At 71.5% G+C, this 55,942-nt stretch carries 56 protein-coding genes and 3 pseudogenes (2 of these 59 running past the window's edge); 29 read left to right on the forward strand and 30 right to left on the reverse strand.

What is annotated here, in order from left to right:
* A protein-coding gene (locus BU197_RS18785) for an SHOCT domain-containing protein (protein ID WP_188269422.1) crosses the window boundary here: on the forward strand, nt 1–185 show its 3' portion. It extends 103 nt beyond the left edge of the window; the window shows 185 of its 288 coding nt (coding positions 104–288); its start codon lies off the left edge, out of view; its stop codon occupies nt 183–185.
* Nucleotides 186–340: 155 nt separating this feature from the next.
* Here BU197_RS18785 and BU197_RS18790 read toward each other — a convergent pair whose 3' ends face one another.
* Nucleotides 341–904: an ATP-binding protein gene (locus tag BU197_RS18790; RefSeq protein ID WP_188269423.1), complete on the reverse strand. Its 564-nt coding sequence runs from the start codon at nt 902–904 to the stop codon at nt 341–343.
* Nucleotides 905–1,235: 331 nt separating this feature from the next.
* On the reverse strand, nt 1,236–1,604 hold the full coding sequence (locus tag BU197_RS18795; protein WP_188269424.1) for a hypothetical protein: 369 nt from the start codon (nt 1,602–1,604) through the stop codon (nt 1,236–1,238).
* Between the two features lie 186 nt (nt 1,605–1,790).
* Between BU197_RS18795 and BU197_RS18800 the strand changes: the two genes are divergently transcribed.
* On the forward strand, nt 1,791–2,930 hold the full coding sequence (locus BU197_RS18800) for a PLP-dependent cysteine synthase family protein (RefSeq protein WP_188269425.1): 1,140 nt from the start codon (nt 1,791–1,793) through the stop codon (nt 2,928–2,930).
* On the opposite strand, the gene BU197_RS18805 is transcribed toward BU197_RS18800, so the two are convergent.
* The 3 genes from BU197_RS18805 to BU197_RS18815 form a co-directional block, all read right to left on the reverse strand.
* The gene (locus BU197_RS18805) at nt 2,890–3,390 is read right to left on the reverse strand and encodes an SRPBCC family protein (RefSeq protein WP_188269426.1); all 501 of its coding nucleotides are present in this window, start codon (nt 3,388–3,390) and stop codon (nt 2,890–2,892) included. The genes BU197_RS18800 and BU197_RS18805 overlap by 41 nt on opposite strands.
* Nucleotides 3,391–3,539: 149 nt before the next feature.
* Nucleotides 3,540–3,980 carry an SRPBCC family protein gene (locus BU197_RS18810; protein ID WP_188269427.1) on the reverse strand — a complete coding sequence of 147 codons (441 nt, stop codon included), beginning with the start codon at nt 3,978–3,980 and terminating at the stop codon, nt 3,540–3,542.
* A complete protein-coding gene (locus BU197_RS18815; protein ID WP_188269428.1) occupies nt 3,977–4,801 on the reverse strand; it encodes a DeoR/GlpR family DNA-binding transcription regulator in 825 nt (274 codons plus the stop codon). Before BU197_RS18815 ends, BU197_RS18810 begins: the two co-directional genes overlap by 4 nt.
* 133 nt (nt 4,802–4,934) lie before the next feature.
* Here BU197_RS18815 and BU197_RS18820 point away from each other — a divergent pair, with 133 nt between their 5' ends.
* Nucleotides 4,935–7,331: a hypothetical protein gene (locus BU197_RS18820; protein WP_188269429.1), complete on the forward strand. Its 2,397-nt coding sequence runs from the start codon at nt 4,935–4,937 to the stop codon at nt 7,329–7,331.
* On the opposite strand, the gene BU197_RS18825 is transcribed toward BU197_RS18820, so the two are convergent.
* The 7 genes from BU197_RS18825 to BU197_RS18855 all read right to left on the reverse strand — a co-directional run bounded on the left by BU197_RS18825 (nt 7,301) and on the right by BU197_RS18855 (nt 15,297).
* Nucleotides 7,301–9,736: a right-handed parallel beta-helix repeat-containing protein gene (locus tag BU197_RS18825; RefSeq protein WP_188269430.1), complete on the reverse strand. Its 2,436-nt coding sequence runs from the start codon at nt 9,734–9,736 to the stop codon at nt 7,301–7,303. The genes BU197_RS18820 and BU197_RS18825 overlap by 31 nt on opposite strands.
* A gap of 269 nt (nt 9,737–10,005) precedes the next feature.
* Nucleotides 10,006–10,617, reverse strand: coding sequence for a hypothetical protein (locus BU197_RS18830; RefSeq protein WP_188269431.1), 612 nt, complete (start codon nt 10,615–10,617; stop codon nt 10,006–10,008).
* 151 nt (nt 10,618–10,768) lie between these two features.
* Nucleotides 10,769–11,593 carry an MOSC domain-containing protein gene (locus BU197_RS18835; RefSeq protein ID WP_188269432.1) on the reverse strand — a complete coding sequence of 275 codons (825 nt, stop codon included), beginning with the start codon at nt 11,591–11,593 and terminating at the stop codon, nt 10,769–10,771.
* A gap of 55 nt (nt 11,594–11,648) precedes the next feature.
* Entirely contained in the window at nt 11,649–12,131 is a 483-nt protein-coding gene (locus tag BU197_RS18840) for a DUF6643 family protein (RefSeq protein WP_188269433.1), read from the reverse strand.
* A 393-nt stretch (nt 12,132–12,524) separates the two neighbouring features.
* Complete coding sequence (locus BU197_RS18845; RefSeq protein ID WP_188269434.1) at nt 12,525–13,355, reverse strand: glycoside hydrolase domain-containing protein; 831 nt, start codon at nt 13,353–13,355, stop codon at nt 12,525–12,527.
* A 250-nt stretch (nt 13,356–13,605) separates the two neighbouring features.
* Complete coding sequence (locus BU197_RS18850) at nt 13,606–14,004, reverse strand: hypothetical protein (protein WP_223182503.1); 399 nt, start codon at nt 14,002–14,004, stop codon at nt 13,606–13,608.
* Nucleotides 14,005–14,052: 48 nt separating this feature from the next.
* A complete protein-coding gene (locus BU197_RS18855) occupies nt 14,053–15,297 on the reverse strand; it encodes a glycosyltransferase (RefSeq protein ID WP_188269435.1) in 1,245 nt (414 codons plus the stop codon).
* Between the two features lie 58 nt (nt 15,298–15,355).
* Here BU197_RS18855 and BU197_RS18860 point away from each other — a divergent pair, with 58 nt between their 5' ends.
* The 6 genes from BU197_RS18860 to BU197_RS18885 all read left to right on the forward strand — a co-directional run bounded on the left by BU197_RS18860 (nt 15,356) and on the right by BU197_RS18885 (nt 22,198).
* On the forward strand, nt 15,356–16,150 hold the full coding sequence (locus tag BU197_RS18860) for a glutamate racemase (protein WP_188269436.1): 795 nt from the start codon (nt 15,356–15,358) through the stop codon (nt 16,148–16,150).
* Nucleotides 16,151–16,235: 85 nt separating this feature from the next.
* Complete coding sequence (locus tag BU197_RS18865; RefSeq protein WP_188269437.1) at nt 16,236–16,793, forward strand: hypothetical protein; 558 nt, start codon at nt 16,236–16,238, stop codon at nt 16,791–16,793.
* A 181-nt stretch (nt 16,794–16,974) separates the two neighbouring features.
* Nucleotides 16,975–18,630: an apolipoprotein N-acyltransferase gene (gene lnt / locus BU197_RS18870; RefSeq protein ID WP_188269438.1), complete on the forward strand. Its 1,656-nt coding sequence runs from the start codon at nt 16,975–16,977 to the stop codon at nt 18,628–18,630.
* A 61-nt stretch (nt 18,631–18,691) separates the two neighbouring features.
* Nucleotides 18,692–19,174 (forward strand): NUDIX hydrolase, encoded by a 483-nt coding sequence (locus BU197_RS18875; protein WP_188269439.1) that lies wholly within the window; start codon nt 18,692–18,694, stop codon nt 19,172–19,174.
* Nucleotides 19,175–19,229: 55 nt separating this feature from the next.
* Nucleotides 19,230–20,156 (forward strand): 3-hydroxybutyrate dehydrogenase, encoded by a 927-nt coding sequence (locus tag BU197_RS18880; protein WP_223182504.1) that lies wholly within the window; start codon nt 19,230–19,232, stop codon nt 20,154–20,156.
* A gap of 89 nt (nt 20,157–20,245) precedes the next feature.
* The gene (locus tag BU197_RS18885) at nt 20,246–22,198 is read left to right on the forward strand and encodes a helix-turn-helix domain-containing protein (protein WP_188269440.1); all 1,953 of its coding nucleotides are present in this window, start codon (nt 20,246–20,248) and stop codon (nt 22,196–22,198) included.
* A 64-nt stretch (nt 22,199–22,262) separates the two neighbouring features.
* Here BU197_RS18885 and BU197_RS18890 read toward each other — a convergent pair whose 3' ends face one another.
* From BU197_RS18890 to BU197_RS18900, 3 genes are all read right to left on the reverse strand, one after another.
* A complete protein-coding gene (locus tag BU197_RS18890; RefSeq protein WP_188269441.1) occupies nt 22,263–23,630 on the reverse strand; it encodes an MFS transporter in 1,368 nt (455 codons plus the stop codon).
* Between the two features lie 485 nt (nt 23,631–24,115).
* The gene (locus BU197_RS18895; protein WP_188269442.1) at nt 24,116–24,466 is read right to left on the reverse strand and encodes a hypothetical protein; all 351 of its coding nucleotides are present in this window, start codon (nt 24,464–24,466) and stop codon (nt 24,116–24,118) included.
* Nucleotides 24,467–24,628: 162 nt separating this feature from the next.
* Nucleotides 24,629–25,615, reverse strand: a complete 987-nt coding sequence (locus tag BU197_RS18900; protein WP_188269443.1) for an alpha/beta fold hydrolase — start codon at nt 25,613–25,615, stop codon at nt 24,629–24,631.
* A 141-nt stretch (nt 25,616–25,756) separates the two neighbouring features.
* Here BU197_RS18900 and BU197_RS18905 point away from each other — a divergent pair, with 141 nt between their 5' ends.
* Nucleotides 25,757–26,425: a helix-turn-helix domain-containing protein gene (locus tag BU197_RS18905; protein ID WP_188269444.1), complete on the forward strand. Its 669-nt coding sequence runs from the start codon at nt 25,757–25,759 to the stop codon at nt 26,423–26,425.
* Between the two features lie 185 nt (nt 26,426–26,610).
* Here the strand turns inward: BU197_RS18905 and BU197_RS18910 are convergent, their stop codons facing one another.
* The 3 genes and pseudogenes from BU197_RS18910 to BU197_RS18915 all read right to left on the reverse strand — a co-directional run bounded on the left by BU197_RS18910 (nt 26,611) and on the right by BU197_RS18915 (nt 27,311).
* Complete coding sequence (locus BU197_RS18910) at nt 26,611–26,751, reverse strand: hypothetical protein (RefSeq protein WP_188269445.1); 141 nt, start codon at nt 26,749–26,751, stop codon at nt 26,611–26,613.
* Nucleotides 26,714–26,857: pseudogene (locus BU197_RS30575) on the reverse strand (IS5/IS1182 family transposase); the annotation flags it as partial. The pseudogene BU197_RS30575 and the gene BU197_RS18910, both read right to left, overlap by 38 nt.
* Nucleotides 26,858–26,906: 49 nt before the next feature.
* Nucleotides 26,907–27,311 carry a hypothetical protein gene (locus BU197_RS18915; RefSeq protein WP_188269446.1) on the reverse strand — a complete coding sequence of 135 codons (405 nt, stop codon included), beginning with the start codon at nt 27,309–27,311 and terminating at the stop codon, nt 26,907–26,909.
* Nucleotides 27,312–27,433: 122 nt separating this feature from the next.
* On the opposite strand from BU197_RS18915, the gene BU197_RS18920 reads away from it, so the two are divergent.
* The 4 genes and pseudogenes from BU197_RS18920 to BU197_RS30580 all read left to right on the forward strand — a co-directional run.
* Entirely contained in the window at nt 27,434–28,495 is a 1,062-nt protein-coding gene (locus BU197_RS18920) for a winged helix-turn-helix domain-containing protein (protein WP_317452028.1), read from the forward strand.
* 544 nt (nt 28,496–29,039) lie between these two features.
* On the forward strand, nt 29,040–29,372 hold the full coding sequence (locus BU197_RS18925) for an ArsR/SmtB family transcription factor (protein ID WP_223182505.1): 333 nt from the start codon (nt 29,040–29,042) through the stop codon (nt 29,370–29,372).
* 817 nt (nt 29,373–30,189) lie between these two features.
* On the forward strand, nt 30,190–31,572 hold the full coding sequence (locus BU197_RS18930; RefSeq protein WP_188269447.1) for an MFS transporter: 1,383 nt from the start codon (nt 30,190–30,192) through the stop codon (nt 31,570–31,572).
* A gap of 388 nt (nt 31,573–31,960) precedes the next feature.
* Nucleotides 31,961–32,122, forward strand: a pseudogene (locus BU197_RS30580) (MFS transporter); the annotation flags it as partial.
* A gap of 102 nt (nt 32,123–32,224) precedes the next feature.
* Here the strand turns inward: BU197_RS30580 and BU197_RS18935 are convergent.
* Entirely contained in the window at nt 32,225–33,238 is a 1,014-nt protein-coding gene (locus tag BU197_RS18935) for a helix-turn-helix domain-containing protein (protein ID WP_188269448.1), read from the reverse strand.
* A 157-nt stretch (nt 33,239–33,395) separates the two neighbouring features.
* Here BU197_RS18935 and BU197_RS18940 point away from each other — a divergent pair, with 157 nt between their 5' ends.
* From BU197_RS18940 to BU197_RS31350, 4 genes are all read left to right on the forward strand, one after another.
* The gene (locus BU197_RS18940) at nt 33,396–33,752 is read left to right on the forward strand and encodes a hypothetical protein (protein WP_188269449.1); all 357 of its coding nucleotides are present in this window, start codon (nt 33,396–33,398) and stop codon (nt 33,750–33,752) included.
* Between the two features lie 146 nt (nt 33,753–33,898).
* Nucleotides 33,899–34,036: a hypothetical protein gene (locus tag BU197_RS18945; protein WP_188269450.1), complete on the forward strand. Its 138-nt coding sequence runs from the start codon at nt 33,899–33,901 to the stop codon at nt 34,034–34,036.
* Between the two features lie 396 nt (nt 34,037–34,432).
* The gene (locus BU197_RS18950) at nt 34,433–35,887 is read left to right on the forward strand and encodes a hypothetical protein (protein WP_188269451.1); all 1,455 of its coding nucleotides are present in this window, start codon (nt 34,433–34,435) and stop codon (nt 35,885–35,887) included.
* A 260-nt stretch (nt 35,888–36,147) separates the two neighbouring features.
* The gene (locus tag BU197_RS31350) at nt 36,148–37,443 is read left to right on the forward strand and encodes a transglycosylase family protein (RefSeq protein WP_188269452.1); all 1,296 of its coding nucleotides are present in this window, start codon (nt 36,148–36,150) and stop codon (nt 37,441–37,443) included.
* Between the two features lie 195 nt (nt 37,444–37,638).
* Here BU197_RS31350 and BU197_RS18960 read toward each other — a convergent pair whose 3' ends face one another.
* Nucleotides 37,639–38,199 (reverse strand): MepB family protein, encoded by a 561-nt coding sequence (locus BU197_RS18960; RefSeq protein WP_188269453.1) that lies wholly within the window; start codon nt 38,197–38,199, stop codon nt 37,639–37,641.
* Nucleotides 38,200–38,694: 495 nt separating this feature from the next.
* Between BU197_RS18960 and BU197_RS18965 the strand changes: the two genes are divergently transcribed.
* From BU197_RS18965 to BU197_RS31355, 4 genes are all read left to right on the forward strand, one after another.
* Nucleotides 38,695–40,023: an MFS transporter gene (locus tag BU197_RS18965; protein WP_188269454.1), complete on the forward strand. Its 1,329-nt coding sequence runs from the start codon at nt 38,695–38,697 to the stop codon at nt 40,021–40,023.
* Between the two features lie 71 nt (nt 40,024–40,094).
* Nucleotides 40,095–40,286 carry a hypothetical protein gene (locus tag BU197_RS18970; RefSeq protein WP_188269455.1) on the forward strand — a complete coding sequence of 64 codons (192 nt, stop codon included), beginning with the start codon at nt 40,095–40,097 and terminating at the stop codon, nt 40,284–40,286.
* An 89-nt stretch (nt 40,287–40,375) separates the two neighbouring features.
* On the forward strand, nt 40,376–41,536 hold the full coding sequence (locus tag BU197_RS18975) for a hypothetical protein (protein ID WP_188269456.1): 1,161 nt from the start codon (nt 40,376–40,378) through the stop codon (nt 41,534–41,536).
* Nucleotides 41,533–42,525, forward strand: a complete 993-nt coding sequence (locus tag BU197_RS31355) for an aKG-HExxH-type peptide beta-hydroxylase (RefSeq protein WP_188269457.1) — start codon at nt 41,533–41,535, stop codon at nt 42,523–42,525. The genes BU197_RS18975 and BU197_RS31355 overlap by 4 nt, the downstream gene beginning before the upstream one ends.
* Nucleotides 42,526–42,542: 17 nt before the next feature.
* Here the strand turns inward: BU197_RS31355 and BU197_RS18985 are convergent, their stop codons facing one another.
* From BU197_RS18985 to BU197_RS18995, 3 genes are all read right to left on the reverse strand, one after another.
* Complete coding sequence (locus BU197_RS18985; RefSeq protein ID WP_188269458.1) at nt 42,543–42,845, reverse strand: hypothetical protein; 303 nt, start codon at nt 42,843–42,845, stop codon at nt 42,543–42,545.
* 212 nt (nt 42,846–43,057) lie between these two features.
* Nucleotides 43,058–43,558, reverse strand: coding sequence for a transposase (locus BU197_RS18990; RefSeq protein ID WP_188269459.1), 501 nt, complete (start codon nt 43,556–43,558; stop codon nt 43,058–43,060).
* Nucleotides 43,453–43,914, reverse strand: coding sequence for a hypothetical protein (locus BU197_RS18995; protein ID WP_188269530.1), 462 nt, complete (start codon nt 43,912–43,914; stop codon nt 43,453–43,455). Before BU197_RS18995 ends, BU197_RS18990 begins: the two co-directional genes overlap by 106 nt.
* A gap of 376 nt (nt 43,915–44,290) precedes the next feature.
* On the opposite strand from BU197_RS18995, the gene BU197_RS19000 reads away from it, so the two are divergent.
* The 4 genes and pseudogenes from BU197_RS19000 (at nt 44,291) to BU197_RS19010 (ending at nt 46,520) form a co-directional block, all read left to right on the forward strand.
* Nucleotides 44,291–44,902 carry an SMI1/KNR4 family protein gene (locus BU197_RS19000; RefSeq protein ID WP_188269460.1) on the forward strand — a complete coding sequence of 204 codons (612 nt, stop codon included), beginning with the start codon at nt 44,291–44,293 and terminating at the stop codon, nt 44,900–44,902.
* A 412-nt stretch (nt 44,903–45,314) separates the two neighbouring features.
* Nucleotides 45,315–45,491 (forward strand): annotated as a pseudogene (locus BU197_RS31515) (YcaO-like family protein); the annotation flags it as partial.
* Between the two features lie 20 nt (nt 45,492–45,511).
* Nucleotides 45,512–45,766 carry a hypothetical protein gene (locus tag BU197_RS31040; protein ID WP_262928256.1) on the forward strand — a complete coding sequence of 85 codons (255 nt, stop codon included), beginning with the start codon at nt 45,512–45,514 and terminating at the stop codon, nt 45,764–45,766.
* Between the two features lie 220 nt (nt 45,767–45,986).
* Nucleotides 45,987–46,520, forward strand: a complete 534-nt coding sequence (locus BU197_RS19010) for an EF-hand domain-containing protein (protein WP_188269461.1) — start codon at nt 45,987–45,989, stop codon at nt 46,518–46,520.
* 63 nt (nt 46,521–46,583) lie between these two features.
* Here the strand turns inward: BU197_RS19010 and BU197_RS19015 are convergent, their stop codons facing one another.
* Genes BU197_RS19015 through BU197_RS19030 form a run of 4 tightly spaced genes read right to left on the reverse strand, consistent with a single transcriptional unit; the run spans nt 46,584 to nt 50,819 of the window.
* Nucleotides 46,584–47,543 carry a class I SAM-dependent methyltransferase gene (locus tag BU197_RS19015; RefSeq protein ID WP_188269462.1) on the reverse strand — a complete coding sequence of 320 codons (960 nt, stop codon included), beginning with the start codon at nt 47,541–47,543 and terminating at the stop codon, nt 46,584–46,586.
* Entirely contained in the window at nt 47,540–48,652 is a 1,113-nt protein-coding gene (locus BU197_RS19020) for an NAD(P)-dependent alcohol dehydrogenase (protein WP_317452029.1), read from the reverse strand. The genes BU197_RS19015 and BU197_RS19020 overlap by 4 nt, the downstream gene beginning before the upstream one ends.
* Nucleotides 48,649–50,055, reverse strand: coding sequence for an aldehyde dehydrogenase family protein (locus BU197_RS19025; protein WP_188269463.1), 1,407 nt, complete (start codon nt 50,053–50,055; stop codon nt 48,649–48,651). The genes BU197_RS19020 and BU197_RS19025 overlap by 4 nt, the downstream gene beginning before the upstream one ends.
* Nucleotides 50,056–50,063: 8 nt before the next feature.
* Nucleotides 50,064–50,819 (reverse strand): (5-formylfuran-3-yl)methyl phosphate synthase, encoded by a 756-nt coding sequence (locus BU197_RS19030; RefSeq protein WP_188269523.1) that lies wholly within the window; start codon nt 50,817–50,819, stop codon nt 50,064–50,066.
* A gap of 765 nt (nt 50,820–51,584) precedes the next feature.
* Here BU197_RS19030 and BU197_RS19035 point away from each other — a divergent pair.
* Both BU197_RS19035 and BU197_RS31045 read left to right on the forward strand, forming a co-directional pair.
* Nucleotides 51,585–52,393 (forward strand): IS5 family transposase gene (locus tag BU197_RS19035; RefSeq protein WP_411158502.1). Its coding sequence is split into 2 segments (ribosomal slippage): nt 51,585–51,933 and nt 51,933–52,393, totalling 810 coding nucleotides; the frame shifts between segments, so codons are not numbered across the junction.
* A 104-nt stretch (nt 52,394–52,497) separates the two neighbouring features.
* Entirely contained in the window at nt 52,498–52,632 is a 135-nt protein-coding gene (locus tag BU197_RS31045; RefSeq protein WP_262928257.1) for a hypothetical protein, read from the forward strand.
* 108 nt (nt 52,633–52,740) lie between these two features.
* Here BU197_RS31045 and BU197_RS19040 read toward each other — a convergent pair whose 3' ends face one another.
* From BU197_RS19040 to BU197_RS19050, 3 genes are all read right to left on the reverse strand, one after another.
* The gene (locus BU197_RS19040; protein ID WP_188269465.1) at nt 52,741–52,965 is read right to left on the reverse strand and encodes a hypothetical protein; all 225 of its coding nucleotides are present in this window, start codon (nt 52,963–52,965) and stop codon (nt 52,741–52,743) included.
* A 377-nt stretch (nt 52,966–53,342) separates the two neighbouring features.
* Nucleotides 53,343–53,537, reverse strand: a complete 195-nt coding sequence (locus BU197_RS19045) for a hypothetical protein (RefSeq protein ID WP_188269466.1) — start codon at nt 53,535–53,537, stop codon at nt 53,343–53,345.
* A gap of 74 nt (nt 53,538–53,611) precedes the next feature.
* A complete protein-coding gene (locus tag BU197_RS19050; RefSeq protein WP_188269467.1) occupies nt 53,612–54,118 on the reverse strand; it encodes an RHS repeat-associated core domain-containing protein in 507 nt (168 codons plus the stop codon).
* Nucleotides 54,119–54,485: 367 nt separating this feature from the next.
* On the opposite strand from BU197_RS19050, the gene BU197_RS31050 reads away from it, so the two are divergent.
* Nucleotides 54,486–55,942, forward strand: the 5' portion of a protein-coding gene (locus BU197_RS31050; protein ID WP_188269468.1) for a serine protease. The gene runs 238 nt beyond the window's last position; the window shows 1,457 of its 1,695 coding nt (coding positions 1–1,457); the start codon lies at nt 54,486–54,488; the stop codon falls past the right edge of the window.

The raw sequence follows: 55,942 nt of genomic DNA on the forward strand, positions 1-55,942 counted from the left end.
GATGGCGCAGGGGACGCGACCTCCGTCACCGGGGCGGCGGATCCGACGAGCACTCGCCCATCGCCCTGCTCGGCCACCGTTTCGCCGCCGGGGAGATCGACGAGGACGAGTACTGGCGCCGCCTGACCGTCCTGGAGGAGCAGTTCGGCCGCCGTACCACCGGCCCCGAGGCACGCCGGAAGTGATCACGTCCGGCCGGACACCCGGACCGCCCGGATCACCCTGGCCCCCGGCCCCGTCAGCCCGCCCGACCCGTGAGGGCCGGGCGGTCGGGGTGGCCCGGTCGGGCCGGGCGGACACCGCCGTCCGGGCGGGCGCGGCGGCTCGTACGGGACGAGGCTCAGGCCACCGCCGGGGTCGCGAGGGGGCCCGGCGCGACCGAGGCGCCCACCGGGAGGGCGGGGAACAGCTCGTACGCCGGCACGGGACTCCCGGCCGGAGGCCCGTACACGGCCCGCCGGTGCCTCTCGACGGCGGCGTCCGGCAGCGGGGGCGCCGCGAGCGTGAACCAGACGACCTTGCCGTCGGACCCGCAGGGCCGTACGCCCCAACTCTCGCTGACCGCACCGACGATGGCGAGGCCTCGCCCGGAGGTCGCCAGCTCGTCGTAGGCGTCGAGGGGGTCCGGGCCGCCGGGCCCGGTCTCGGGAAGCCGGGGATCGTGGTCCCGGACGGAGACGGTGAGCCGGTCGAGCAGCAGCTCGATCTCGACCGTGCACCATTTGTCCCGGGCGTGCCGGTGCACATTGGTGAGGAGTTCGGTGACGCCCAGGGCGGCGGGATCGACCAGGGCGTCCAGACGCCAGTGGCGCAGATGCGCGGAGACAATCCTGCGGATCTGTCCGATCCGCGACGGCAGGGCCTGAAGCTCCACCGCGTAATACCTGCTCGGCTCGCTGATCACGGCTGCGACTCCCCGAAGTGGTCCGGAAGAAGACGAAGATACGGATCTCTCATGCGGTACAGCAGGGCGACGGGCGGGAACGTTTCGTCACCACCGGTCAACCCTCGGTGAGGTGGTTCCAGCCTGAACCACTCGTGACCCTCCCGCAACTCACGGCCACAGACGGGACCGCCGAAGGGCTGCCGAAGGGCTTCCGAAGAGCCGACGAAGAGCCCCCGGTGTCTCCGAGGGGCGGAGCGAGGGACGGAGCCCCCGCGTGCACCGACCGGCGAGCCTCCTACGGGCTCGCGGCCCTGCGGGCCGCACGGGCTCCGCCCGCCGTACGCGCCCGTCAGCGGCGTCCCGCCGCCCGCTTCAGCGCGGCCAGGAAGCGACCCGTCTCCCGGGACGCGTCACCGTCGTCGGAGCCGCCGCCGCTGTCGGCGCCGCCGTCCGAGCCCTCGGCTTCCGCGCAGTGGCCTTCCTGGTGCAGCGTCAGCCGATAGCGGGTGCCGTTCACCTTCGCGACCGCCTCGTCGGGCTTCGCGAACCACGGACGCCCCGCCCGTACCGCCCCCACGGGGGCGCTGTCGATCTCGCTGCCGTAACTCGTGAGCAGGGCGAGACGACCGTCCTCGATCCGTACCTCGCCCGCGCGCGTCAACGACCTCGGCCAGCGGACGATCCCCACACCCCTGGCGCTGAACTCCGGTTCCGACATGACGATCCGCCCCTTTCACCCAGTTGTCCTCCCAGTGTGCCGGGCGCTCGGCGCCCGCACCAGAGCCCCTTCCGCAAGTCCTGCCTATGGAGAGCCAAAGGAAACGTTTGCCCAGGTGGGACCGGTATTGTCGACAGTGTGGGGCACCCCGGGGGAAGCAGGGGAGCCGAACGAGGAGAGGCGCCGATGAGCACCACGGAGAAGAGCCTTCAGGACGGACCGGCCACCGCGCTCACCGTCGACGTCGACCGCAGCGACCCGGCGTACCGCGCCTGGCTCAAGGAGTCCGTCCGCAAGGTCCAGGCCGACGCCAACCGGTCCGCCGACACGCATCTGCTGCGGTTCCCGCTGCCGGAGAAGTGGGGGATCGACCTCTATCTCAAGGACGAGTCGACGCACCCCACCGGCAGTCTCAAGCACCGCCTGGCACGCTCGCTGTTCCTGTACGGCCTGTGCAACGGCTGGGTACGGCCGGGCAAGCCCGTGATCGAGGCCTCCAGCGGCTCGACCGCCGTCTCCGAGGCGTACTTCGCCAAGCTCGTCGGCGTCCCCTTCATCGCCGTCATGCCGCGCACCACCAGCCCCGAGAAGTGCCGGCTCATCGAGTTCCACGGCGGACGATGTCACTTCGTCGACGACTCGCGCACGATGTACGAGGAGGCCGCCGCGCTCGCCGAGCGGACCGGCGGCCACTACATGGACCAGTTCACCTACGCGGAGCGGGCCACCGACTGGCGGGGGAATAACAACATCGCCGAGTCCATGTACTCCCAGATGAAGCTGGAGCGGTACCCGGAACCCGCCTGGATCGTGGCCACCGCCGGTACCGGCGGCACCTCCGCCACCATCGCCCGCTACGTCCACTACATGCAGCACGACACCCGCGTCTGCGTCGCCGACCCGGAGAACTCCTGCTTCTTCGACGGCTGGACCCACCACGACCCGGACGCCACCTCCGAGTGCGGCTCCCGCATCGAGGGCATCGGACGGCCCCGGATGGAGCCGAGCTTCGTGCCCGGGGCCATCGACCGCATGATGAAGGTCCCCGACGCCGCGAGCGTCGCCGCCGTCCGCGCGCTGGAGACGGTCATCGGCCGCAAGGCGGGCGGCTCCACCGGCACCGGGCTGTGGAGCGCCTTCAAGCTCGTGGCCGAGATGGTCGCCGAGGAGCGGACCGGCAGCGTCGTCACCCTGATCTGCGACCCGGGCGAGCGCTACCTCGACAAGTACTACTCCGACGACTGGCTGGCCGGGCAGGGCCTCGACATCACCCCGTACACCGCCGTCATCGAGAAGTTCCTGGCGACGGGGGTATGGCCGGAGTGAGCCGCCGGTCCAGGCGCCGCGCCGCGTCCCGGAAGGACAGCGCCATGCCCGGCGCGGCGCAGCGCAGGGCCAGCCGGAACGGCGCCGGACCGTCGGCGGCCATCGTCCACCGCAGCCGGGTGCCACGGCCCTCCGGGGTCAGCGCCCACTCCTCGGCCAGGGCGGTCATGCCGGGTGCGTTGGTCGAGTCCACCCGGTACGCGTAGCGGACGTCGGGCTCGGCGGCGAGGATCGTCTCCTCGAACACGACACCGCCCCGCAGCCGCAGCGTACGCCCCGTGCCATCGGCCGTCGGCACGGCGGAGGCGACCGCGGTGAACCACGCGGGCAGGCTCCCCACCTCCACCGCGAGCGAGCGGTAGACGGCCGGGGGCGGTGCGACGAGCACCGCGCCGAAGACCAGACGGACGGGCGCGGACGCGGTGAAGTCGAGCCCCACCGGCCTCAGTCGGCGTGCCATGGAACGAACCTCCCCGGGACGGAAACGGAAGCAGAACCCTAACTGACATCCTGTCAACAGCCCAGAGCCGTGCCCCGGCCGGAGCGGGAGGCGGCCCGGACCCGACCCGGACCCCGGCGCGCAGGGCGCGACCACCCCCGCCGCCCGCGTCACCCCGACCCGAGCAGTCCGTCCACCACCCGGCCGAACAGCCACCGCCCCGCCCGCCCGAGCACCGGATCGAAGGCCCGGGGCAGCCCGCGCACGGACAGCTCCTCCGTCCACACCACCCGGCTGCCGCCGCCGGGCGCCGCCGACACCTCGATCACCGCCCAGCCCCGCACCGACCGGCCCGACTTCTCCAGACGGCACACCCCGGACCCGCCCACCGCCGGAGGCTCCCAGCGCACGACCTCCATCGGATCGTCGAAGCGCAGGCGGCCGATCCCGGTCCGGGCCGTGAACCGCGTCCCGACCCCGTTCGGCCCCGGCGTCAGCATCCGCGTCCGGGTCAGCGGCACCCGCCGGGCGTGCGCCGGCCACCGGGTGAGCCGCCGCCACGCCTCCTCCGGCGCCACCGGGACCACCCGCTCCACCCGGAAACGGCTCACATCGGTTCCTCGCCCGCCACGAGCAGCCCCGGCAACTGCTCGACGACCTCCGCCCGCACACCTCCGGGAAGCCCCCGGTCCGTCACCCAGGTGTCCACCTCCGTCAGGTCGGCGAACGAACTCAGGCCCACCTTCCCCCACTTGGTGTGATCCGCGACCACCACCACCCGGCGCGCCGACCGCATCAGACACCGGTTGGTCTCCGCCTCCGCCAGATTCGGCGTCGAGAGCCCCGCCTCCACCGAGATCCCGTGCACCCCGAGGAACAGCAGGTCGAAGTGGAGCGAACGGACCGCCCGGTCCGCCACCGGCCCCACCAGGGCGTCCGACGGCGTGCGCACCCCACCCGTCAGCACCACCGTCGCCGCCCCCCGCCGCGCCTCGCTCCCCGCATTCGGCCGCGCCTCGTGGAACACGTCCGCGACCCGCACCGAGTTCGTCACCACGGTCAGGTCCGGCACCTCCAGCAGATGCCGGGCGAGGGCGTACGTCGTCGTCCCGCCCGACAGGGCGATGGCCGTGCCCGGCGCCACCAGCGCCGCCGCCACCCGGGCGATCTCGTCCTTGGCGCTCGGCTCCAGCGCCGACTTCGCCTCGAACCCCGGCTCGTGGGTGCTGGGTTCGGCCACCGGAACGGCCCCGCCGTGCACCTTCGCCAGCATGCCCTGCCGGGCCAGCGCGTCCAGGTCACGGCGGATCGTCATGTCCGAGACGCTCAGGCGCCGGGTCAGCTCGTTGACCCGGACACCGCCGCGCCGCCGCACCTCGTCGAGGATCAGGGCGCGCCGCTGCTCCGCGAGGAGGTTCTGATTGTCAGTCACCGCCGGGGCCGGTCCTTCCGCAGGAGACAAGGGGATGGGCGTCGGATTCGGTGAGGACGGTGCGCCACCGCGCCTCCGTCCGCGATCCTGTAGCCGACGTCGCATCTTCCCACTCCGAGAGGAAGCCGCCTCAGTGTCCCCTGCCACACCCGCCCCGAAGAGCGGGGGCGCTGCGCTCGAACTCCTCGTTCACGGAGTCGGCGGAACCACCCCCCAGGACATGCTCGACGACCCCAGGACCGTACGGGTCACCGGCGACCGCACCGCCGCCGTGTACCGGCGCGCCGACGACCTCGACGCCGAGGAACACCCCGAGCGCTACGCCACCGGCCCCGTCCGCGAGGCCTACTGCTGGTCCAACCTCACCTCCGGCGACGGAGCCCGCGCCCTGTGGCTCCTCCTGCTGCCGTTCATGGTGGCCAACCTCGCCCACTGGATGCGCCCGCCCGCCCCCGACCACACCGGCCTCGTCCGGCTCTACGGAGTCCTCGTCCGGCTCGTCGCCCTCACCCTCACCGCCCTGCTCACCGCCGCCGCCTGCGAGGTCGCCCTGGACCTCACGGCCTGGCAGTGCGCCGCGAGCAGCGCCTGCACGGGCGACCACTCCTGGCTCGGCTTCCTCTCCGCGAGCCGCGACGGCTGGTGGTCCCAGCCCGGCCGCCGCCTCGCCCTCGCCGCCGCCGTGCCCGCCCTCCTCGTCGGACTGCTCTGGTACCTGTCGAACAGGACGTGGAGCGCCTACGAGGCCCAGCGGCCCCCCACCGGCTACGACGCCCCCGCCGCCCCACAGACCGACGGCGGGGGAGAGACCGGGAAGACCCCCGAGGGAGCACCCCCCGGCGCCCTGCGCGCCGCCCTCGGACGGCCCGGCTTCTGGTACGGACGCAGACTCGTCGCCCGCCTCCGGGCCGCCCACACCGCCACCGGATTCCTCACCGTCGCCGCCGCCCTCGTCACGGGCACCGCCCGGTACGACACCGCCCTCCCGGGTACCGGCGCCGTCCTCGGCGGCATCCTCCAGACCGCCGTCGCCGTCCTCGGCGGCATCGTCCTCTGGGTCGTCTGCCGCCGAGGCCGCAGCGAACGCCGCCTCGACCTGCGCCTGGAGAAGACCCTCGTCTCCTGGCTGCCCGCCGCGGCCCTCGCCCTGCTCGTGCTGACCGCCGTCTACGCCTCCTGGTCCCGCCCCGGCTGGACCTCCTCGGGAACCCTCCCCGGCAACACGGTCTTCGGCGCCCTCACCCTCGCCCAAGGCGCCCTCGTCGTCGCCCTCGGCGTCGTCGCCCTGCTCCTCCAACGGCCCCGCCGCGACCCCCGTACCGCACTGCGCGGACTCGGCGGACCCGCCGTCGCCATGCTCTCCTGCGCCCTCGCGGGCGTCATGTCCGGGGGAGTGGCCCAGCGCGTCGCCGACTGGCTCGACGGACCCGCCACCCCCGGCATGGGCGACCCGGGCGCCCGCATCGCACCCCCCGTCCTGCTCAGCTGGCAGGCGTCCGTCATCCCCGTCCTGCTCCTGCTGCTCCTCGCGCCCGCCGCCCTCCTCGGCGTACGGACCCTGCTCACCGCACGGCGGCTGCGCGCCGCCGTCGAAGCCGACTACCCCGGTGACGAACGCGACCCGGTCCGCACCGGACAGATCGCGACCGCCCGCGCACGGGCCGGACTCACCGACTCCGCCCCCGTCCTCGTCGGCGTCGTCTCCGGCGCCACCCTCCTCCTCGGCGCCTGCTCCGTCATCGGCGCCTGGGCCAGCGGCAACGTCCCCGGCCGGGCCTTCGACGGCGCAGGACCCGCCCTCGCCTCCCTCGCCTCCGCCACCCAGGCCCTCGGCTCCTGGATGATCGGCTTCGGCTTCCTGCTCTTCGTCACCTGGGGCCGCCGCGCCTACCGGGACCCCTCGGCCCGCCGCACCGTCGGCATCCTCTGGGACGTCGGCACCTTCTGGCCCCGCGCCGCCCACCCCTTCGCCCCGCCCTGCTACGCCGAACGCGCCGTGCCCGACCTCACCTGGCGGATGAGTTCCTGGACCCGCGCCACCGGCGGACGGCTCGTCATCTCCGGCCACTCCCAGGGCAGCGTCCTCGCCGCCGCCGCCGTCTGGCAGCTACGGCCCGCCACCCGCCGTCGGGTCGCGCTCCTCACCTACGGCTCCCCGCTCGAACGGCTCTACGGCCGCTGGTTCCCCGCCTACTTCGGCCCCGACGCGCTCCGCGCCCTGAACCGCACCGTCCACTGCTGGAGCAACCTCGACCGGGCCACCGACCCCATCGGAGGACCCGTCCGCGTCGCCGCCGACGACGGCAGGCCCGCCGTCGACGCCGACGTCCTCCTCGACCCCGTCGTCTACGGCCGCACCCGCGCCCACCCGCTGCCCGAACCCATCCTCGGCCACTCCGACTACCAGGCCGATCCGGCGTTCGCCCAGCGGCGCGCCGACCTCCTCGACCGGCTCCCGGCCACCCTGCCCCACCCGCGCGACGGCCGGGAACCCACCGGTCAGGAAAGCTCCGGCAGGTCCTCCGGATAAAGCAGCGTCAGGTCGTCCGTGCTCGCCTCGGCGAGCGCGGCGACCCGGCCCGCGTGCCGCTCCACCATCGACTCGAAGGTCTGCCGCGCCGTCCGCCCGTTGCCGAACGCAGGCCCCTTCGGCAGCCTCGTGAAGTACCCGAGGAGCGCCTCGTCCGTCCCCGGCGAGAGCCGGTACTCGTGCTCGTCGGCCTGCTGCCCCACGATCCGCAGCAGCTCGTCCGGCGCGTAGTCCCCGAAGGTGATGGTCCGCGAGAAACGCGAGGCCACCCCGGGATTGACCGTCAGGAACCGCTCCATCTCCGCCGTGTACCCGGCGACGATGACCACCACCGCGTCCCGGTGGTCCTCCATCAGCTTCACCAGCGTGTCGATCGCCTCACGGCCGAAATCCCGGCCCGAGTCCTCCGGCGACAGGGCGTACGCCTCGTCGACGAACAGCACCCCGCCGCGCGCCCGGTCGAAGGCCTCCTGGGTACGGATCGCCGTCGAGCCGATGTGCTCGCCGACCAGGTCCACCCGGGACACCTCCACCAGATGCCCGCGCTCCAGGACCCCGAGCGCGGCCAGGATCTCGCCGTACAGCCGGGCCACCGTCGTCTTTCCCGTGCCCGGGTTCCCCGTGAAGACCAGATGCCGCCGGACCGAGGCCGCCTTGAACCCCGCCTCCTGCCGCTTGCGGCCCACCTCGATCATGTTGATCAGCGTCCGCACCTCCAGCTTCACGCTCTCCAGACCCACCAGACCGTCCAGCTCCCCGAGGACGTCCTGCGAGGCACGGGCCTCGGGCACACGGACGGGCACGGCGGGCGCCGGGGGAGGGACGACCGGAGGGGTACGCGGCACGGGCACGGGCGCGTGCCCGAGCACCGTCCCCGGCGGAGCGCCCGGCGGCGTGACCGGCGGCAGGCTCCCGCCCTCGGGGACGGAGGAACGGACCGCGCTCTCGTCGCTGGTGCAGTCCTCCGCGCTCGCCCCCTCCTCGGGGAACTCGTAGCCACCCCGCGCGCAGCGTTCCGTACGGCACTTGCGCAAGCTCGTCCGGCAGCCGTCGGTGACATGGAAGCCGTAGCCGCCGCTGCCCGTGACCCGGCAGCCGGTGAAGGTGCCCCGGCCCTCCGCCGACACGTAGAAACCGGCCTCTGCGGGCGAGGTGACCGTGCACCGGTCGATCGTCGGGTCGGCGCCCTTGGTGACGATGACCCCGGTCTGCACGGAGTCGATCGTGCAGCCGCCCAGGGTGCCGCCGCTGCCGTGGTCCCGGAACCAGGCGCCGGTGGAGGCCTCCCGGATGCGGCAGTCGTCGAGCTGCGCCGTGGCCCCGTCGCTCACCGACACCGCCGTGTTCCTGACCTGCGACAGATCGCTGTCCACCACGTCCACCCGGGAGCCCCGGTCGAGGACGAACAGCGCGTCCGGCACGTCGTGCACCCGGCAGGAGTCCAGGACGGCCGTCGCCCCGTCGCTCACCCACACCGCCGGATAGTCGCCCGTGCTGTCGTGGATCTCGCACTGGTTGGCGTCCACCCGGGTCCCCGGGTCCCACACCGACAGACCGTTGCGGCCGAACCGGCGCACGGTCGACCGGGTCAGCGTCAGGACCGAACGGGACCGCAGGTCGACCGCGTTCTCCGGGATGTCGTGGATGTCGCAGTCCGACAGGGTCAGGGCCGCGTCCGTGTCGAGCGTGATGCCGTCCGCCGACGTGCGGTGCACCAGGGAGTCCGTGAGGTGCGCCACGGCACGGGACGCGATCCGCAGACCGGAACCCTTGATCTCGTACACCTCGCAGCCCACGCCCTCCAGAGAGCTGCCCTCGCCGGTCACGGCGATCCCGGCGCCCGAGGCGTGATGGATCCGGCAGCGTTCGAGCCGGGGGTGGGCTCCGCCGCGCACCGAGACGCCCGCCTGCCCGGCGGACACCACCTCGCACTCCTCGAACACCCCGCCCGCGCCGTCCAGTACGGCGATGCCGATCCCGGCCGGATTGTCGACCGTGCAGCGGCGGACCGTCGGCCGGGCGGTCCCCCGCACCTCTATGCCCGCGGCCGAGCGGGTCATGATCCGCAGATCGAGCAGTTCGGGAGCGCCGTCCTCGACGAGCAGCGCGGGCGCGGCCCCGTCCTGCCCCTCGATGTGCAGGTCCCGCAGGGTGACCGAGGCGCGGAGCGTCACCGGCACGCCGTCCGGCGGCGCGATCCGCACCGGGCCGACGGCGCCTTCGGGGCCGCGCAGGGTGACCGCCCGGCGCACCACCAGGTTCTCCCGGTAGGTGCCGGGAGCGACGGTGAGCACGTCCCCGTCCCCGGCGGCCTCCAGGGCTGCCGCGAGCGAAGGGTACTCACCCGTGCGGCGACGCCACCTCGACGTGCCGGTGTGCGTCACCTGGACCGTGCCCTGTGCCATGGGTGTGCCCTGCCCCCGCCTCATGCCTCGTCGCTGCTCCGATGTCCCACCGTAGCGCGCGCCGACCCGACGGACCGACGGGTCTCCGGCCCCGCACCCCTATCGGAACCGGGCTGATGACATGCCCGGTCGCGAGTGGTCGCAGGCGATCGGGGCCGGTCGCTCCCGGTCGCCCGCGCGGCTCGGCCCCGGACGTCCGAGCGCGCCCGCGCGGGGCACTCCCTGTCGTCCGGACCCGCCCGTGCGGGGCCGCTCCCTGCCTGCCCGGTTCAGCTGCCCGTGCCGGTGCGTCCCCAGTCCGGTCCCACCGCGGCCCACGCGCGGTCCAGGCGCGCGTACCGCAGCAGGACGAGTCTGCGGACGGCGAGACGGCGGACCGTCTCCACCATGAGCCCGGTGAGCAGAGCCGCCGTCAGACCGGCCATGACCGCGTGCGCTCGGGCCGCGCCCGCCTGCATCGGCGCGTGCACCGGGCGCCCGCTCCGGTCGGTCCACAGTGGGAAGGCCGATCCGGGCGCGGAGTCCTGCCGGGCCGCCGTCACCGTCCCCGTCCGGGCCGAACCGTCCGGCGCCGTCCACCGGGCGACCACCGCACGGCGCAGCCGCTCCTCGCTCCCCGTGACACCGGCCGTCCTGCCGCCGCCCGCCGACCGGTCGGCCGCCCGCAGCACCCGGGCCGTGGTGGGCAGCCGCTGTTCCTGCTGGGCGCGGACGGCACGCTGGAGCGAGGCGTTGGCCGAGGCACCGGCCGTCCATCCGGCCAGCGGCACGAGCAGACAGAGCAGCGCCGCGGCCGTGAAGGCGACCCACGCCTCCACGAGGTCCGTGGTCCGGCGCAGGGGATTGTGCCGCCAGCGCCAGAGGCCGATGGCTGCGCGCACGTCAGCACCCCCCTCGTTGTTCTCCGCTCCTCCAACGAGTGTGCCCGCGGGTTGGGTTCCCCGCCCGCCGAAGGGGTCGGGGAACCCGTCGCGGGGCGTACGCCGCGAGTCGTAGGCCCGTAGGTCGTAGGCCGTAGGGCGTCGGGAGTGCTCAGTCCAGGATCTTCACCTCGTCGCCGACCCGGATCGTGCCGGTGTGCTCGGGGACGAGGTTCTGGCCGAAGATGACCCGCCCGTTCTGCTTGCGGTGCCGGGCGAGGGTCCGCAGCGGTTCCTTGCCGCGCTCGGCGGTGGACTGGTCCGTGGTGGTGACGACGCAGCGTCCGCAGGGCCGGGCGACCCGGAAGGCGACCTCGCCGACGGCGAGGCGCGTCCAGCCGTCCTCGGCCCAGGGGGCGGTTCCCTCGATCACCAGGTTCGGCCGGAAGCGACCCATAGGCAGGGGGCCCTCGTGGGCGTGGTCGCCCTGGGCGATCAGGGAGTTGAGGGCGTCGAGCGAGGTGGCGGTGGTGACCATCAGGGGGTAGCCGTCGGCGAGGCTGACGGTCTCGCCGGGCAGTGCGTACTCCGGATCGACGGGCCTGCGGTGTTCGGGAGCGTCCAGGTGGACGAGACGGAAGTCGCCCTCCAGATAGGCCGACACCCAGGCGTCGGCGGCGCCGTCCGCGGGCACGGTCTCGACGGGCTTGTCGAAGATCTCCATCGTCAGGGTGGCCGAGGGCTCCGGCACTTCGACCGCGAGCGCCGGACGGCCGGGCGCGGAGAGGAGCACTCCGCCGCCCGGCAGCGGCTCCGCCGAGGCCAGCGCCATCCGGGGGTGGCGGCGCTGGGTGACGACCTTGTTCTCGGCGTCGACGACGGCCCAGCGGCGGTCTCCGGCCAGCCCCCAGGGCTGGACCTCGGCCTCCGAGGTCGTCAGCGCGCGCATGGCCTTCACCGGGTGGACGTGGACGGAGCGGAGCGCGGGAGTCGGCATGCCCTCATCCTGCCAGCCGCCCCGGCCCCGCCGTCGCCGGGAGCGAAAACCCGGGTCAGTAACCCCCGCCCTGGTAGGGGCGGTTGTACGGGTCCTCGTACGGAGCGGGGGCGGGAGCCGGAGCGGGCCGGGGCGCCGCCGGGCGCATCGCCTCGTATCCCGCGGGCGCCGGACGCGGCGGCTGGGTGTACGGCCCGCCCTGGTGCCCGCGCGGCTGCATCTGCTGCTGCGGGATGTACGGGGCGGGGGCGTGCTGGAGGGGCACGGGGGCCATCTGCGGCGCGGGCTGCGGATATCCGTAGCCGCCGCCGTAGGAGGGGGGCTGCGGGGAGGGCGCCGCCGGGAGGGCGGGCAGCGCCGGGGGAAGCGCCGGCAGAGAGGAACCGGCGACGGGGAAGCCGGTGTCGTAGGCGGCGGGCACTCTGATCGGGGCGATCTGAGGCGTGCCCCGCTCCGCGACCAGGGAGTCGTAGATCGGGGTGTCCGGGAAGGACGGCGCGGTGTGGTAACCGCCTCCATAGGAGCGGTGCGAGGTCATGGCCATAAGTTAAGCCCACGATGTGCTGATTGGGGAGACCCGGCCCCGGGGTTCTCCGTTTTACGCTGGTTTTGTCTGCCCCTTCCGCCGGAACACCGCTAAAGCCTATGTAAACAAAGGCTGTTTTCCCGGGGGATCGGGCACTTCGCTGACGGGAAGTGGCGGCCCGGCTACCAAGGGCGACTCGGCCTCCACGCGCCCTTCACCTGCGAGGTCGGCCGTCCGGAGGTATCGGCCGGACGGCCGGTGCGGGATCCTCGGAGGGATTTCCCGATGCGCGCGGGATTACCGGTGTGATCGCTCGGCGGGTGCTCCGACTTCCCCGGTGATTGCCGCCGGAGAATTTACGGATGATCCACTCCGGACGCTGCGGAGCCGTCCCTTCACGGATGGTCAGCCGATGAGGGCGACGGGGGCGTCCCAGGCGTTGCGGTCGACGGTGAGGGTGGCGCCGCCGCGCGTCTCCTTGCTGTTGGCCTTGTACTGGTGGGCGCGGCTGTGGCCGGTGTAGAGCTTGGGGTCCCAGGGCCAGTCCTTGGTGGTGGTCTCCTGCCCGTTCCACAGGGCGTACCAGAGGTTGCCCGGCAGGTCCGTGCGGTCCTTGGCGGTGGCCACGGCCTTGGCGCTGGAGCTGCTGAAGCCGTAGAGCCCGGCGCGGTAGGTCTTGGCGCGCAGGGTCCGGGTGAAGGACCGGACATAGGCGAGGGTGGCGTCATCGCAGGCCTTGTCGGCGGTGTCGTACGACTCCATGTTGAGGTAGATCGGGCTGCCGGGCCTCATGCCGAGCGCCGTGGCCTTGGCGATCGCGTCGTTGGCGTTGCTCGCCCCGACCGACACGGCGGTGGCGGCGGTGAACCGCTCCTTGTTGAGGCTCTTCTGACAGGGCGGCTGGGCGCCGACGTAGAGGGGGACGATCCGCCAGCCGAGCGCGTCGACCGACTTCGCCCAGCTCTTCGTGAGGTTGGGCTGGGCGCAGCCCCGGTTCCGGCCGCCGATGTAGACGGCGACACCGCCGTAGTAGGCGTCCTTCTTCCACGCCGTCATGGTGCTGAGCGAGGGGGCCGTGCAGGCGTCGAAGGCCCGGCCCGTGTACGTCTTCTGTGCGGGCCAGGCCGTGGCGGCCATCGAGGTCTGCGTCGCGAACCCGGCACCGACGACCGCGACGGCGCCTGCCGCCGCCAGAGCCGTGTAACGGCCTTTTCTGGACAGCCGATGCTTCGGCATTCTTCCCCACCCCATCCGGACACCGGGCCCCGGACCCCCGGAGCCCGGTCACCTTATCCGGCGGACGTGTCGGCGAGACGCGACGATGCCCCTGTTCCGGCGGCACGGGGCCCTCCTGAAGCCGGTGTGCGAGCGGCTCCTTCCCCGCCTCCCGACGCGACCGCGCCCACGTGTGCAGTGCGTCGGCGGCGAGGTGGAATACGGCCATCCTCGTCCGGGCCCGGCGAGAGGCCGCTCAGCGACGGGCCGCTCAGCGATCGGCCACCCAGCGCGCGTCCGGCGGCCAGGACCCCGTGCCGACGATGTGTCTCACGAGCCTGAACGCCTCGCCGACGGGGACGGTGTCCTCATCCGGGTACTCGTCGTCCTGCCCGTTCGAGAGGACGAACCCGTCGCTCGATCCCCGAGCCCCGGGGTCCACGGCATGCTCGCCGGGATCCCCCTCTTCCGCGAGCAGCATCACCATCGCGCGCCCGGTGTTCGTCACGAAGGCCAGCGACCGTCCCGACGAACTGGTCAGCCACGTCTCAAGCCGCCCGCCGTCGATCCTCGACCGCAGGGCTTCCGACACCGTCTCGGACGCCACGGGGACAGGGTCGCGGTCATTGATCACCCAGGACTCGGTCACGAGCACGACGATCTCACGCACGGACCCGAAAGACACTGCCCAGGCCTCAGGGAACCCGGGAGACGGGTCCTAGGTCTCAGGGAACCCGGGAGCGCGTCCGTCGTCATGGCCGAGGGTCCCGTCCGTCTCGCCGGACCGGGCCCTCGGCCGCGTGTACGTCCGCCCCTTCCACGCCGCCCCGACACCCCGGTAGTGCCGTACCGCCGAGTCCACCGTCATCAACAGATAGAGGAACGCCGTGAAGGGCAGCAGGGGCGCGAGCCACCACGGCTGCCGGTAGTACCGCAGCATCGGCAGATACGTCCCCGCCATCACCGCCCACGCCGCCGCCCCCGCAGCCACCGCCGTCCCGTCCCCGCCCGCGAGCCCCGCCGCCACGGCCACCGGCGGCACCAGATACACGAGCCCGAGCCCCGCCACCGTCCCCAGCAGCAGCACCGGACTGTGCCGCAGCTGCGCGTACGCGCTCCTGGCCACCATCCGCCACAGCTCCCCGAGCCCCGGATACGGGCGCACGCTGTCGACCCGGTCCGCGAGCCCCAGCCAGATCCGCCCGCCCGCGCGCCGTACCGCCCGCGCCAGCGACACATCGTCGATCACTGCCTGCCGGATCGTCTCCGGCACGCCCGCCGCCACCGCCGTCTCCGTCCGCAGCAGCACGCACCCGCCCGCTGCGGCCGTCGCCCGCGGCCGCCGCCGGTTGATCCAGCGGAACGGATAGAGCTGCGCGAAGAAGTAGACGAACGCCGGCACCACGAGCCGCTCCCACGCACTGGTCACCCGCAGCCTCGCCATCTGCGAGACCAGGTCCAGACCGTGCGCCTCCGCCGCCGACACCAGCAGCCGCAGACTGTCCGGCGCGTGCGCGATGTCCGCGTCCGTCAGCAGCAGGAACTCCGGCTCCCGCGCGCGAGCCAGGGCCATCCCGTGCCGCAGCGCCCACAGCTTCCCCGTCCAGCCGGGCTCCGGCGCACCCGGCGACACCACCGTCAGCGGCAGCCCCCCGCACCGGGCGGCCAGCTCCACCGCCAGCGCCCCCGTGCCGTCCGTACTCCCGTCGTCCACCAGGATCACCTCGGCCGCCCCCGGGTACTCCTGCGCGAGCAGCGACGGCAGGCTCACCGGCAGCACCCCGGACTCGTCCCGCGCCGGTACGACCACCACCACCCGGGGCAGGCCGCCCGGCCCCACGCGCGCGTGTGCCTCCGTCGGCGGCGGCAGCCTCTGGTCCGTACGCCAGAAGAACCCCTGACCCAGCAGCAGCCAGACCCAGACGACCAGCGAGGCGAGCGCGAACCAGGAGAGGGGGCTCATTCGCGGCAGTCTGCCCCAGAACGAGGGGGATGGAGGGCTCATCGGCTAGGGTGACCGGGTGAAGATCGCGCTCATGGACTCCGGAATCGGCCTCCTCCCGGCAGCGGCCGCGGTGCGGCGCCTCCGGCCCGACGCCGATCTCCTCCTCTCCAACGACCCCGACGGCATGCCCTGGGGACCGCGTACCCCCGAGGACCTCACGGGCCGCGCCCTCGCCGTCGCCCTCGCCGCCGCCGAGCACCACCCGAGCGCCCTGATCGTGGCCTGCAACACCGCCACCGTCCACGCCCTGCCCGCGCTGCGCGACCTCCTCGAACCGGACATCGCCGTCATCGGCACCGTGCCCGCCGTCAAGCCCGCCGCCGCCGACGGCGGCAAGATCGCCATCTGGGCCACCCCCGCCACCACCGGCAGCGCCTACCAGCGCGGGCTCATCCGCGACTTCGCTGACGGCGCCGAGGTCACCGAGGTGCCCTGCCCCGGCCTCGCCGACGCCGTCGAACACGCCGACCCCGAGGCCGTCGACCGCGCCGTCGCCGCCGCCGCGGCCCTCACCCCGCCGGACGTCCGCGCCGTCGTCCTCGGCTGCACCCACTACGAACTCGTCGAGGACCGGATCCTCGCCGCCCTCGCCGCCCGGGGCAGGACCGGACTCCCGCCGGTCGTCTTCCACGGCTCCGCCGATGCCGTCGCCGCCCAGGCGCTGCGCCGCGTCGGCATCGAGCCCACCCCCGACGCGGCCCCCACCGGCACCCTCTCCGTCCTGCTCAGCGGCCGCCCCGGCCCCCTCCCCACCGCCGCCCTCGGCTATGCCGAAGGCCGCCTCCTGGAGGCCACGGCCGCCGCCCACTGAGCGGCCACCACCCCGCTCGCCGAGTGTGATCACGTGATCACACTCCGGCAGGCCGTTCCGGACGGACCTGGGTATTCTTCCCGATATGAGGCACTCCGCCCGGGACCCGCACGCCGACGAACGGACCCCCGCCGTCTGGACCGGCCGGGCCACCAACCGTTTCCAGTGGGTCGCGGCCATCGCGGGCGCCGCCTGCGTCGCCCTGGGTGTCGTCCTCGCCGTCGTCTCCCCGTGGACCTCGGGCGTCGCCCCCCTCCTCATGGCCGTGATCGGCTGCGTCGCCGCCGGACTCCTCGTCCTCTTCGGCACGCTCGCCTTCGTCCAGGTGGCCGTACGGGTCGACGACGACATGATGGAAGTCCGCTGCGGACACATCGGCCTCCCGCGCCGCCGCATCCCCCTCTCCCATGTCATCGGCGCCGACTTCGCGCCCAGTGTCACCCCACGCCACTGGGGCGGCTGGGGCTACCGCTGGCGCCCCGAGAAGGGCACGGCCGTCGTCGTCCGCAGGGGAGAGGGCCTGGTCCTGCGCCTCGGTGACGGGCGTACGTTCACGGTGACCGTCGACGACGCCGAATCGGCGGTACGCGCCATCCGCGACCGCCTGGCCCACCCCGGCCCACCGGCACCGACGGGAGCATGACGGGCCGGGCGGTACGGGTCCCCGGGCCCGACTCCACCGCACCCTTCCTTTCCCTCACCCCCACCCGTCTCTCTCACCCCACCCCACCTCCACTCGTCTCTCACCCCACCCGTCTCCCTCACCTCACCGCACCCGCCCACCACCCTGTGGATCGACAGGTGTGCCCCGTAGACTCCGCAAGGTGAGCGCCACCATCACCCCCGTCGACGCGCCCGCCGCCGACCCCGTCCCCACGCCGGTCTCCCGGCTGCGACGGTTCGTGCGGCCCGGGGCGGCCCTGCTGTCCGGGTTCCTGCTCTACCTGAGCTTCCCGCCGCGCCCCCTGTGGTGGCTCGCGGTGCCCGCCTTCGCACTGCTCGGCTGGGCCCTGCGGGGCCGTCGGCTCCGCGCCGGATTCGGCCTCGGCTACCTCGCGGGACTCGGCTTCCTCCTTCCGCTCCTCGTCTGGACCGGAGAGGAGGTCGGCCCCGGGCCCTGGCTCGCCCTCGCCTGCGTCGAGGCGCTGTTCGTGGCCGCCGCCGGACTCGGCATCACCGCCGTCTCCCGCCTCCCCTGGTGGCCGTTCTTCGCCGCCGGGGTGTGGATCCTCTCGGAGGGGGCACGCGCGCGCGTGCCCTTCGGCGGCTTCCCCTGGGGCAAGATCGCCTTCGGGCAGGCCGACGGCTTCTTCCTGCCGCTCGCCGCCGTCGGCGGCACCCCCGTCCTCGGCTTCGCCGTCGCCCTCTGCGGCTTCGGCCTGTACGAGACCTGCCGGCAGATCCGCGCGTGGCGCGCGGCCGTCGCCCCGCCGCTTCCCGCCCCGGCGCCTTCCGCCCCGCCGCTTCCCCCGCCGTCGCGTCCCCTCCCGCGCGGCGCCCTCACCGCCGCCGCGCTCGCCGTGCTGCTGCCGGTCACCGGCGCCCTCGCCGCGCTGCCGCTCGTCGACGCCTCGGCCGAGGACGGCACCGCGACCGTCGCCGCCGTCCAGGGGAACGTGCCGCGCCTCGGCCTCGACTTCAACGCACAGCGCCGGGCCGTCCTCGACAACCACGTCGCCCGCACCCATGAACTCGCCGCCGCCGTCAGGGAGGGCCGCGAGCCGCGACCCGACTTCGTGCTGTGGCCCGAGAACTCCTCGGACATCGACCCGTACGCCAACCCCGACGCCGCCGACGTCATCAGCGGAGCCGTCCAGGACATCGGCGTCCCCACCGTGATCGGCGCCGTCGTCGTCCCCGGGACCGGCAAGCTCCGCAACACGCTCATCGCCTGGGACCCGAAGCGCGGCCCCGTCGACACCTACGACAAGCGGCACGTCCAGCCCTTCGGCGAGTACATCCCGATGCGCTCCTTCGTCCGCCTCTTCAACAGCAACGTCGACCGGGTCACCCGCGACTTCGGCAAGGGCACCAAGGTCGGCGTCTTCGACCTCGCCGGTACGAAGGTGGGCCTGGCCACCTGCTACGAGGCGGCCTTCGACTGGGCCGTCCGCGACACCGTCACCCACGGCGCCCAGCTCATCTCCGTACCCAGCAACAACGCCACCTTCGGCCGCAGCGAGATGACCTACCAGCAGCTGGCCATGTCCCGCGTCCGGGCGGTCGAGCACAGCCGCTCGGTCGTCGTCCCCGTCACCAGCGGCGTCAGCGCGATCATCCTCCCCGACGGGAAGATCGTCTCCGAGACGAAGATGTTCACCCCCGACGTCCTCGTCGAGAAGGTCCCGCTGCGCTCCTCGCAGACCCCCGCGACCCGGATGGGAACCCTGCCCGAGGCCCTCCTCGCCGCGCTGGCCGCCGCCGGAATCGGCTGGTCGGTCCTCCGTACCGTACGGAACCGCCGGAACGGGACGGTCTGACGCACCGAGAGGCCCGAAGGGTGCCGGTGGCCGGTCCGCGCGGATGATCTAGGGTCGGTCCATGGCTACCCCAGACTTCATCCGGACCCTGCGCGAGACGGTCGGCCACCAGCTCCTCTTCCTGCCGGGGGTGAGCGCCGTCGTCTTCGACGACCACGGCCGGGTACTGCTCGGCCGGCGGTCCGACAACGGACGCTGGGCGGTCGTCGGCGGCATCCTCGAACCCGGCGAGCAGCCCGCCGACGGCGTCATCCGCGAGGTGTACGAGGAGACGGCGGTACGCGTCGAGGTGGAGCGGATCATCCTCGTCGAGACCCTGCGCAAGCCCGTCGTCTACCCCAACGGCGACCAGTGCCAGTTCCTCGATGTCGCCTTCCGCTGCCGGGCGGTCGGCGGCGAGGCACGCGTCAACGACGACGAGTCGACCGAGGTCGGCTGGTTCGACGTCGACGACCTGCCGGAGATGAAGCGTTTCTCGCACCTGCGGATCGAGAAGGCGCTGGCCGACGAACCCACATGGTTCCACACCACGACAACCGGCTGAACTATGGTCACGGCACACATGGGTGGGGGAGAGGGCCGTTCATAGGGTGCGGAGCATGAGCGCCCCCATCACCGCCCCCGGCACCAGCGCCCCATCCGGCCCCGGCGCCACCCCCGTCGCCCCCGCCGGACCCGTCTCCTCCGCCGCGCCCGCTCCCTCCTCCGGACCGGCCCCGTCCGCGGCACCCGCCCCCTCCGCCGCACCCCTGCCCGGGGGCGTCGTCCTCGACCTCACCGGCCGCACCGCGCTCGTCACCGGAGCGGCCGGCGGCATCGGGCGCGCCTGCGCCCTGCGGCTCGTCGCCTGCGGAGCCAGGGTCAGCGCCGTCGACCGGGCCGCCGAGGGCCTGGAATCCCTGGCGGAGGCGGCTGCCGGGCTCCCCGGCACCCTCGAACCCCGTCTCCTCGACCTCACCGATCTGGACGCCGCCGAGACCGCCGCCGCGGGCGCCGACATCCTCGTGAACAACGCGGGACTCCAACTGGTCCGCCCCATCGAGGAGTTCCCCCCGGACGTCTTCCACACCGTCCTCACCGTGATGCTGGAAGCCCCCTTCCGCCTCATCAGGGGAGCGCTTCCGCACATGTACGGGCAGGGCTGGGGCCGGATCGTCAACCTCTCGTCCGTCCACGGACTGCGCGCCTCCGCCTTCAAATCCGCGTACGTGGCCGCCAAACACGGCCTCGAAGGCCTCTCCAAGACCGCCGCCCTGGAAGGAGCCCCGCACGGGGTCACCTCCAACTGCGTCAACCCCGGCTATGTCCGTACGCCGCTCGTGGAACGGCAGATCGCCGACCAGGCGGCCGCCCACGGCATCCCCCCGGAGCGGGTCGTCTCCGACGTCCTCCTCAAGGACTCGGCGCTCAAGCGGCTCATCGAGCCGGAGGAGGTCGCCGAGGCCGTGCTCTACCTCTGCACCCCCCAGGCTTCCTTCATCACCGGCACCTCCCTCGCCCTCGACGGCGGATGGACCGCCCACTGAGCACGCCCCGGCTCCCGGACGGACCCGCCTCCGGGAAGGTTGTCCACAGGGGTGGTGCGACCACACGTACGGCAGGTATCCCTGTGTCCATGTCCCATGAACACCTCTCCTACCTGGAACTCCTCGCCCGGGGCGCGGCCACCGAGGCCTACGACCGGCCCGTGCTGCTCGCCCGCGCGAGCGGTGCGGGGCCCGAGGCGCTGGCCGGGCTCGAAGAGGCCAAACAGCTCGCCCTGCGCGTCCGCGCCGAGCTGGAGGGCCGGCGGCGCCGCGAGGCGGAGCTGTCCGCGCTCTTCGCCACCGCCCATGACCTCGCGGGACTCCGCGACCTCGACGCGGTCCTGCGGGCCATCGTGCAGCGCGCCCGCGCCCTCCTCGGGACCGAGGTCGCCTATCTGAGCCTCAACGACCCGGCGGCGGGCGACACGTACATGCGTGTCACCGAGGGCTCGGTCTCGGCCCGGTTCCAGCAGCTCAGACTGGGCATGGGGGAGGGCCTCGGCGGGCTCGTCGCCCAGACCGCCCGCCCGTACGTCACCGACGACTACTTCGACGACGCGCGCTTCCAGCACACCCGGACCATCGACACGGCCGTACGGGACGAGGGCCTCGTCGCCATCCTCGGCGTCCCCCTCAGCCTCGGCAGCCAGGTCATCGGCGTCCTGTTCGCCGCCGACCGCAGGGCCAGGGTCTTCGAACGCGAACAGGTCGCCCTGCTCGGCTCCTTCGCCGCGCACGCCGCCGTCGCCATCGACACGGCCAACCTGCTCGCCGAGACCCGCTCGGCCCTCGCCGAACTGGAACGCGCCAACGACATCATCCGCGAGCACAGTGGGGTCATCGAGCGGGCCTCCGAGGTCCACGACCGGCTCTCCGAGCTGGTCCTGCACGGCGGCGGTGTCCAGGACGTCGCCGAAGCGGTCTCCGAAGTGCTCGGCGGCACGGTCGAGTTCACCGAGGAGGGTGCGGGCGCCGCCCGCCGTGCGGGCGGCCTCGCGGTCCGCGAGGGCGACGACTGGGTCGCGGCCGTCTCGGCGGGCGGCGAGACCCTGGGCGCCCTGGTGCTCCGGGGCAGGCCCGACCTGGACCCGGTCGACCAGCGCACCCTGGAACGGGCCGCTCTGGTCACCTCGTTGCTGCTGCTCGCCCGCCGCTCGGCGGGCGAGGCCGAACAACGGGTACGAGGGGAACTCCTCGACGACCTTCTCGACGCGCCCGCCCGCGACCGCAGTCTGCTCCGCGAGCGCGCCGCCCGCCTCCACACGGACAGCGAGGCCCCGCATGTGGTCCTGGCCGCCCGGATCGACCGAAGCACCGGGGCGCCGGGCCCCGGCACGACCGGCCCCGAGGCGGGCGGTCGGGAGGCAAGCAGTCGAGAGGCGGGCGGTCGTGAGGCGGGCGGTCGGGAGAGCGCCGACCGGCAGCGTCTGTGGTCGGCCGCCACCCACCTCGCCGCCACCCGCCGGGGACTCGCCTCGGCGCGCGACGGCGGCACGGTCCTGCTGCTGCCGCTCGGCCCCGGGGAGAGCGCCGCCGACCTCGCCCGGCAGACCGCGCGGAGCCTCGGCGGAACCTTGCGCGAACCGGTGACCGTCGGCGCGTCCGCCGCCGTACGCGCCCCCCTCGACCACCCGGACCTGGTGGGCCTCGCGTACGACGAGGCCCGCCGCTGCGTGGACGCGCTCCGGCTGCTGCACCGCTCAGGGCAGGGCGCCGCCGCAGAGGACCTCGGCTTCCTCGGCCTGCTCCTCGCCGACAGCCGGGACATCGACGGCTTCGTCGACCGGACCGTCGGCCAGGTCGTCGCGTACGACCTGCGTCGGGGCACCGACCTGGTCCGTACCCTGGGGGCCTACTTCGCCAGCGGCATGAGCCCCGCCCGTACCAAGGACGAACTCCACGTGCACGTCAACACGGTGGCCCAGCGTCTGGAGCGGGTCGGCCGGCTCCTCGGCCCCGACTGGCAGTCCCCGGCGCGCGTCCTGGAGATCCAGCTGGCGCTGCGCCTGCACGCGCTCTCCGACGCGGTCGGCGGGAGGTGAACGCCGAAGGGCCCGCGCCCGCTCCTCTGGGGGAGCGGGGCGCGGGCCCTTCGCGCGGCGCGGCTCAGACGTCGGCGCCGACCCGGGTGTCCGGGGCGGACGGCTCCGCGATCTCCCCGAGGTCGCGGTCACGGGTCTCCCGGGCACAGGCGAGGGCGATGACGGTCAACAGCGCGGCGGCGATCACGTACAGGGCGATCGGGGTCGAGCTGCCGTGGTCGGCGAGGAGCGCGGTCGCGATGAGCGGGGCGGGCGCGCCGGCGGCGACGGAGGAGAACTGCGCGCCGATGGAGGCGCCGGAGTAGCGCATCCGGGTCGCGAACATCTCGGAGAAGAAGGCGGCTTGCGGCGCGTACATCGCCCCGTGCAGGACCAGACCGACGGTCACCGCGAGCAGCAGACTGCCGAAGGTGCCCCGGTCGATGAGGGCGAAGAACGGGAACATCCAGGCGCCGACGCCGACCGCGCCGATCAGGTAGACGGGACGGCGGCCAAGGCGGTCGGAGAGCGCGCCCCAGAGCGGAATGACGGCGAAGTGCACGGCGGAGCCGATGAGGACGGCGTTCAGGGCGGTCTGCTTGGAGAGGCCGACCTGCGTGGTGGCGTACACGAGGATGAACGCGGTGATCACGTAGTACGAGATGTTCTCGGCCATCCGGGCGCCCATCGCGATCAGCACATCGCGCCAGTGGTGCTTGAGCACGGAGACGAGCGGCATCTTCTCGGCGGTGCCCCGCTCGTGCTTGCGCTCCTCGGCCGCGGCGAGCGCCGCCTTGAAGACGGGCGACTCGTCGACGGAGAGCCGGATCCAGAGGCCGACGATCACCAGCACGCCGGAGAGAAGGAAGGGCACGCGCCAGCCCCAGGAGGCGAAGGACGCATCGGAGAGCAGCGCGGTCAGCGCCGACAGCACACCGGTGGCGAGCAACTGCCCGGCGGGCGCCCCGGTCTGCGGCCAGGAGGCCCAGAACCCGCGCCGCTTGGCGTCCCCGTGCTCGGAGACCAGCAGGACGGCCCCGCCCCACTCCCCGCCGAGCGCGAACCCCTGCACGAGCCGCAGCACCGTCAGGAGCACCGGGGCGGCGGACCCCACGGTCGCGTGCGTCGGGAGCAGCCCGATCGCGAACGTGGCCCCGCCCATCATGAGCAGACTGAGCACGAGCAGCTTCTTCCGCCCGAGCCGGTCCCCGTAGTGCCCGAACACCAGGGCCCCCAGCGGCCGGGCGGCGAACCCGACCGCGTACGTCAGAAACGACAGGAGCGTGCCGACCAGCGGATCGGACTCGGGAAAGAACAGCTTGTTGAACACGAGCGCGGCGGCGGACCCGTACAGGAAGAAGTCGTACCACTCGATGGTGGTCCCGATGAGGGAGGCGGCGACGATGCGCTTGAGGGAACCGGGGGGTGTGGGGGAGGGAGTTGCGGCGGCCATGTGCACCACTTCCAGGCGGGTACGGGGACGTAGTCGGTGTCGCCACACGGTAGGAAGGGGCAGGTCAGGGGCGTATGTGGTGGGACACCATAGTTCGACGCCCTTGCATGCGCCCGGCTGCCATGACGCGGCTTCGCGGCTTCGCCGATCCCGGCGGAACGGCCGAGTGAGCGCCTGTCCGTGTTGCGCTGATCGGGGCGATATGGCGCCACCGTGCCGACTCGGTGCTGGTTTCGTGCTGACTGAAACCCCCATGTCGACAGCAGTCGTCGCGTACGACCCGACGGTCTCCGGTGAGCGCACGCTGCGCCGGACGATCACCGACGCGCAGGACGAGTACGGCATCTCGGTGCGGGCCGACCCGGTCACCTCACCAGACCAGCACCCGCGGGGGTGCCCGGTCGCAAGCGCGGACTCGGCTTCAAGGACCATGCCGCCGCGCACGGCGCAGGCCTGGGCACTCACGTCGAGATCGTCGCACTGGATCATGCGTGCGTGGCGATCACGCTCCAGCCGAAACGCGGTCCTTCCCTGCCGTCCCATCCGGCCGGTAGGCCAGGCATGAGTGGCCCCACGTTGAGAGTCTGAAGGAAGGACGTCAAGTCGGCGCCGGAAACCGTGAAGTGAAGGAAGAGGGTCCCTTCGGAACCGATCACCGATTCTTTGTCATGGAAGCGCACGTCCGTTGCCTCGTCGGGCAGGCTCACCTCGTAGTGCGCAAGCACGGTTGCCAGCGAACCGTCGCCGTACACCACGCCGTTCCGCTCTCGGAGATAGTCGTACGGGTCTGCTTCACCAGGAAGCAGTAGCCAGGCGGCGGCACCCGCCAAGATCACGCAAACGACATGTGCCTGTCCAAGCGCGCAATGATCCGGAACGCCATCTAGCCAACAAGCAGACCAAACAGACCAGCGTAGTCACCTGATACGCGCGCAGACGACAGCCCTGCCCGCCGGCCGACCTCGTCCAACCCAGGTGTCTTGCTCGGTGCGTCTGGTTCAGCCCTGGAGGGTGGTGAGCCAGTCGGTCAGCAGGCGGTTGACCTCGGCGGGGCGTTCCTGCTGGATCCAGTGGCCGCAGCCTTCCAGCAGGTGGGAGGCGGACAGGGCGGGGAGGGTGGAGGGGTAGGCGTTGATGGCGTCGGCCATCCAGGTGGTGGAGGCGTCCAGGGTCCCGCCGATGAACAGGGACGGCTGCTTGATCGGGGCTCCGCGGTAGGGGGCGAGGTCCTCCCAGTCACGGTCCATGTTGCGGTAGCGGTTGAGGGCGCCGGTCAGGCCGGTGCGCTCGAACTCCGCGGCGTAGACGTCGAGGTCGTCCTCGCTGAGCCAGGCCGGGAGCGGGCCGACGGGGAAGCGGTCGCACAGTCGGCCGCCGTGGGCGACGAAGTGCGGGTCGGGCTCGCCCTTGGCGGGCATGGTGTCGGCGGACAGCGCCGCGTAGAAGCCGGCGAGCCAGCCCCGGACGCCGGGCTCGATCTCCGCCTCGGCGCGGCCGGGCTCCTGGAAGTAGGAGATGTAGAACTCCTGCTCGGGGCCGCCGATCCGGCCGAAGACGTCGGTGGGGCGGGGACCGCCCGGCGGCGCGTAGGGGACGCTCAGCAGGCCGACGGCGCGGAAGACCTCCGGGTGGAGCAGGGCGGAGGAGGCGGCGATGCTGGACCCCCAGTCGTGGCCGACGACCACCGCGCTCTCCTCGCTGAGGGCGCGCACCGCGGCGACGTTGTCCTCCACCAGGTCGAGCATCCGGTAGGCGTCGGTCGCGGCGGGCTTGGAGGAGCGGCCGTAGCCGCGCACGTCGATCGCCACCGCCCGGTAGCCTGCGGCGGCGAGGGCCGGGAGCTGACGTCGCCAGGAGTACCAGGACTCGGGGAACCCGTGCACGAACAGGACCAGCGGGCCGGTGCCCTGCTCGACCAGGTGCAGGCGCCCGGCCGGGCTCTCGATCGTGCGGTGGCGGAGCCCGGCCGTCGGCTTGGGCTGCATGGGCTTCTCCTCGGTTCGCGGGCGGACGCGGCTACCCGTCGATCATGCGGCGCGGCAGCCTCCCGGCGCCATCGGCGTTGCCATTCTGGCAAGATCGCAGTACAGGGTGGTCGAGTGGTGCGGCAGAAAGGAGCGGGAAGGGTGGCAGGCGAGGACCTGGACGGCACGCTGGCGGCCATGGGCCCCAGGCTGCGAGCCGCGCGCGAGCAGCACGGCGCCACGCTCGCCGGTATCGGCTGTGCGACCGGCATCTCGCCGAGCACGCTGTCACGGATCGAGACCGGCCGACGCAAGCCCACCCTGGAGGTGGTGCTGCGGCTGGCGAAGGAGTACGGCGTCTCCCTGGACGAGCTGGCCGGTACCGCCCCGGTGACCGAGCCGCGCACCTCGGGGCCGCTGAGCTTCGGCGACGGCAAGGCGGTGCTGCCGCTCACCCGGTACGTTGGCGGCTTGCACGCCCACAAGCACGTGTTGTCCGCCGTCGAGGATCCGCCCGCGCGGCCCCGGCAGGTCTCCCACGAGGGCTACGAGTGGCTGTGCGTTCTGTACGGGCGACTGTGGCTCGCGCTCGGCAACGAGGACCTTGTCCTGGCCGCCGGGGACGTCGCCGAATTCGACACCCGCACCCCGCACGGGGTGGCGAACGCGGGCCCCGGCAGGCCGGTCGAGTACCTGATCTTGTTCGGGCCGCAGGGCGAACGACTGCGGCCTCGTACGTCTGACATCCCGCGGGTTGCTCTGAGCTTGCCCGAGCCCACGACCCCGCATCCGGGAGGTTCGCCCTCTCTCCGGAAGCCACGCGCAGACTGACGTAACTTCGGGATTCCTCGCTCTTGCCCGCCCGGATCGAGGAGTCACGGGCGCGGGCGGCGGTGACGCCTGCGGCCGACGATGCCTCACCGGCCTTCTGTGCCGCGTCGGCGGGCGTCCCGGTCGGCTTGGCCGCGTCGCGGGCTTCCTTGGCGGCCCGGTCGGCGGCGTCCGCCTTGCTCGCGTCACCGGCCGAGGCTGATCGCCGGGTTGCAGGCGTTGTTCGCGGCGGTCGCCGCCATCGCGGTCGCGTCCGCCGTCTGCGCGGCAGCGAACGCGGGCGCGATGGCGGCCCGCCGTCGGCAGGCACCACGGACGGCCGTCACCGGTCCCGTTCCCACCCCGTTCACGCACGACTTTCAGCAGTCGCTCGAACTGCCGCATCCGCAGACCCGTGAACGTCTCCACCCGCAACGGCTCAGCCCTCGGCACCCCGCCCGTACAGGGAAAATGCCCGAACCGAAGCCTTTCGCAACACGCTTTAGGGGACCACGAGGCTGCACTCGGCTGACGCCGGCAGGTCCGCGTACGCGTTGCCGGAGAAGTAGATCGCGCTGGCGTAGCCCCACACGGTGCCTCGCTTGACGAGGATCCACACGTTGTTGGTGATGCCCTCGGCGGTCACCGACTGGCCGCGCTTCCAGCAGCTCACCGGGTACGAGACGCCGCCGGAAAGCTGGCCGAGCACCTGGGAGGTGCTGTTCGGCAGGAGACGGTGGTTGACCGTCTTCCAGACGGTGCGGTTGCCGTAGACAGGCGGTGCGGTCGGGTCCGAAGGGGCGACCAGCGGCCCCTGGCCCTGGACGGCCGGGGTGGCCCCCGCCGTGCTTGCGGTGCCCAGGACCGCGGTGAGCGCCATCCCGCCCGCAGCGAGGGCAACTGCCATGTGAGACTTGAGGGTTCGCAAGCTTCTTCCTCTCGTTGGCACGGTTTTCCCGGCGGCTGGGATACGCCCCTTGAGCTTCCGCCGTCTGGGCAAACCATGACCCAACCCGGCAGGCCCCGGCCATGCTGTTGCGGCTCACCGCAAAAGCCGAGTTCGTCGAGGGGAACAAGATGCTCCGCATCCACTTCGAGGACGCCGACCTGGGGTCCGTCCGGGTCGCCGCCGCACCCAACCCGTTCTGGGAGATCGCCGGCAGCCTGCACCGCTTCCAGACCCGCAACGGCCGCTGGGCCTATGCGAGCTGGTTCAGGACCGTCCGGCCCCGCCTGCGGGACAATGGACTGGAGCGAGCCATCCGTACGGTTCTTCTGCCGCTCTTCCCCCGGGCCGCCTACTTCCCGGACTTTCTGACTCCCGGCCAGGGCGTCGACGGGCTCGCCGCCGGATGCGAGGCGATCCTGGCGACCTGCCCCCGGCGAGTGGCCGAGGAGGTCGAACGGCTCGACCGCACGGTGGGGGCACCGCCCTGGGCGGCTCGGCTCGGCTCACTGGAGGAGCGCAGAGAGCTTGTACGGTTACTGCGCTTGTACCACGACACCTGTATCGCCCCGTACGAGGAGACCATCCGCACCCGTTTCGACGCCGAGCGGGCCGCGCTCGGCCGTGGGTTCCTCGATGGTGGAGTCGGCGGACTCCTCGGCGGCGTAGGGCCGTCGACCCGCTGGATACCCCCGGTCCTGCACGTCGATTTCCCGCCCGCCGAACAGGAGTTGCGGTTGAACGGACGGGGACTGACGCTCCTTCCCACGTACTTCTGCTGGCGCAACCCGACCAGCCTCGCGGACCCCGCTCTCCCGCCCGTCCTGTGTTCCCCCGTGCGCGGCCACGCCGCCGCCCCGTCCACCGGCCCGCAGCCCGCCGACGAACCCCCCGTCCCCCTCGCCGTCCTTCTCGGGCGTACTCGGGCGGGGGCCCTGTGCGCGGTCGCCACCGGCGCGACGACCGGCGAGATCGCCCGCGCGGTCGGGGTCTCCGCGGCCTCCGCCAGCCGCCACGCCACCGCTCTGCGGGACGCGGGTCTCATCACCAGCAACCGCTACGCCACGATGGTCCTGCACACGCTCACCCCCGCCGGAGCCTCGGTCCTCCGCGCGGCCGTACCCGCCGGCCAGGGGTCTTCCTGACGGCCCGGGACCTGCCCGGCAGACCTTGGCGGCTACGGAGGCTGAACTCGTGGCGCCGTAGGGGCTGACGGCTCGTCGTCTGCTGCGGTGCCACTGGAGGGACGCGGTGTCGACGAGAGGGCGGGGTGTTCGCCGAACGGCATTAATTTTGCGAGGGGTTACGGCTCAAGACGGCCGCGCGGTTCGCCCGGGGCGAGGCGGGCTCGGTGATCGCCAGGGACTTGCGGGTCGGCGTCCGCTCTGTGCGGCGAAGTTGCGGATGCGGGGTGAGGAAGGTCCGCAGGCTTTGCGGTCGCGGGGGCGTGCCTCGTTGGCGTGCCTCGTTGACAGGGCGGGTGAGAAGCAGTTCGCCCAGCCGGAGCCGGAGCCGGAGCCGGAGCCGGAGCCGGAGCCGGAGCTGGAGCCGGAGCCGGAGCCGGGACAAGGGACCGGCCGTGCGCGGGTGGGAGGGACAGCGCTGGGCGCTCGCGCGGATCAAGATGGTTGCGCTTCACTTGCCCGCGTAGTCCGGTAGTTCCGGAATTTCGAACCGTATGCTGGCCGTATGGACATGCGATTGCTTCCCGAACCGGCGCCCGAGACGCTGACGCTCGCGTCGGTGCTGTACGCGTTCGGGGATCCGGTGCGCCTGAAACTGGTACGTCGGGCCGGTTCGGAGCCCGGGGGGCCCTGTGCGGTCGAGGGGCTGGACGTGCCGAAATCGACACTGACCAATCACTGGCGCATCCTGCGTGAGGCCGGGGTCGTCAGAATGGCCGTGGACGGCCGATACCGGCGGACCTGGCTGCGTACGGACGATCTGAACGACCGGTTCCCCGGCCTGCTCGACACCATCCTGAACCTGAGCGATCGCGAGCCGCCGCACCGCGCGGTGTAGCCGGCCGCCCCGCGTCACCGGTCGGCCTGGCGCGGATTCAGGAAGGGTGCACCGCTGCCGAAGAGGGCTGACTCGTCCCTGGGTGAGTTCAGTTGAGCATTCAGTGGGGTCGCGACGGCCCCTCGGTCCCTCAGCCCCTCAGTGCGAGGGCGGCGGAGGGGGCGGGGCGTTGGGCGGCGGCCGCGCCCGGCTGCCCCGAACCTATCCCATGCCGCCGCGACTCGGCGGCACAGGGCCGTGCCTGCCCCCTCGGGGCCGGACGTCGAGCTTCCGTGTCGCATCGTACGATCCGACAGTCCCGGATTCTCGAACTATGCGGTAGTGTCACGCTTGTGTGATGGTCACCCGAAGTTTTGGAACTCGCGTCATCGCTCTGTGCGTTCGGAGTTCCATGGGGGATCCCACCGGATTCCGGTGCTGTACCGACAGGGCTGGGATCACCTCCCATTCCCAGGGTGATACGGGGTGCCCCATGGATTGCGTCGAATTAATTACCACACGCCGTCGCGACCATCAGTCGGACCGGCCGCCGGAATCACTGAAGAACGACGTCCGCGCGTACGGCATGGGAGTCGATCCAGGGAGACCACCTGGAGCTTTCCGGTGACGACTTCAGTGAATGCCTGATGACGCGGGTCAACCATGCTTATCTCGCTGTGAATTGACGCGCGGCGTCTGCGCTCCCCGGCTGAGTCCGGTGCGGGTGCGCCGAAGGGCCGGTGCGGCTCGTTCGCGTGGTGCATCGAGACGGGTAAGAGCAAACAGGGGGTTCTCTGTGTCCACGGAATTTCGATCGAACCGAGCGGCAGTGCTCGTCATGGCCTGCCTGGGACAGTTCATGGTGCTGCTCGACAGCACCATCGTCGGAGCCGCACTCCCGGATATGCAGGCGCGGCTGCACACGGACATGTCCGGCCTCCAGTGGATCGTCAACGCGTACGTCCTGCTGGTCGCCATGCTGTTGCTGTCCGGCGGCGTCTTCGCCGACCGCTTCGGCCGCAAGAAGATCTTCCTGTCCGGCGCGGTCGTGTTCACCCTCGCGTCCGTGGTGTGCGGCCTGGCTCCCTCACTCGGCTGGCTGATTGCCGGGCGGGTGCTCCAGGGCATCGGGGCCGCGGCGCTGAGCCCCGGCTCGCTGGCCCTGCTGGTCGACGCCTACCCGGTGCCGCAGGAACGCGTCAAGGCGATCGGCCTGTGGGCCGGCTTCAGCGGAATCGGTCTGGCGGCCGGACCGCCGGTCGGTGGCATCCTGGTCGAGGCCCTGGACTGGCGCTCCATCTTCTTCGTCAACCTGCCCATCGGTGCGATCTTGCTGCTGACCGCCCTGCCCGTCCTGCGTGAGTCCCGCAATCCGAACGCGCCCGCCATCGACGTCCCGGGCACGATCCTGTCCATCCTGGCCGTGGGGACGCTCACCTACGGACTGATCGAGGGGGGTGTCCGGGGCTGGACCTCGCCGGTCATCCTCGGCAGCTTCGTACTGGCCGTGGTGTTCACCGCCGCGTTCATCGCGGTGGAAGCACGGTCGACGGCGCCGATGATGCCGCTGCGCCTTTTCCGCGGCTCCTTGTTCACGGTGTCCAACACCGCCATGGTCATGGTCGGCTTCTCGCTCATGGGGTCGGTCTTCTTCCTTTCGCAGTTCTTCGTCCACGTGCAGGGCGCGTCGATCCTGAATTCGGGCCTTGAGACCCTTCCCCTCTCGCTCGCCATGGCGATCGTCAGCCCCTTCGCGGGCCGACTGGCCGCGCGGTACGGCTTCCGGATCGTGGTCACCACCGGTCTGTCCGTGGCCGGGCTCGGGCTGTTGGCGTTCGGCTGCGTGCACGCGGACACCGGCTACGGGAACGTGTGGTGGCGGCTGGCGGTCACCGGCATCGGCTTCGCGCTGACCATGTCGCCGCTGACCGGCGCCGCCATCCAGTCGGTCAGCCCGCAGGAGAGCGGTCTCGCGTCGGGCATGAGCAGCGCCACCCGGCAGATCGGCGCGGTGCTCGGCGTCGCGGTGCTCGGTGCCGTCGTCACCACACGGGAATCCACTGGTGCGTCCTTCGAAGCAGGCCTCGACACGGTCTTCGTGGTCGCCGGTGCGGCCTCCCTGGTCACCGCCGCCTTCACCGGGCTGTGGCTGGTGAAGGCCAAGCCGACGGAGAGCACCGCACCGCAGACACCCCGCCGTCAGGCACAACCGGCCGACTGACCGACCGACTGACCGACTGACCGTTTGGCCGTTTGGCCGGTTGGCTGACCGACTGGCTCGGTCACCCGTCCCGCCCGCCCCGCCCGCTCCGTGGGCCGATCGCCCGTGGGTGATAGGGGCGGTGGACCTTCAGCTTCGAAGGCCGCCGTCCCCGGGTAGTGAAGAGCAGTGCCACCGCGTCCTCGATGTCGACGCCGATGGCCTGTTCGCCCCGGTCGCCGCCCTGCGACAGTGCCGTAGGCAGGGCCTGCCGGGGGGCCTCCAAGGCCGCCTCGGTCCGCTGACGGACCTTCTCGTCGTTGGTGCCGAGCGTCGACCACGAAGCACCCGCGGCCGGACGTGCCGTCGGCGGGGCAGGCGACCAGCCACGGCATCCACTCCCGAGGCGGCGCTGGGTACCTTCCTGCTGGTGACCGCCGAGCAACTGCCGATCGGTCTGCTGACCGCCGGGGGATCCGCGCTGTCGGTCTCCGAGGGGACGGCGGGACTGACGGTGACGGTGCCCGGCGTGGTCGCCGCGTTCACGGCACCGCTGGTCCCGATGCTCGTCGGCCTCATCGCGACGGCACTCCTCGCTGACCGGACCGGTGCGGCGCCCACCACAGACACATGGGCGTCGGACCGGGGCCGGACGTCGTCGGTGCGGCGGTGCTCAGCGGTTCTGGAGCTTCGCGGATCGGGAGGCGAGCCACCCCGCCTGGGCCGCTCGGACGCCCGCCTGGAAACGGCTGCGGGCATCGAGGCGTTCCATGAGGTCGGTGGCGATGCGGCGGGCGGTGCGGGGCGAGACGCCGAGGTGCTTGGCGATGGTCTCGTCGGTGTGCCCTGCGGCCAGCAGCGTCAGGGCGGTCCGCTCCTGGGCGGTGAGCCCGTGTTCGTCGGACCGGGCGGCGGCGCCGAGCGGCTCGGCATCCGCCCAGACGGTGTCGAACAGGGCGCAGAGCGCCGTCAGCATCCCCTGGCCGGTGAGCACGACGGCACCGGCGGCGGTGTCGTCGCTGTGGACCGGGATGACGGCGGTCGCCCGGTCCACCACGATCATCCGGGTGGGGAGCGCGGGCACCGTGCGGACCTGGCCGCCGTGGGAGGCCAGCCAGGTGACGTACTCCACGGTGTGCGGGCTGTTGCGGACGCTGTCCAGGTAGACGGTCCTCATCCGGATGCCGCGTCCGAGCAGATCGAGGTCCAGAGGCTTCGCGGCCTCGATGTTCTCGGGCTTCTGCCCGCCGTCGGGCGCGAAGGTCATGACCTCCTCGCCCACCTCCCGGGTCAGTACCGCGAGCCGGTCGCGGATCTGGTCGAGCCCGGTGAGCTGCTCGACGCCGGGATGGTTCCCGGCCGGCCGGTGACCGACATACTCGGAGATGAGCTGCGCCGCTGCCGCCCGGGAGGCCTCGACGCGCAGCTGCTGCGCGGCGAGTTCCGCCTGCTGGCGGGCCATCAGGAGATCCATCCCGATCTCGGGGGAGACGGCCCGCAGTTCGCCGGCGCGGTCCGCCGAGGGACGCAACAAGGCCAGTTCGCTGAGGGTGTCCAGTGCCTGTCTGATCTGCTGCTCGGGCAGCGCCAGGCGTACGCCCAGGGCGGAAACCCCGTCCTGCGGATGGGCGAGCATCGCCCGATAGACCGTCTCCGAGACCTTGTCCAGCCCCAGTACCGTGAGCATCCCGACCCCCGTGATGAACCCGTGTTCGATACGGACACGATCCTTTCACAAGCGCGGGAAGCTCTGCCACGGATCACCGTGGCCGGTTCCGGCCGGGGACTGAACCGGCCGCGACCACCCCCTTCACGCCGATCGCCCACCTCGGCACGCTCGGTGCATGTATCTCGTCCACGTGACCTTGCAGCCCGGTTCTCCCGGCCTCTTCCTGCCCCGCGACACCCGCGAGCTTCTGTGGGCCGCCGCCCACCCCGAGGACCGGATCGAGCATGTCGTCGTCCATCCGGACGCCGTCCCCGCTCCCATGCTCGGGGTCTACGTGCTCGCCGACTCACTCGCCTCGGCGGAGCGCCAGACCTTCGCGTTCTGCCGTCGCGCGCTGGAGGCCGCACCCCAGCTCGCCCTCTGGACGGCGGGAGCTGCCGCCGCGTCGTTCGTCGCGCTGTTCTACGAGCGTCTGCTGTCCGCCCCCGACGCTCCTGGCCGGAACGGTCCAGGGACGGTTTCGGCCAGCTGAGAACCCTTCCACCCGCTCTGACCAGCGGCGAAGCTAGTGGTCGTCGGCAGGGAACACCACCCTGGCGGCCACCGGACAAGGCGTCACCGCGGGACGCCGAGACCGCCGTAGCCCACCGTCTCGTCGTATCGGAAGAGGACACCGTCATGCTCCGCAACCTCGCCCTCAAGGCCGCCGCGGTCGCCGCCTTCGCCCTCGCCGTCCTGGTCCCCGCCGCCGCGGTCCAGACGGCGTCCGCCCAGCCCGCCTACACCGTCCAGGCCGACAACATGATCTGGGGCTGACCCTCGGGGCCCCACCCGGTCCGCCGCGCCGCCGACACGGCTGCTCCTGCAGGGCAGCCGCCCCCTCGTCCGGCCGCACCACGCCCGCCACCGGGGTCGTATCACGCCCCATCAGGCCCGCCAACGGTGTCCTGTCACACCGCACGGCACCGCATCGCACGACACTGCGCTGCACGACACCGCACCGCGCCGCCCCGCACCATGCCGCGCCATGCCCGCTGTGCCCGCCATGCCCGCTGTGCCGCGCCACACCGGGCACACCCGCCACACCGGGCACACCCGCAACACCCGGCGTAACCGGCACCCCCGGCGTACTCGGCGCTGCCCATCTCCCTGCTGTTCCGCGGACCCACGGCGTCCGCGACACCCTTCCGCACTCACCACCGGAGCCCACTCGTGTCTGTCAACAGGTCCAAGATCGTTCGTACCGCTGTCGCCGCCTCCCTCGCCGCGACGGCCGCCGTCTCCTCCCTCTCGCTCAGCACCACCGCACAGGCCGTCGGCACCTCCACGATCGGCGGCTACATCACCCGCGACGAGATCGTCGCCCGCGCCCAGAACTGGGTCGACCAGCGCGTCCCGTACAGCCAGACCTCCTGGCACGCCGACAGCAACGGTTCCTACCGCCAGGACTGCTCGGGCCTCGTCTCCATGGCCTGGCACCTCACGAGCAGCCGTGTGACCTCCACCCTTGACGACATATCGACCCAGCTCGGCAGTCTGGACGACCTGCGCCCCGGCGACATGATCGACAACATCACGACGCACGTCGTCCTCTTCACCGGCTGGACCGACAGCAGCCACACCACCGCCAACATCATCGAAGAGCCGAGGCCCGGCCTGACCGCGCGCCAGAACACCTACGCACGCAGCTACCTGATCAACAACGGCTTCAAGCCCTACCGTTACGACCGGACGATCGACAGCGCCCCGCTGCCGCCCAAGCCCGCGCCCGCGCCCTGGCGCGCCCAGGTCCTGGTGAACGGCGGCGGAGACATCTTCCACTCCACCCGCCTCTCGGACGGCAACTGGACGTCCTTCGGAAACGTCGAGGCGGCGGCCGGTGACATCGGCAACGTCCAGTCGATCTCCGACGCCGGTATCGACGGCAACACCCATGTGCTGGCGGTCGGCGGGGACGGCGGCCTGTACCACGCCGTCCGCGCCTCCAACGGCAGCTGGGCGCCGTTCGCGAACGTCGGTCCGGTGGCCGGGACGCTGACCGACATCTCGAAGGTCTCCACGGTCTCCATCGGCGGTGACCTGCACGTCGTGGCGGTGGCCGACGGGAAGATCTTCCACACCGCCCGGCTCGCCAACGGCTCCTGGCTGCGGTTCACCGACATCTCCACCCAGGCAGGTGCCATCGGTACGGTCACCAGCGCGTCGGCCGCGAACGTCAACGGTCAGCTCCAGGTCGTCGCGGTCTCCGGTGGCGGGGTGAGCCACACCATCCGCGCCGTGGGCGGGGCCTGGTCCCCGTGGGGCGACGTGTACGCGGCGGCGGGCAACGTCGGCAGCGCTCAGGACGTCGCGGTCACGGGCACCGGCGGCGACATGCAGATCATCGTGGTGACCGGCAGCGGCCAGCAGTACCACGCCGCCCGCTACGCCTCCGGCTCCTGGCAGCCGTTCAACGCGCTCGCCCCGGTGATCGGCTCCTTCACCGCCAACCGGGTCGGCGTGGCCACCGTGGACGGAGAACTCCAGGCCACGTTCATCACCAACGACGACCGCGTCATGCACACCATCCGCGACGGTTCCGGCAGCTGGGACCCGGCGGCCGCGATCACCCTCAACGGCGTCAGCGGAAACCACTACGCCGTCTCGATCACCGGCACCGCCGGCTGACCCGGACCGCGATCACCCGCACCGCCCGGCCGAACCCGGACCACTGTCGGGGGCACCGCCCGGCCGAACGGGACCACGATCGGAGGCACGGCGAGCACCGCCGTCACGCGGGCGCTCGTCGTGCCCCGTCGTACCCCGTCGTGCCCCACCTCGTGCCCGGCCCCGTCGTGCCACGGCCTTGTGCCCCGACCCCGGCCCCGTCGCGCCTCGCCCCCGTCGTGCCCCGCCCCCTCGCGTACGTTCCCAGAAGGAGACACCCGATGTCCCGCACCGCCCGGACTCCGCTTCTCGCCGGTCTCGCCGCCGCCTCACTCGTATCCCTCGGCCTCGTCACCGTCGCGACGGTGACCGCCGGCGCGGCCTCCGTCGCCACGTGGGACCGGGTCGCCCAGTGCGAGAGCACGGGCAACTGGAGCATCAACACCGGGAACGGCTACTACGGCGGTCTCCAGATCAGCCTCTACAACTGGCGCTACTACGGCGGCCTCAACTACGCGGCCCGCCCGGACCTGGCCACCAAGAAACAGCAGATCCTCATCGCCGAGAAGATCCTCGCCGACCAGGGGGCCCGTGCCTGGTCGTGCTCGCCGGGCACCGGACTCGCCACCGACCACGCCAACCCGTATCCCGACCCGACTCCGACGCCCGCTCCGGCACCGAGCTGGAAGACGCAGATACTGGTCAACGGCGGCGGCGCGATCTTCCACGCCACCCGCGGGGCGTCCGGCACCTGGTCGGGCTTCGCCGACATCGGTGCCCAGGCGGGGAACATCGGCTCCGTGGGTTCGGTGGCGGACGCCGGTATCAACGGTGACACGCATGTGGTGGCCGTCGGAGGAAACGGTCACGTCTACCACGCGGTCCGCTTCGCCGATGGCCAGTGGGGTGCGTTCGGGGACGTCAACTCCCAGGCGGGGGCGCTGGATTCGGTGACCAAGGTGTCGGCGGTGTCCATCGGTTCCGAACTGAACGTGTTGGCCGTCGCGAACGGACGAGTCTTCCACTCGGTGCGCCACACGGACGGTACGTGGTCGGCGTTCGGCGACGTCGAGTCGCAGGCGGGCTCGCTGCCCGCAGCGGTGACCAGCGTGTCCGAGGCTTCCGTGAACGGCAGGCTCCAGGTGGTGGCCGTCGCCGGTGCCCGGGTGTACCACTCGATCCGAGGCACCGACGGCACGTGGAGCGCGTGGGGCGACGTGTACGCGGCGGCGGGGGACGCGGGCGCGGCGACCGACGTCGCGGTGACCGGTTCCGGCGCGGACCTACAGATCGTCGTCGCCTCGAACGGGGGGACGAAGCAGTACCACGGCGCCCGGCTCGCCAGCGGCCAGTGGACGCCACTGACCGATCTGACCTCGGTGGCGGGCTCGTTCACCACGACGTCGGTGAGCGCCGCGACGGTCGCCGGTGAGCTTCAAGTGGCGTTCGTGACGACGGACGACCGCATCCTGCACGCCATCCGCCACGTCGACGGCACCTGGCAGAGCGCCGCCGCGATCAACCTGACCGGCGTCACCGGCAACCACTACGCCGCAGGCATCACCGGAACCCTCTGACACCCCCCGAGGGACGGCCGCAGCGCTCCGGTCTCGTACGACCGGAGCGCTGTCACGTGTTCACCGACGGGATCTCGGCCCCGTCGTCCACCGGACGGGCCCGACGGGTGCGCTCGGTCGCCGTGAGAGTCCTTGTCGGCGACACTGCCGAAGGGCCGGGAAGCACCGCGATCCGCTGTCGCGCCGGTGTCCGCTCTACGGGTGGTAGAGCTTTCGGGCGCGGGCCGGATCGGCGGGGCCGTCCTGGGACAGAGGCAGGAAGAAGTCCAGCTGCCACGCCTGTACGGTGCCCGCCTGACGGTTGGCGGTGGTCACCCAGGGCGGGTAGACACGGAAGGCGCGCTTCCCGCCGGAGCCGTTCACCGAGACGACGCCGTGTCGGCGGAGCGCGTCCACGGGAAAGACGAACTGGCCGAAGTGCCGGGGCTCGCGGGTGCTGATGACGAAGAGGTCGACGGGGTCCGCGATGTCGAAGGGCGCGATGGGCCCGGCCGGGGACCTCTTCCAGACGGTGACGAACTGTCCGACCTTGGTGGGCGTCGTCCTGGCCGCGCGGAAGCGGACGGCGAGGCCGTCCAGGGTGAACGCGTGGGCGGCGTAGGCGGTGCCCTCGGCCTCGGGCACCGGCCGCGAGCAGATGAAACCGCAGGGGTCGTAGACGAGAGCCTTCGCCGCGACGAGATCCCCGTGGGCCGGGGTGGTGTTCCCCCACGTTTCGGGAGGGAGGTCGGCCGAGTGCTCATGGTTCGTCGTCATTCGTCCACTCTGTCAGGTTTCCCGGGGGAGTCGGCTCGCCTGGGGCGCCGCTCGGGTGGCCGGGCGAGGCGAGCCGCGCGCGGGCGGAAGGCTCGTTACGAGGCCGTCCCGCCGCCTCTGGCCAGTGGACGCAACGGCCTTCCCCGCCCTCAGAGGCTTCGCTATCGTCTCAGGGCATGACTCCGGTCCCGCTCTGGACGAGGCAGTAGTGGACGGCGCTCCAGCCGAGTGCCCGACGGGTTCACGGTCGGCCTCGCGGAGCACGGGCGAGTGCCCTACGTGTTCACCCTCTGACTCGCGGAGCGGGGGCGAGTGCCTTACGTGTTCACACTCTGCCTCGCGGGGCGGGGAGTACGAGAGGCGCCCCGGACCTTCGATGCCGACCGGGCCCGACGGATGAGGCCCCTCCCGGCCGGAGCCTCGCGCGCCGAAGCGGCGGAGACGCCTGTCGCCGAGGCAGCGGAGACTTCCGACAGGGACCCGGCGGAGACTTCCGTGGCCCGCCCAGTGACGAATCCCGTACGCCCTCCGCTCCGCCACGATCGGCGTTTCCTCCGCTACCTCCTGGCCCGCGCGCAGTCCCAACTGGGTTCCGCCGTCACCGACACGGTGGTGCCGCTCATCGCGGCCGTCGGGCTCGGCGCGTCGGCGGCCCAGATGAGCCTGCTGATCGCCCTCCAGTCGGCGGGGCAGCTCATCGCCAGACCTTGGGGCGCGATCCGCGCCGAGGGGTCCGTGCGGCGCCTGCGCATGATGAGGACCATGGAGTGGTGCCGCTTCCTCACCGTCGGCGCCATCCCCCTGGTCTGGTGGACCGGCCACCTCACCATGCCGCTGCTGATCGTCGCGACCACGGCGACGGCCGTCTGCACCGGCTGGTTCAGCGCCTACAGCTCCCCGTACCTCGTCGACCTGGTGGACCGGCGCGACCTCACCCGCGCCGGAGGAGCGCTGGGATCCGCGACGACAACGGCGGACGTCGTCGGGCCCGGACTCGCCGGACTGCTCCTGCGGGCGATGCCGATGCCCCTCGTCCTCCTGATCGACGCGGCGAGCTACCTGCTTGGCGCGGCCCTGCTGTCCCGGCTGCCGGGGGCGAAGCCCGACCGGACGGGCACTGACTGGACGGGCACTGACTGGACGGGCGCCGACTGGACGGGCGCCGACCGGACCGGTACCGACGGGCCCCGGGGCACCCGCCCCGCCCACGTGCTGCGCGGTTTCGCAGGCATCTTCGGCCGTCCGCTCCGCGCCCCCGCCGCCGGACTGGCCGTCATCGCCACGCTGAACGGCATCGCCCTGACGGTCCTCCCTCTCTACGCGACACGCGAACTGGCCATGGCACCCGAGGTGTTCGCCTGGCTGCTCGGCGCCGGAGCGGTCGGCGGCATCGGCGGCGCCCTCTGCGTCGGCGCTCTCGCCGACAGGCTGTCCTCGAACAAGCGGCTGGGTCTCGCCGGTGCGGTGATCACGCTCGCGTTCTGCGTACTGCCGTTCGCCCGGCCGGGCGCCGCCGCGACCGTCGCCGTCCTCTGCTACGAACTCCTGGGCAGCTTCGGCAGCGTGTTCTACGTCATCACGTTCATGACGACCGTGCCCTCGGCCGTACGGCCCGGTTCGCTCGCGCGAAGTATGGCCGCCGCGGCACTCGTTCCGGAGTGCGGAATTCTGGCGGGTGCGCTCGCCGGAGGCGCGTTGAGCGAGGTCGCGGGTAGCCGGACCACCCTGTTCGGCATCGCCGTGATCGCATTCCTCTCGGGATTCATGATCCTCTCCCGAGCCTCTCTCAAATCCTTTCGCACCAAAGGGGAATCGTCGACATAGGGACTGTTGACAGCTTAGGCCCGCTCTCTATAGTGAGGAATCGTCGTGCGCGTCCCCAGGGAAGGAAAAACATGAGTGATTTCGCCCAGCGTGACGTTCTGCTCGCCAGTGCCCTCACCGAATTGGCGGCGGCCGAACCCGAGGAGGTAACCGCCGCCAACCCGTTCGACTGCGACATGCTCGAAGGAAACGCGGACCACACGGTCGGAATGTGGAGGATCACCTACAGCACGTTCATGACCGACGCCACCGCGGGCAACTGAGCACGGATCTTCCCGAACGGTTACGCCGGGGGCGGCGCGTGGATCCGCGCGGCTCCCGGTTCCCTCGACCACCGCGGACGGAGAGCAACGTGGAAGAAGTCTGGAAGGGCGTCGACCGTTTTCTCGACGAATACGTACGGGTGCGATCCGACGACCGGGTGATCCTCGCGTACACCCCCGACAGTCGTGAGGCGGCAGCCTGGGTGCTCGCCACCCTCACGGCACGGCACATCCGGACCGACGCCCTCGCCATGGCCCCGATCGAGGACGAAGGGTTCCCCCGGCGCCTCGCCGCCGTGCTGCCGTCCCCGGAGCAACTGACAGGTCGGCTGGTGGTCATCACGGCGGAACGGGACACCATGTCGCACACGCAGGTGTTCCGCCAGGCGCTCGGCGCGTACGACAAGGACTCCTGGGTCGTCGCCCGGATGATCAGTTCCTCCGAGGAGTTCTTCACCCACGGCATGCGCATGGGCGCGGAAGAATTGTCCCGCCGTAATACCGCCGTTCTCGAACGTCTTGTCGACGCCCGGAAGTTACGTGTCACCACACCGTCCGGAAGCGATCTCGCGATCGATCTCGACCCCGAGTACCGCTGGCTCAGCAACCGGGGTGCCTATCGTCCCGGCGGATTCATGGTCATGCCGCCCGGCGAGGTCGCCACGTATCCCCACGCGGTGAATGGAGTGCTCGTCGCCGACGGCGCATTCAACATCAATGTCTTCACCCAGCTCGACGCGCGTCTCAAGGACTCCCCGGTGACGATCGACATCGTCGACGGAAAAGCCGTCAACTACAGCACCTCCGACGCGAAACTGCGGGAGATGCTCCGACTCGTCTTCGGCACTCCGAATGCGACCCGGGTGGGTGAACTCGGCTTCGGCACGAATGCGGGAGTACCCGAGTACGTCCCGATGAACTGCCACATCAACGAACGGCGACCCGGACTCCACCTCGGCTTCGGCCAGCACAATCAGAGCATCTACGTCGTCGACTACCTGTGCGACCTGCACTGCGATTTCATCTGCGACGGCGGAGTCATCCACATCGACGGCGATCCGGACCCGATCGACCTGGACGACCTCACGCCCTCCGACGCCGAACACCCCTTCCTCGTGATGGACGAGGACATCGACGGCGACTGCTGCGGGCTCTGGCTGGACGATCTGCGCGCCGGACACTGCGTACCGCGCGGCTTTCCCCCGCCCGAGCACGGCCGCGCGATCCCCCGTCCGTCGGAGCGGGGGTGAACGAGGTCCCCCTCTTCACCGCATTTCCCAGTCCCGCCAACGCGCGGGTCGCCCTGACCCGGTACAACCAGCGTCTCCTCGCCCGTCTACGGCGCTCCCTGGACGTCACGGCCACGGCCCTGCCCGGCGAGTCCGCGCGACTGCGCGCTCACCTGGCGGGGCTGGACCCGGGGTGGCGCCTCCCACCGGACCTCTACCTGTGGCACCACGCGCTGAGAGCGGCCCTGCGGGAGCAGAACGTCCCCAAGGCGCAGGAGTGCCTCGCCGAACTGTCCACGGCGACGGCGCACCCACTGAAGCCGGGCGACCGCTTCCTGGTGCGCTCCGTCGAGCCCGGCAGCGCCCTGGCGCAGGCCCTGGAGGAGATGTCGCTCCAGGAGCCGCCACCCGCCCCCGGACAGGGGCCGGACACGCTGCTCCTGACCCAGGCCGTGATCGGCGCCGTACCGCAGGACGGCGACAGGGGCCTGCCTCACCTGCGCGAACACCTCGACCAGACCGTACGACTGGTGTCCGGGGCCGCCCCCGACCTGGCGGGCGAATTCCACGCGCTGATCCACGAGGTCCGGTTCTTCGAGGGCGCGAGCCCCTCCCTCTCCAGCACCCGCACCTTCGGAACGGTGTTCATCGCCGCCCCCTCCGCCGACCGCCACCCCGTGCGCTACCTCCTGGACCATCTGACCCGCGAGGTCTCCCACCATCTCCTCTTCGCCCTGGCGGACGTCGACGCGCTCCTCGACCCCGGCCACCCCACCCGGGCCGGGCAGCGCCCCCTGCACGAGTACGTCCACCAGGTCTTCGTCCTGGCCCGGCTCATCCACCTGTGGCACGCCCTCGCCGACCAGGGGGAAACCTGGGCGGCCCGGTGCCTGCACACCGACAGCCGGCGCTTCACCGAGGCGGCCCGGACCGTGACCGACTCCGCCGCCCTCACGGCCTCCGGCCGATCGCTCCTCGACTCGTGCGTACGACTGGCGGGGCGGACCTGACTGCCACACCGACAGTCTCAAGAAATGATGAACGAAAGGAGGCGCGCGTCCTCCAGAAGGTCGGTCATCGCCAGCTCCTCAGCCAAGGCCTGCATGGTGCCGTACTCCGCCAGGGTGATGCGAAGGTCGAAATACCGAATGATCTGGCACAAGTCGTCCAACGCGAGTTCCGGTTCGGCATGCTCGACCGCCCCGGCGGTGGACCGCAGGGCGCGGTGCGCCGGATGGACAGGACCGACCCGGGCGCGCAGGGCCGCCACGACACTGCCGAGGCTGTCGCTCGCATCCCAAACAGCCCGTTGGGCATCAGTCGCCGACAACGGCGGAATCTTCGGACCCAGACGACTCACACCCAAACCAACGGCAAACCTCAGACTCAGGTCACCAGCCGACGTCTACGACAGTGTGACGGTGCCGATCGAAGGCGCCCTACATCAATACCGGGCTCATCGTTTCACACCGCAAACGCCCCGGCCAGGCTCTGCCGCCCGAAAGGTCCGGGCCCGTGTCGCGGGCGGCCTCCGCGGCTGCCTCACCGGGTCCAGTTACGGACCCGGACGGCCCGTTCGGGAATCGTGTGCGGGATACCGCGGCGCCGGAGCCGGGCGCCGATCACCTTCGAGCTGTAGCCCTTGTCGCTCAGGATATGGACGCGGGACCGTCCGAGTCCTGGGCGGGGCACCCGGATCGCTTCCAGCACGGCGGTGGACCGGGTGCAGCCGTTGGTGTCGCCACCCGTGACGACGAAGCCGAGGGGACGGCCCCGGCCGTCGCAGACCAGACGGATCTTGCTGGCCCGGCCCGGGTTGCCGGTGATCCTGCCATGTCTTCCATGCGACCCGAATTCCGTTGCGGTGGTCACTCTCACCAAGAGAGTGCGACGAACCAGAACGGAACGAGGACCACGAAGCTCGCGACCGGAATGGCTCAGCGGTGTCCAATCGGCACATACCTCTTCTTGGTCACCTTCCGTCCACCGGCATTCCGTACGGTAACGGGCTCGCTTCCTCGCCCCCTCGTAGCCCTGAGGCAATCCGCTCCGGAGAGCAGTGCGAAGGAGGGGAAGGCGGAGAGGGAAAATATCAACGAGGCTTCGAATGGGACGAGTTCGACGTAGTCCAGGAACATTCCAACGAGGCACCCGGACGCGGAGAGAAGGGTCCAGAAGGCCGCCGAGAACCCGAAGATCTCGCGCGCGTTCACAGGCCCACAGCTACCTCGCTGTGCGAGCCGGATCCAGGTCACCAGGTCGGCCTGGTACCCGACGGAGTTCCGGCCCTTCTCGGACCGGGCCAGGACGAAACGGAACGTGGGCTGGGTGACCGCTATGGGTGCTCTCTCGATCCGGTCGACGAGACGGCCGACGGACCGCGCGGAACCTTTCTGCATCTGGGGTCGCTTTCCTTACGAGGGAGAGGTTTCCCTCCGGTTGTGGATCGGTGCTCTGGGGTGGCGGCGGGCGTGGAGGTGTTCCGGCGAGTAGTGCCGGAAGTTCTTTCGTGGCCTCAGACCGACTACCTCCTCTGCGGAAACCGCCGGTAGTGGTTGGCGACGAGACGACGCAGGTCGGCCTCGGCGGGCTCGTCACCACAGAGTTCAAGCTTCACTTGATGCGGCTCACCCGTCATGCGCAACGGTCTGGCCAGAGCGTCGAACCCGCAGGCGTACTCGTCGGGCATCTCCCACCACGCCTCGGCGGACGCCTGATCCTGGCACCCAGGCCAGTGAGCAGGTAGTTTACGGGACGACAGAGAGAAGAGTTCGCATGGACTCCCGGATCATCCGCATCCGACGCAAACTGGCCAAAGTGCCCTACGCCGCACTGCGAAGCCACTCCTTCGGTGAAGAGAAGCACCGGTTCCGCCTCGAACCCCCGCTGCCGGGTATGAGGGTCGCCGAGTTCGAGGCCGACCACCACATCGAACTGCCCGATCCCTACCGCAGCTTCCTGACCACACTCGGCGGGGGCGGAGCATCGCCTTTCTACGGCCTGCTGCCGTTGCGGTCATGCCGACTGTTCACGATGGACGACCAAGGCGAGCCCGGCAGCTCTCGGGGGTTCACGTTCGTCGACCGCCCGCCTCACCGAGGTGACCTGTTCCTGCACATCATCGAGGCAGGGTGCACCGACCTGGTGCTTCTCGGCATCACCGGTCCCCTGACGGGCCGCGTCGTCACCGGAAACGCCGACGGCTTCCGGGGCCCCGACGTCTCGTCGGCCACCGACTTCCTGGCCTGGTACGAACGCTGGCTCGACCACCTGCTCGCTGGGCGCGACAACCGTGACCTGGAACTGACCTCACCAGCCCTGCGAGCGCCGGTAGACCGCATCCTGAGGCAGCACCGAGACCGGACCCGAAAGGTCCATGCCTCGTAGGACGCCGACGTCTCTTCGATCGCGCCACCGATCATGGAGTAGCCCGTGGGTGCGCTACCGCGATGTCCCGCGCGTGTCAGGACCCGCAAACGCAGCCATCCGTTGCTTGGAACGCGAGCGGCTGGTACCTGGGATCGTCGCCACGGCCGTGAGCGTGTGGTCCGCCCGAGTCCACGGGACCCAGCGACGTTGGAAGCCATGGGAGGCCGAATTCATCTGCGCCTGCTGCGGCGAAGGCTGGGCCCGCGACAAGCTCGAAGAGACTGTCCTCATGCTTCCGCCCCGAGCCTCGGTCGAGCTACGAGCACGGGTCGACGATTTGGACTCGGTGTTGCTGCGGCGGACCCATCACGAACCACAGGCGGTTTCCGAAGTGGCCTGGTGGCACCGCAGGTTCTGATCGCGGGAGCGGATCGACCAGGCGACCCTGGAGGACGAGGAGATCCGCTTCGTCCTGGACAGGGTGGCACGACTCGGCCACCGCATGCGGCTGTTCGACATGCGCGTCGACGTCCCGGTGCCCGCCGTGATGGCGGTCGTCGAACGTCTGGACGGCGGCCTCGGCACGCCGTGCTTCGCCGTCGGCGCCGGCCTGGACCCGGTGGGGCGGTGCGCGCTGCCATCGCGGAGACGGCGTCCTGCCTCCCGGGGATGGACGAGCGGGTCGAGGCGAAGCTGCCGGCCCTGCGCGAGATGGCCGCCGACTACAGCAAGGTGCACGAGTTCACGCACCACGCCCTGCTGTACGGCCTGTCGGAGACGGCCTCGACGGCCGACTCTCCTGCTGAACGCGGCGCCACCGAGGTCGATGGACGAGCTGTACGGGCGTGGCTCGCGGCGCCGTCTCGGTCTCCGGTCCGCTGACCGCGAGCGTGGCAATGGTGGCCTATGTGGTGGTGTGCCTCGCTTTTTCCACGATGCTCGTCTCACGTCGCGACGTGAACTGAACGGACTACGGCCGGTGTTCACTCCTTCCGGTAACGGTGACCGCCTCACCGTTACGGCCCTCACCCCGGCTCGTTAGGTAAAAGCACTCATCGAGCCAGGCCCTGGACCGACGGGCCGTACAAGACAGGTGACCGACATGCGCACTGAGGCTGCCAAGCGGATCGAGCTGGTCTTCACCCTCTTCGACGCCAACGGCAACGGAGTCATCGACTCCGGCGACTTCGATCTCATGACAGAACGTGTGCTGGAGGCGGCGGTCGCGTCGGACGCCGACGCCCAGAAGGGCATCCGGACCGCGTTCCAGCGCTACTGGACGACGCTGGCCACCGAACTGGACGCCAACGGCGACGGAGTGATCACCGTGGACGAGTTCCGCCCCTTCGTGCTCGACCCCCAGCGTTTCGGCCCCACGGTCACCGAGTTCGCCGAGGCGCTCTCCGCACTCGGCGACCCCGACGGGGACGGTCTGATCGAGCGCCCCCTCTTCCTGTCGCTGATGACGGCGATCGGCTTCGAGGAGCCCAACATCCACGCCCTCTTCGACGCCTTCGGCCCGGATGCCGAGGACCGCATCACCGTGGACGCGTGGGCCGTCGGCATCAAGGAGTACTACGCTCCGGACCTGGCCGGGATCCCCGGCGACCGGCTGGTGGGCGCCCCGGCCGCCTGACACGGCCCGGTAGCACGTGTTCCCGGGCCGTGGCGTCCACCGGGGCGTGTCGGCCCGGCGGACTCACGCCCCGGGCTTACGGGCGAAGACCCACCGGTTGCCCTCCAAGGCGTCGTTCGACTCGGGGAGGGGACCGCGTCCGTGCCGACGGCTGAAGTCGAACGGCGTGTGCATCGCCGTGGACCAGCCCCTGGCCGTCAGGCGCCCCGTCGAGTCGGGGCGCGGCCCCAGGTCGAAGAGGCCGAGCAGGTCGATGCCGATCTGCTCCCGCGTCGCCGCGTAGAGGGGGCTGTCGCGGTACGCCAGCAGGTCCTTCTCCAGCTTGGCCTCGAAGGCCAGGGCGCTGCCACCGGTGGTCAGCCGGTCCACCGTGTCGACGAGGTACGTCTCGGCGGGGCCCGGCAGGTAGAAGAGCAGCCCCTCGGCCAGCCAGACGCTCGGTGCGGCCGGATTGTAGCCGGTGGAGGTCAGCGCGGTGGCCCAATCCGCGCGCAGATCGACGGGGACGGGAACGCGCTTCGCCCTCGGCGCGGCCGCCAGGTCCGTGAGCACCCGCTGCTTGAAGGCCAGCACACCCGCCCTGTCGACCTCGAAGACCACGCAGTCGGACGGCAGGTCCAGCCGGAAGGCCCGCGTGTCCAGCCCCACGCCCAGCAGGACCACTTGACGCACGCCCTCGTGGACCGACCCGAGGACGAAGTCGTCGAGGACCCGGGTCCGCAGCCCGAAGTAGCGGGCGAACCTGCCCCACAGCGGGTTGTCGTCGCCTTCCGGGACCTGCTCGATGCGTACCGGCCAGTCCGCGGATGCCGGGGCCGCGCGGACGAAGTGTTCGGCGTGGACGTCCTGGGCGAGGCTGTCGTGGCGGTGGGTCTCGATCGCACGGGCCGCGGCGACCAGGAGGGCGGTCAGCCCCACCCCGCCGTCCACGCCTTCCGCGTCGGCCCGCCGGGTCCCGGCGTCGGCCCGGTCCCCTCCGGCGGCGGGACGGGGGAATTCCACGGGGGTGTCGGGGTCGCTCATCGGTCCCTCTTCTCTGGCAGGAGGACGGGTTTGACCACACGGCCGGCGTCGCAGTCGCGTTCGGCCTCGTTGATGTCGGCCAGCGGATAGGTGCGGATCAACTGGTCGAAGGGGAAGCGGCCGGTCTGCCACAGGCCGGTGAGCCGGGGTATCAGCAGCGCCGGTACCGCGTCGCCTTCGCAGATGTGGCGGATGGCGCGGCCCCGGTCGAGGGTGCCCGGTTCGAGCGGTAGCGGGGTGTGGAGGCGCGCCACGAGGCCGAGGGTGCCGGTGGGGCGCAGCGCGTGGAGCGCGTCGTTGATCAGCGGGGCCGAGGCCGTGGTGTCGAGGGCGTACTGGGCTCCGCCGTCGGTCAGTCGGCGGATCCGCTCGGGCAGTCCGTGCGATCCGGCGGCCAGCGGGATCGCACCGAACCGTTCGGCCAGTTCCAGCCGTCGCGGATGCCGGTCGACGGCCACGGTCCGCAGTCCGGCGGCGGTGGCCGCCATCACGGCGGCCAGGCCGACCGCTCCCGCGCCGAGGACCGCGAGGGTGTCGCCGGGGCGTGCAGCGAAGGTGTTCAGTACGGCTCCGGCACCGGTGAGGAAGCCGCAGCCGAGCGGCCCGAGCAGTTCGAGCGGCAGGGCGGGGTCCACCCGGACGGCGTTGCGGGCCCGGACGAGCGCGTACGCGGCGAAGGAGGACTGGCCGAACCAACGGGGAGCCAGCGCCCTTCCGGTCGCGTCGGCGAGTCGGGGTGCTTCCTCCTCGCGCCCGCCGAAGAGGTTGAGGGAGGCGAAGGAGTCGCAGTAGGCGGGGGCGGCGGAGCGGCAGTTCCGGCAGTGTCCGCAGGAGTCGAAGCTCAGCACGACGTGGTCGCCGACGTCGAGGTCGAGGTCGAGGCCGCCTCCCGTCGCCACCACGACCCCGGCGCCCTCGTGGCCGAGAACCGCCGGCAGCGGGCTGCGGCCGGCTGATCGCCGTACCGCGAGATCCGTACGGCACATCCCGGCCCCCGCGATCTCGACCAGGATCTCGCCGGGGCCGGGCTCCGTGCTCAGTACCACCTCCTCGACCGTGAACGGGTCCTCGTACGAACGCAGCACGGCCGCCTCGAACCTCGCGGTCACGCCTCCTCCCCTGGCCGGTGGACGACGAACGGCCGGAGGTTGCCGTAGAGGCCCCACGGCCCGCCCGCGACGCCGACTCCGCTGTCCTTGATGCCCGCGAAGGGCTGGGCCAGGGAGAGTTCGGCATGGTGGTTGATCCACGCGGTGCCGCATTCGAGCCGTTCGGCCACGGCCTCGGCGCGGTCGAGGTCGGTGCCCCAGACGGAGCCGCCCAGGCCGAAGCCGGTGCCGTTGGCCGCGTCGACGGCCTCGTCCAGGGTCCGGTACGGCAGTACCGGCAGGACCGGCCCGAACTGTTCCCCGGTCACCACCGGGCTGTCAGGCGGGACGTCGGTGAGGATCGTGGGAGCGAAGAAGTAGCCCGCTCCGTCGAGCCGGTGGCCGCCGGCCGCGGGGCGGGCACCGGCTGCCAGGGCCTGTCGCGTGAGCTGTGTGACCCGGGCCAGTTGGGAAGCGTTGTTGACCGGTCCGATACGGGTGCCGGGGTCGAGTCCGGATCCGACCGCGACGGCCTTCGCGCGCTGGGCGAGGGCTTCGACGACCTCCGCATGGATCCGGGCGGGGGCGTAGACGCGTTTGACGGCCATGCAGACCTGTCCGCAGTTGCGGAACGCGGCCCAGAACAGGCGGTCCGCGATCCGGTCCACGTCCACGTCGTCGAGGAGGACGGCGGCGTCGTTGCCGCCCAGTTCCAAGGTCACCCGGGCGAGCGTGGCCGACGCGGCTCCGGCGACGGCCCGGCCGGTCGCCACCGAGCCGGTGAAGGTGACGTGCCGGATGCCCGGATGGGCCGTCAGCCGGGCGCCGAGGGGTTCGCGGCCGGTGACGACGGTCAGGACGCCCTCGGGCAGGACACCGGCGAGTACGGAGCCGAGCAGCCGGGTGGCGAGCGGAGTGTGCGGCGACGGTTTGAGGACCACGACGTTGCCTGCCGCGAGCGCGGGGGCGAACTTCGCCGCCGCGAGCTGGAGCGGGAAGTTCCACGGAACGATCGCGGCGACCGGCCCCACGGGCCGCCAGCGGACCTCACTGTGCACGGGGCGGCCGTCGTCGATCCGGCGGGTGCGGGGCGCCAGTCCGGCGAAGTAGCGCAACCGGGCCGCCGTACGGGCGACTTCGGCATGCGACTCGGCCAGGGGCTTGCCCTGTTCCCGGGTGAGCAGCCGGGCGAGGTCGTCGCCCTCCCTTTCCACGACGTCGGCGCAGGCGCGCAGGGCGGTGGTGCGGGCGGCGGGGTCGGCGCGCCAGCCGTGCCAGGCCCGCCGGGCACGGGCGATCACCCGGTCCAACTCGTCCGGCCGCTGGTCGGGGGCCTCGTCGAAGGCCTCCCCGGTGGCCGGGTCGACGACGGCGAGCCGGGCGGCACGAGGGGCGGGGGCGTGACCTGAGGGCGGTATCGGCATCCCGGTGGTCAGCCCACGGCCGGGGCGCCGACGGCGTGCTGCCGGGCCTGCCGGTCCATCTCCGCCCGGAAGGCGGCGATCAGGTGCGGCTGGATCCTCCCGGCCTTGCGGTCACCGCCCGCGCAGACCGCTCCCCGCACGCCCACGATGTCCGTGCCGATGCGGGTCAGCGGACCGAGATCGGCCTGCCGGACGCTGCCCGCGAGGGCGGCGAGCAGACCGGAGGCGTGGGCGCGCCGGACGAACTCGGCGCAGACGTCGGGCGGGACGTGATCGAAGAGCCGTGTGCCGTCCTTGATCGCCGTGTCCAGCATGGCCGCGTCGGCACCGGCGCGGGCGGCGATGTCGGGCAGGGCGAGCGGGTTGACACAGCCGACGCGGTGGGCGTCGGCGTATCCCGACGCGACGACGAGCGCCTCGGGGCGGTGGTCCTTCACCGCGCGGACGACCGCCCGCATGACCTCGATGCCCTGCTCGGGAGTCGTACAGCCGTACAGGCCGACCTTGATGTACGTGGCACCGGAGACGACCGCGCCGAGCGCGGCCTGTGCCACCGTGCCGGGCTTGTACGGTACGTCGCCCACCGTGGCCGACACCGGCTTCTCCACCGGCACCGCGTCGCGGATCTCCCGGATGACCCACGGGAAGTTGGCGCCCAGCGAGCCCTCGTCGGGCTTCTTGACGTCGACGATGTCGAGGTGTTCCGCGGCTTTCGCACAGTCGAGGGCTTCCTCGACACCGTCCGGGGAGATGAGAAGCAACACCATGAGCTCCTTCCGCCGCATGCGCACCCGGCTGAGGACAGGGGTGCGGATGTGGATCATCTGGTTCATGTGCGGTGCGCTCATCCTTGCCGTCGCACGCGGGTGGTAGCAGGGCGCACGGAGCCTCCTGGAGTCGCACGCCGGCGCGCTCATGCCGCGCTGTGCGTCGGCTGCCCGCCACTGCCTGCCGAACCGCTCCCCATGCGCACTTGCGGGCTCCGGGGTCGGTCTGCGCGGTTGCCGGGGCGGACGGTCCTGTGGGTCGTACGCGAGACGGCAACCCACCCGCCCCTGGACAGTCCCGTTCACCGGGTTGAGCCCTCGCCGTTCCAGCATGCTGATGGCACGGCTACGGCACGAGGGAGCCGACACGGTTGGCAGAGGCCCGGCCATGGCCCCTGGCACTGGCAAACCGGGTGCTGGTCACTTGGGGGCGGCCGGGATTTCCCGGCCGCCCCGACTCGTGCCCCGCATCAGCGGCGTCGCCGTCCGGTCAGCGAGGGGTGTTCTCGGCGACCGGCTTCGATGAGGTGGCCGGAGGTCGTGTCGTGGCGGGTGAACGCAGCAGGGCGGCGGCGAGGCGCTGAGGGCTGCGAGGCCGAAGGTGCTGCCGATCTGCTGAACAGTGTTGAACATGCCGGAGACGATCCCCGAGTACTGGGGCGAGGGCCTGGACATCGCGACCGAGACGGGGAAGATGCCGAGTCCGGTGCGGACCTCGTCTAAGAGGTCATCTCATTTGGATGACTCGGTATTCTGTGAGTCATGGTGGGGATCGTTGAGCGGCTGGTGCCGGACGAGTTGTGGGAGTTGTTCCAGCGGGTGGTGCCGGAGGTGCCGTCGCGACCGCAGGGTGGTGGCCGGCGTCGGCACGGCGACCGGGAAGTGCTGGCCGCGATCGTCTTCGTGGCCACGTCGGGTTGCACCTGGCAGCAGCTACCTTCGGCATCATTCGGCCCGTCCGGAGCGACCGCCCACCGGCGGTTCTCGGAGTGGTCGAAGGCCAGGGTGTGGGCCAAGCTCCACCGGCTGGTCCTTGATGAACTCGGCGCCCGCGGCGAGCTGGACTGGTCGCGGTGCGCGATCGACTCGGTGAACATGCGGGCCCTGAAAAGGGGGACCTGACGGGTCCGAATCCTGTCGACCGGGGCAAGTACGGCTCGAAGATCCACCTGATCACCGAGCGCACCGGTCTGCCCATCTCTGTCGGAATCTCGGCAGCCAACTTGCATGACAGCCAGGCCCTGATCCCGCTGGTCAAAGGCATCCCCCCGATCCGCTCGCGACGTGGTCGGCGACGGCGCAAGCCCGGCAAACTCCACGCCGACAAGGGCTACGACTACGCCCACCTGCGGCGATGGTTACGCGAGCGTGGCATCACCCACCGCATCGCCCGCAAGGGGGTCGAGTCCTCGCAGCGACTGGGCCGCCACCGCTGGACCGTGGAACGCACCATGGCCTGGCTCGCCGGCTGCCGCCGCCTCCACCGACGCTACGAACGCAAGGCCGACCACTTCCTCGCCTTCACCAGCATCGCCTGCACCCTCATCTGCTATCGCAGGCTCACCAAATGAGATGACCTCTAAGCCGAGCACCTTCTGTAGGTAGAGCACACACGGCGGCAGCCCCGGGGGCGCTCGCCACCTCGGGGGTTCTCTTCCTCGTCTCCTTCGTCCTGTTGCCGACGGTCCGTGTCCGTCCGCTGACCGCCGCCGAAGCGCCGACGGGCGACAAGCCCGCCTGGATGGACCTGCGGGACTTTCACCCCTTCTCTGCGAAGGGGTTCACCCTCGGGCTGGTGCGTGAACGGTGACCCCCCAAGGGGCGTTGCGCGGCGGGGGATGACCATGAGCCGAATGGGCCTTGGCGTACAGGCCGACCGCCGCGCCCCGGGACAGAGGGGCGCGGCAGGACAGCCGCTCTACTGATCGGCTCGTTCGTCGTCGAGCGGATTCCTTCGCATCCGGACGTGGTAGCGCACGAGCCACACCGTGTCGAAGAGGCCCCGGACGAAGGGATCTCCCTTCTTCATCAAGGGCGGCAGCCCGATTTCGGAGCGCCGGATGTAGTCGTCCATCATCGCGTGGTGTCTGGATTCGATGACGAAGCCCACACTTACGGCGAGGGTGAAGAGAGCCGGGCCCACCGCTGCGGGGTCGAGAAAAGCCCCACGGCGAAGGCTGCCGATTCCAGCGGAGCCAGAAAACGGACGCGTAGCCGTCGTGCCGGAGGTGACGAGCGCAGCAACTGGGGGAGGGGTGCGGCTCCGACACCGGCCATGACGGTCCAAGGGCTCATGCAGGCATCACTTACTGGTCCCAGTCCGTCCTGGAACGAATCTTGCGCAGTTCCTCGGCATTCGGGGTGCGGAATTCAAGGATTTCGCCGTGCCAGTCGAGTACGCCGTTGCCTAGCCCGTCTGCGATCTCGTCCAGTTCATCGGTCTCGAATATGTCGTTCGCTCGCTGGTGAACAAGTTCGAAGTAGTCCAGGAAAATTCCCGACAGTGGCCAGAAAAGCGTCTCATTCGGCGGCTCGCTTCTTCTTCCACCCCTTGCGGATCTCTCCCGCTGCGCCGACCGCGATGGCGGCAGCGACGGCAGCTTCGATTACCCCCCAGAGCCTCGCCCACCCGCCATCGGAAATTCGATTGATTGCATCAATGGTCATACTGGGGGCGAGGACGATGAGGAACAGGGTCAAGGTGTAGTTGCGCATTAAATCCTCCAGGAACTGTTCGACGGGTCGAAATGCCTGGCGGTGGGGGAGTGCCTCCATCGCCAGGCAAATCGCTACCAGCAGCTCGACTTGCCGGTGTACTTCCTGCAGGTGCTCCTCTTTGCTTCGTTGGTCAAATCGTCATTCCATTCGTTTCGGAATCGTAGATTATTTTTCCAGTTCTTGAAGTCGCCGTATACTGTCTGGGTTCCGAATCCGGCGCCTACGCATGTGATGAAATTGCTGCCGGATGTTCCGCAGCGTTTCAACGTTTTCTTCGGGGATCGGATGGCCGCGTATGCCTTACGCACTGTGCGCGCCCGGCCGAGCGGGGAGAGGAGCGTTGCGGAGGAGACCGCGAATCGTCCGGAAAACCAGATGGAGCGCCAGTTCGGATTTCTTCCGACTCTGTGCCTCTTGTTGTTGAACCGGTTCCACTGATTCTTGATCCAGCTCTTGCAGTCAAGGTCGTACTGGTTGACGGGATCCCCAGGATAGCCGTAGCGATTGTCCCCACCGCCGTAAACGGGGTCTATCGAAAGGAACCGCCCAGTGGCCGGGTTGTAGAGCCGGACGCCCATCAGTGAGCTCTTTCAGAGTGGCCACTGATCGAGTGATCCAGGCCGAGTCGGGATGAGGACCGCAACACACAGGGCTCCCGTGCCGTTAGGGGAGGTGTTCGAAGTCTCAACCCGTCGGCACAGGAGCCCTGTTGGTTCCCCATCCTGCCGCACTCGACCTGCCTCATGCTCTGGTCGAGCTGGATCACTCGATCAGTGGCCACTCTGAAAGAGCTCAGTGGGTTCCGGCAGGGTGCCACGCCACGACAGGTCAAGCGACCGGCCGTTCCCGGCGTCCAGCGACACCAGCGGAACCGCCACGCGGCGCGGGAATGCCGGCGTGACGCAGCTCACGGGAACGACTCCGCTCCCCGGCCCAGTGCAGAGCATGAACGATTCCTCGAAGTCCTCGCCCTCCTCGCCCTTCTTGCCCTCCTCGCCCTCCGTGCCCTCCTCTCCCTCCCAGCGCCCCCGCCCCGCCACCCGTCGTTCCGTCCTTCAAGGGCTCGCCGTCACCACGGTCGCGGGCGCCGCCGCCGTCTGTCTTCCCGCGGGGGTGGCCCATGCCGGGTCCGTCGGGCGGCGGACGCCCGCCGCCTCCGGGACGTACGCGCTGACCCTCGTTCACCTGGGTCGCGACGGCGCCTCGACCACCGGCTACCGCACCCTGCTGACCGCGCTGTCCGGGCCCGACGCGGGCAGTGGGCAGGAAGTGAAGGATCTGCCCGGGACCACCACCGTCCACGTGGCCGCCGGACGCTACCTCGTCGACTCCCTCATCTCGACCAAGCCGGTGGGGGAGACCGGCTGGGGGAACGACTGGCTCGTGCGGCCCCGGCTCGACGTCGACCGGGACATGACCCTCGTGCTCGACGCCCGGGTCGCGCGCCCGGTGGACATCCGGCCGCCGGTCACCGACGCGAAGTTCGAGCAGATCGGGGCCTTCGCCCAGGTGGCCTACGAGGGAGTCACCGGGTTCGCGAACGCGATGGCGATGTCCCCGGACCTGCGCGTGGCGCACCTCGGGCCCGCCGCCGAGCGCGGAGCCGTACGGACCTGGGTGGACGCGTACTGGAGTCGGCCGAGCGGCGTCTGCGCCCTCGGTTACGTCTTCCGGGGCGAGCGGGCCCTCGACGGTCTGGTCCGGCATCCGGCGATGAGCGACCTGGCCACCCTCGTGGTGCGCGCGGGAGCGGCCGTACCCGGTGAAGGGGCGGCCCTCATCGACATGTCGCCTTCGGCGGGACCCTCCCCCTCGCTGGCCCTTCCGGTGTGGCCGGGGACCAGCGGAACGTTTCTCCTCACGCCCGAGCGCGGCACCTGGGACCTCGTGTACGGCACGCCGGTCGAGGAGGAGGGCCCCTCCAACAACTACTTCGTCCTCGGGCGCTCGTTCACACCCGGCTCCACCACGGTGCACACCTTCGACATCCCCGTCTTCGGCCCCGCCATCGACACCTCGCCCGGCGCCCGGCCCGTCGCGCAGCGCACCGGCAACACCCTGGACCTGACGGTGCCGCTGCTCGCCGACGGCGACGGCCACCGGCCGTCCTCGCCCCTGTTCGTCGCCTCCACCGTCACCCTGCACCGCGACGGGCTGCTGTTCGCGGCCCGTCGCGGCGAGACACCGGGGCACGCCTCGTTCACGGTGCCGTCCGGGCGGGCCGCCTACCGTCTGACGGCGAGTGCGACGCGATCGCGGGGGAGTGTCACGGCGGCCTGGACGTTCACGTCCGCCGCGACGCCCGACACCACCGACCTCCCGCTGAGCGCCGTACGGTTCACCCCCGGGCTGGCGCTCGACGGCACCGCGCCCGCGCACACCACGAGCCGGGTCGCGGTGAC

It is taken from the genome of Streptomyces sp. CBMA291 (assembly GCF_014596525.1).
Classification (GTDB): domain Bacteria; phylum Actinomycetota; class Actinomycetes; order Streptomycetales; family Streptomycetaceae; genus Streptomyces.

Excerpts from the sequence above, each read along its gene's own strand:
- BU197_RS18795 (WP_188269424.1), bottom strand. The coding sequence starts at position 1,604 with ATGTCGGAACCGGAGTTCAGCGCCAGGGGTGTGGGGATCGTCCGCTGG.
- BU197_RS18800 (WP_188269425.1), top strand. The coding sequence starts at position 1,791 with ATGAGCACCACGGAGAAGAGCCTTCAGGACGGACCGGCCACCGCGCTC.
- BU197_RS18805 (WP_188269426.1), bottom strand. The coding sequence starts at position 3,390 with ATGGCACGCCGACTGAGGCCGGTGGGGCTCGACTTCACCGCGTCCGCG.
- BU197_RS18825 (WP_188269430.1), bottom strand. The coding sequence starts at position 9,736 with ATGGCACAGGGCACGGTCCAGGTGACGCACACCGGCACGTCGAGGTGG.
- BU197_RS18835 (WP_188269432.1), bottom strand. The coding sequence starts at position 11,593 with ATGCCGACTCCCGCGCTCCGCTCCGTCCACGTCCACCCGGTGAAGGCC.
- BU197_RS18840 (WP_188269433.1), bottom strand. The coding sequence starts at position 12,131 with ATGACCTCGCACCGCTCCTATGGAGGCGGTTACCACACCGCGCCGTCC.
- BU197_RS18845 (WP_188269434.1), bottom strand. The coding sequence starts at position 13,355 with ATGCCGAAGCATCGGCTGTCCAGAAAAGGCCGTTACACGGCTCTGGCG.
- BU197_RS18855 (WP_188269435.1), bottom strand. The coding sequence starts at position 15,297 with ATGAGCCCCCTCTCCTGGTTCGCGCTCGCCTCGCTGGTCGTCTGGGTC.
- BU197_RS18865 (WP_188269437.1), top strand. The coding sequence starts at position 16,236 with ATGAGGCACTCCGCCCGGGACCCGCACGCCGACGAACGGACCCCCGCC.
- BU197_RS18875 (WP_188269439.1), top strand. The coding sequence starts at position 18,692 with ATGGCTACCCCAGACTTCATCCGGACCCTGCGCGAGACGGTCGGCCAC.
- BU197_RS18880 (WP_223182504.1), top strand. The coding sequence starts at position 19,230 with ATGAGCGCCCCCATCACCGCCCCCGGCACCAGCGCCCCATCCGGCCCC.
- BU197_RS18885 (WP_188269440.1), top strand. The coding sequence starts at position 20,246 with ATGTCCCATGAACACCTCTCCTACCTGGAACTCCTCGCCCGGGGCGCG.
- BU197_RS18890 (WP_188269441.1), bottom strand. The coding sequence starts at position 23,630 with ATGGCCGCCGCAACTCCCTCCCCCACACCCCCCGGTTCCCTCAAGCGC.
- BU197_RS18900 (WP_188269443.1), bottom strand. The coding sequence starts at position 25,615 with ATGCAGCCCAAGCCGACGGCCGGGCTCCGCCACCGCACGATCGAGAGC.
- BU197_RS18915 (WP_188269446.1), bottom strand. The coding sequence starts at position 27,311 with ATGGCAGTTGCCCTCGCTGCGGGCGGGATGGCGCTCACCGCGGTCCTG.
- BU197_RS18920 (WP_317452028.1), top strand. The coding sequence starts at position 27,434 with ATGCTGTTGCGGCTCACCGCAAAAGCCGAGTTCGTCGAGGGGAACAAG.
- BU197_RS18925 (WP_223182505.1), top strand. The coding sequence starts at position 29,040 with ATGGACATGCGATTGCTTCCCGAACCGGCGCCCGAGACGCTGACGCTC.
- BU197_RS18930 (WP_188269447.1), top strand. The coding sequence starts at position 30,190 with ATGGCCTGCCTGGGACAGTTCATGGTGCTGCTCGACAGCACCATCGTC.
- BU197_RS18935 (WP_188269448.1), bottom strand. The coding sequence starts at position 33,238 with ATGCTCACGGTACTGGGGCTGGACAAGGTCTCGGAGACGGTCTATCGG.
- BU197_RS18940 (WP_188269449.1), top strand. The coding sequence starts at position 33,396 with ATGTATCTCGTCCACGTGACCTTGCAGCCCGGTTCTCCCGGCCTCTTC.
- BU197_RS18945 (WP_188269450.1), top strand. The coding sequence starts at position 33,899 with ATGCTCCGCAACCTCGCCCTCAAGGCCGCCGCGGTCGCCGCCTTCGCC.
- BU197_RS31350 (WP_188269452.1), top strand. The coding sequence starts at position 36,148 with ATGTCCCGCACCGCCCGGACTCCGCTTCTCGCCGGTCTCGCCGCCGCC.
- BU197_RS18960 (WP_188269453.1), bottom strand. The coding sequence starts at position 38,199 with ATGACGACGAACCATGAGCACTCGGCCGACCTCCCTCCCGAAACGTGG.
- BU197_RS18970 (WP_188269455.1), top strand. The coding sequence starts at position 40,095 with ATGAGTGATTTCGCCCAGCGTGACGTTCTGCTCGCCAGTGCCCTCACC.
- BU197_RS18995 (WP_188269530.1), bottom strand. The coding sequence starts at position 43,914 with ATGCAGAAAGGTTCCGCGCGGTCCGTCGGCCGTCTCGTCGACCGGATC.
- BU197_RS19000 (WP_188269460.1), top strand. The coding sequence starts at position 44,291 with ATGGACTCCCGGATCATCCGCATCCGACGCAAACTGGCCAAAGTGCCC.
- BU197_RS19010 (WP_188269461.1), top strand. The coding sequence starts at position 45,987 with ATGCGCACTGAGGCTGCCAAGCGGATCGAGCTGGTCTTCACCCTCTTC.
- BU197_RS19015 (WP_188269462.1), bottom strand. The coding sequence starts at position 47,543 with ATGAGCGACCCCGACACCCCCGTGGAATTCCCCCGTCCCGCCGCCGGA.
- BU197_RS19025 (WP_188269463.1), bottom strand. The coding sequence starts at position 50,055 with ATGCCGATACCGCCCTCAGGTCACGCCCCCGCCCCTCGTGCCGCCCGG.
- BU197_RS19045 (WP_188269466.1), bottom strand. The coding sequence starts at position 53,537 with ATGCGCAACTACACCTTGACCCTGTTCCTCATCGTCCTCGCCCCCAGT.
- BU197_RS19050 (WP_188269467.1), bottom strand. The coding sequence starts at position 54,118 with ATGGGCGTCCGGCTCTACAACCCGGCCACTGGGCGGTTCCTTTCGATA.